51 protein-coding genes (1 of these 51 cut by a window edge) are annotated in these 56,758 nt (G+C 69.3%); 26 read left to right on the top strand and 25 right to left on the bottom strand.

Translation table 11 applies throughout. From position 1 onward, the window contains the following. Positions 1 to 580 precede the first annotated feature (580 nt). Positions 581 to 1,930 carry an HNH endonuclease signature motif containing protein gene (locus AC07FN_RS35285; RefSeq protein WP_478399534.1) on the top strand — a complete coding sequence of 450 codons (1,350 nt, stop codon included), beginning with the start codon at positions 581 to 583 and terminating at the stop codon, positions 1,928 to 1,930. A gap of 386 nt (positions 1,931 to 2,316) precedes the next feature. Here the strand turns inward: AC07FN_RS35285 and AC07FN_RS35290 are convergent, their stop codons facing one another. Beyond that, positions 2,317 to 2,745 carry a hypothetical protein gene (locus tag AC07FN_RS35290; protein ID WP_478399535.1) on the bottom strand — a complete coding sequence of 143 codons (429 nt, stop codon included), beginning with the start codon at positions 2,743 to 2,745 and terminating at the stop codon, positions 2,317 to 2,319. A 111-nt stretch (positions 2,746 to 2,856) separates the two neighbouring features. Between AC07FN_RS35290 and AC07FN_RS35295 the strand changes: the two genes are divergently transcribed. Then, on the top strand, positions 2,857 to 3,438 hold the full coding sequence (locus AC07FN_RS35295) for a peroxidase-related enzyme (protein ID WP_478399536.1): 582 nt from the start codon (positions 2,857 to 2,859) through the stop codon (positions 3,436 to 3,438). A 7-nt stretch (positions 3,439 to 3,445) separates the two neighbouring features. On the opposite strand, the gene AC07FN_RS35300 is transcribed toward AC07FN_RS35295, so the two are convergent. Next, a complete protein-coding gene (locus AC07FN_RS35300) occupies positions 3,446 to 3,940 on the bottom strand; it encodes a MarR family winged helix-turn-helix transcriptional regulator (protein WP_478399537.1) in 495 nt (164 codons plus the stop codon). 85 nt (positions 3,941 to 4,025) lie between these two features. Here AC07FN_RS35300 and AC07FN_RS35305 point away from each other — a divergent pair, with 85 nt between their 5' ends. From AC07FN_RS35305 to AC07FN_RS35315, 3 genes are all read left to right on the top strand, one after another. Then, positions 4,026 to 4,760 (top strand): SDR family NAD(P)-dependent oxidoreductase, encoded by a 735-nt coding sequence (locus AC07FN_RS35305; RefSeq protein WP_478399538.1) that lies wholly within the window; start codon positions 4,026 to 4,028, stop codon positions 4,758 to 4,760. Positions 4,761 to 5,269: 509 nt separating this feature from the next. After that, positions 5,270 to 6,280, top strand: a complete 1,011-nt coding sequence (locus AC07FN_RS35310; RefSeq protein ID WP_478399539.1) for a tryptophan dimethylallyltransferase family protein — start codon at positions 5,270 to 5,272, stop codon at positions 6,278 to 6,280. A gap of 33 nt (positions 6,281 to 6,313) precedes the next feature. Continuing rightward, positions 6,314 to 7,690, top strand: coding sequence for a tryptophanase (locus tag AC07FN_RS35315; RefSeq protein ID WP_478399540.1), 1,377 nt, complete (start codon positions 6,314 to 6,316; stop codon positions 7,688 to 7,690). Between the two features lie 61 nt (positions 7,691 to 7,751). Here AC07FN_RS35315 and AC07FN_RS35320 read toward each other — a convergent pair whose 3' ends face one another. The 4 genes from AC07FN_RS35320 to AC07FN_RS35335 all read right to left on the bottom strand — a co-directional run bounded on the left by AC07FN_RS35320 (position 7,752) and on the right by AC07FN_RS35335 (position 11,697). Then, positions 7,752 to 8,300 carry a GTP-binding protein gene (locus AC07FN_RS35320; protein WP_397527200.1) on the bottom strand — a complete coding sequence of 183 codons (549 nt, stop codon included), beginning with the start codon at positions 8,298 to 8,300 and terminating at the stop codon, positions 7,752 to 7,754. A gap of 79 nt (positions 8,301 to 8,379) precedes the next feature. Further along, positions 8,380 to 8,739 carry a DUF742 domain-containing protein gene (locus AC07FN_RS35325; protein WP_093259859.1) on the bottom strand — a complete coding sequence of 120 codons (360 nt, stop codon included), beginning with the start codon at positions 8,737 to 8,739 and terminating at the stop codon, positions 8,380 to 8,382. 2 nt (positions 8,740 to 8,741) lie between these two features. After that, a complete protein-coding gene (locus AC07FN_RS35330; RefSeq protein ID WP_132481011.1) occupies positions 8,742 to 9,158 on the bottom strand; it encodes a roadblock/LC7 domain-containing protein in 417 nt (138 codons plus the stop codon). A 37-nt stretch (positions 9,159 to 9,195) separates the two neighbouring features. Further along, entirely contained in the window at positions 9,196 to 11,697 is a 2,502-nt protein-coding gene (locus tag AC07FN_RS35335; RefSeq protein WP_478399541.1) for a sensor histidine kinase, read from the bottom strand. 717 nt (positions 11,698 to 12,414) lie between these two features. Between AC07FN_RS35335 and AC07FN_RS35340 the strand changes: the two genes are divergently transcribed. Next, positions 12,415 to 13,242: a polysaccharide lyase gene (locus AC07FN_RS35340; protein ID WP_478399542.1), complete on the top strand. Its 828-nt coding sequence runs from the start codon at positions 12,415 to 12,417 to the stop codon at positions 13,240 to 13,242. Positions 13,243 to 13,332: 90 nt separating this feature from the next. On the opposite strand, the gene AC07FN_RS35345 is transcribed toward AC07FN_RS35340, so the two are convergent. Beyond that, positions 13,333 to 14,472: a hypothetical protein gene (locus AC07FN_RS35345; protein WP_478399543.1), complete on the bottom strand. Its 1,140-nt coding sequence runs from the start codon at positions 14,470 to 14,472 to the stop codon at positions 13,333 to 13,335. Between the two features lies 1 nt (position 14,473). Then, positions 14,474 to 15,967 carry a sodium:solute symporter family protein gene (locus AC07FN_RS35350; RefSeq protein WP_478399544.1) on the bottom strand — a complete coding sequence of 498 codons (1,494 nt, stop codon included), beginning with the start codon at positions 15,965 to 15,967 and terminating at the stop codon, positions 14,474 to 14,476. 219 nt (positions 15,968 to 16,186) lie between these two features. Between AC07FN_RS35350 and AC07FN_RS35355 the strand changes: the two genes are divergently transcribed. Together AC07FN_RS35355 and AC07FN_RS35360 are read left to right on the top strand one after the other, a co-directional pair. Further along, a complete protein-coding gene (locus AC07FN_RS35355; protein WP_478399580.1) occupies positions 16,187 to 16,936 on the top strand; it encodes an NAD-dependent epimerase/dehydratase family protein in 750 nt (249 codons plus the stop codon). Between the two features lie 308 nt (positions 16,937 to 17,244). Further along, positions 17,245 to 18,048 (top strand): IclR family transcriptional regulator, encoded by an 804-nt coding sequence (locus AC07FN_RS35360; RefSeq protein WP_478399545.1) that lies wholly within the window; start codon positions 17,245 to 17,247, stop codon positions 18,046 to 18,048. Between the two features lie 18 nt (positions 18,049 to 18,066). Here AC07FN_RS35360 and AC07FN_RS35365 read toward each other — a convergent pair whose 3' ends face one another. Continuing rightward, entirely contained in the window at positions 18,067 to 21,012 is a 2,946-nt protein-coding gene (locus AC07FN_RS35365) for an AfsR/SARP family transcriptional regulator (protein ID WP_478399546.1), read from the bottom strand. A gap of 176 nt (positions 21,013 to 21,188) precedes the next feature. On the opposite strand from AC07FN_RS35365, the gene AC07FN_RS35370 reads away from it, so the two are divergent. After that, positions 21,189 to 22,082 carry an endonuclease/exonuclease/phosphatase family protein gene (locus AC07FN_RS35370; RefSeq protein WP_478399547.1) on the top strand — a complete coding sequence of 298 codons (894 nt, stop codon included), beginning with the start codon at positions 21,189 to 21,191 and terminating at the stop codon, positions 22,080 to 22,082. Positions 22,083 to 22,142: 60 nt separating this feature from the next. Here AC07FN_RS35370 and AC07FN_RS35375 read toward each other — a convergent pair whose 3' ends face one another. The 3 genes from AC07FN_RS35375 to AC07FN_RS35385 are packed head-to-tail and all read right to left on the bottom strand — an operon-like array spanning position 22,143 to position 26,642. Continuing rightward, positions 22,143 to 23,696: a zinc-binding metallopeptidase family protein gene (locus AC07FN_RS35375; protein WP_478399548.1), complete on the bottom strand. Its 1,554-nt coding sequence runs from the start codon at positions 23,694 to 23,696 to the stop codon at positions 22,143 to 22,145. After that, positions 23,693 to 25,306: an amidohydrolase gene (locus AC07FN_RS35380; protein WP_478399549.1), complete on the bottom strand. Its 1,614-nt coding sequence runs from the start codon at positions 25,304 to 25,306 to the stop codon at positions 23,693 to 23,695. Before AC07FN_RS35380 ends, AC07FN_RS35375 begins: the two co-directional genes overlap by 4 nt. A gap of 28 nt (positions 25,307 to 25,334) precedes the next feature. Then, positions 25,335 to 26,642, bottom strand: a complete 1,308-nt coding sequence (locus tag AC07FN_RS35385; protein WP_478399550.1) for an MFS transporter — start codon at positions 26,640 to 26,642, stop codon at positions 25,335 to 25,337. 133 nt (positions 26,643 to 26,775) lie between these two features. Between AC07FN_RS35385 and AC07FN_RS35390 the strand changes: the two genes are divergently transcribed. After that, the gene (locus AC07FN_RS35390) at positions 26,776 to 28,314 is read left to right on the top strand and encodes a PucR family transcriptional regulator (RefSeq protein ID WP_478399551.1); all 1,539 of its coding nucleotides are present in this window, start codon (positions 26,776 to 26,778) and stop codon (positions 28,312 to 28,314) included. A 61-nt stretch (positions 28,315 to 28,375) separates the two neighbouring features. Further along, a complete protein-coding gene (locus tag AC07FN_RS35395; protein WP_478399552.1) occupies positions 28,376 to 29,140 on the top strand; it encodes an SDR family NAD(P)-dependent oxidoreductase in 765 nt (254 codons plus the stop codon). A 52-nt stretch (positions 29,141 to 29,192) separates the two neighbouring features. On the opposite strand, the gene AC07FN_RS35400 is transcribed toward AC07FN_RS35395, so the two are convergent. Continuing rightward, positions 29,193 to 29,519 (bottom strand): LapA family protein, encoded by a 327-nt coding sequence (locus AC07FN_RS35400; protein ID WP_478399553.1) that lies wholly within the window; start codon positions 29,517 to 29,519, stop codon positions 29,193 to 29,195. Between the two features lie 400 nt (positions 29,520 to 29,919). Next, a complete protein-coding gene (locus tag AC07FN_RS35405; protein ID WP_478399554.1) occupies positions 29,920 to 30,207 on the bottom strand; it encodes a hypothetical protein in 288 nt (95 codons plus the stop codon). A gap of 116 nt (positions 30,208 to 30,323) precedes the next feature. Between AC07FN_RS35405 and AC07FN_RS35410 the strand changes: the two genes are divergently transcribed. Both AC07FN_RS35410 and AC07FN_RS35415 read left to right on the top strand, forming a co-directional pair. Further along, positions 30,324 to 31,175: a helix-turn-helix domain-containing protein gene (locus tag AC07FN_RS35410; protein ID WP_478399555.1), complete on the top strand. Its 852-nt coding sequence runs from the start codon at positions 30,324 to 30,326 to the stop codon at positions 31,173 to 31,175. Next, on the top strand, positions 31,172 to 31,441 hold the full coding sequence (locus AC07FN_RS35415) for a DUF397 domain-containing protein (protein WP_478399556.1): 270 nt from the start codon (positions 31,172 to 31,174) through the stop codon (positions 31,439 to 31,441). Before AC07FN_RS35410 ends, AC07FN_RS35415 begins: the two co-directional genes overlap by 4 nt. A gap of 59 nt (positions 31,442 to 31,500) precedes the next feature. Here the strand turns inward: AC07FN_RS35415 and AC07FN_RS35420 are convergent, their stop codons facing one another. The 3 genes from AC07FN_RS35420 to AC07FN_RS35430 form a co-directional block, all read right to left on the bottom strand. Continuing rightward, complete coding sequence (locus AC07FN_RS35420) at positions 31,501 to 32,013, bottom strand: hypothetical protein (protein ID WP_478399557.1); 513 nt, start codon at positions 32,011 to 32,013, stop codon at positions 31,501 to 31,503. 303 nt (positions 32,014 to 32,316) lie between these two features. Continuing rightward, positions 32,317 to 34,464 (bottom strand): ATP-binding protein, encoded by a 2,148-nt coding sequence (locus tag AC07FN_RS35425; RefSeq protein ID WP_478399558.1) that lies wholly within the window; start codon positions 34,462 to 34,464, stop codon positions 32,317 to 32,319. A gap of 106 nt (positions 34,465 to 34,570) precedes the next feature. Continuing rightward, positions 34,571 to 35,593 (bottom strand): Lrp/AsnC family transcriptional regulator, encoded by a 1,023-nt coding sequence (locus AC07FN_RS35430; RefSeq protein WP_478399559.1) that lies wholly within the window; start codon positions 35,591 to 35,593, stop codon positions 34,571 to 34,573. A gap of 160 nt (positions 35,594 to 35,753) precedes the next feature. On the opposite strand from AC07FN_RS35430, the gene AC07FN_RS35435 reads away from it, so the two are divergent. Further along, a complete protein-coding gene (locus AC07FN_RS35435) occupies positions 35,754 to 37,256 on the top strand; it encodes an AbgT family transporter (RefSeq protein WP_478399581.1) in 1,503 nt (500 codons plus the stop codon). A gap of 29 nt (positions 37,257 to 37,285) precedes the next feature. Beyond that, entirely contained in the window at positions 37,286 to 38,443 is a 1,158-nt protein-coding gene (locus AC07FN_RS35440) for a M20 family metallopeptidase (protein WP_478399560.1), read from the top strand. Between the two features lie 97 nt (positions 38,444 to 38,540). Here AC07FN_RS35440 and AC07FN_RS35445 read toward each other — a convergent pair whose 3' ends face one another. Next, positions 38,541 to 39,062 (bottom strand): cupin domain-containing protein, encoded by a 522-nt coding sequence (locus tag AC07FN_RS35445; protein WP_478399561.1) that lies wholly within the window; start codon positions 39,060 to 39,062, stop codon positions 38,541 to 38,543. A gap of 58 nt (positions 39,063 to 39,120) precedes the next feature. Between AC07FN_RS35445 and AC07FN_RS35450 the strand changes: the two genes are divergently transcribed. From AC07FN_RS35450 to AC07FN_RS35460, 3 genes are read left to right on the top strand one after another with little or no spacing between them, the layout of a single operon-like run. Continuing rightward, entirely contained in the window at positions 39,121 to 39,300 is a 180-nt protein-coding gene (locus AC07FN_RS35450; protein WP_452613737.1) for a ribbon-helix-helix domain-containing protein, read from the top strand. Position 39,301: 1 nt separating this feature from the next. Further along, on the top strand, positions 39,302 to 39,646 hold the full coding sequence (locus tag AC07FN_RS35455) for a VOC family protein (protein ID WP_478399562.1): 345 nt from the start codon (positions 39,302 to 39,304) through the stop codon (positions 39,644 to 39,646). Between the two features lie 55 nt (positions 39,647 to 39,701). Beyond that, the gene (locus AC07FN_RS35460) at positions 39,702 to 41,318 is read left to right on the top strand and encodes an MFS transporter (RefSeq protein ID WP_478399563.1); all 1,617 of its coding nucleotides are present in this window, start codon (positions 39,702 to 39,704) and stop codon (positions 41,316 to 41,318) included. A gap of 30 nt (positions 41,319 to 41,348) precedes the next feature. Here AC07FN_RS35460 and AC07FN_RS35465 read toward each other — a convergent pair whose 3' ends face one another. Genes AC07FN_RS35465 through AC07FN_RS35475 form a run of 3 tightly spaced genes read right to left on the bottom strand, consistent with a single transcriptional unit; the run spans position 41,349 to position 44,198 of the window. Then, the gene (locus AC07FN_RS35465) at positions 41,349 to 42,137 is read right to left on the bottom strand and encodes a sugar phosphate isomerase/epimerase family protein (protein WP_478399564.1); all 789 of its coding nucleotides are present in this window, start codon (positions 42,135 to 42,137) and stop codon (positions 41,349 to 41,351) included. Between the two features lie 7 nt (positions 42,138 to 42,144). Then, a complete protein-coding gene (locus tag AC07FN_RS35470) occupies positions 42,145 to 43,065 on the bottom strand; it encodes a sugar phosphate isomerase/epimerase family protein (protein ID WP_478399565.1) in 921 nt (306 codons plus the stop codon). A 2-nt stretch (positions 43,066 to 43,067) separates the two neighbouring features. After that, positions 43,068 to 44,198 carry a Gfo/Idh/MocA family protein gene (locus AC07FN_RS35475; protein ID WP_478399566.1) on the bottom strand — a complete coding sequence of 377 codons (1,131 nt, stop codon included), beginning with the start codon at positions 44,196 to 44,198 and terminating at the stop codon, positions 43,068 to 43,070. Between the two features lie 160 nt (positions 44,199 to 44,358). Here AC07FN_RS35475 and AC07FN_RS35480 point away from each other — a divergent pair, with 160 nt between their 5' ends. From AC07FN_RS35480 to AC07FN_RS35505, 6 genes are all read left to right on the top strand, one after another. After that, positions 44,359 to 45,594: an ROK family transcriptional regulator gene (locus tag AC07FN_RS35480; protein WP_478399567.1), complete on the top strand. Its 1,236-nt coding sequence runs from the start codon at positions 44,359 to 44,361 to the stop codon at positions 45,592 to 45,594. Between the two features lie 95 nt (positions 45,595 to 45,689). Further along, positions 45,690 to 46,973 carry an ABC transporter substrate-binding protein gene (locus tag AC07FN_RS35485; RefSeq protein ID WP_478399568.1) on the top strand — a complete coding sequence of 428 codons (1,284 nt, stop codon included), beginning with the start codon at positions 45,690 to 45,692 and terminating at the stop codon, positions 46,971 to 46,973. 101 nt (positions 46,974 to 47,074) lie between these two features. Continuing rightward, on the top strand, positions 47,075 to 47,995 hold the full coding sequence (locus tag AC07FN_RS35490; RefSeq protein WP_478399569.1) for a carbohydrate ABC transporter permease: 921 nt from the start codon (positions 47,075 to 47,077) through the stop codon (positions 47,993 to 47,995). Positions 47,996 to 48,090: 95 nt separating this feature from the next. Beyond that, entirely contained in the window at positions 48,091 to 48,888 is a 798-nt protein-coding gene (locus AC07FN_RS35495; RefSeq protein WP_478399582.1) for a carbohydrate ABC transporter permease, read from the top strand. A 29-nt stretch (positions 48,889 to 48,917) separates the two neighbouring features. Then, positions 48,918 to 50,003 carry a Gfo/Idh/MocA family protein gene (locus AC07FN_RS35500; RefSeq protein WP_478399570.1) on the top strand — a complete coding sequence of 362 codons (1,086 nt, stop codon included), beginning with the start codon at positions 48,918 to 48,920 and terminating at the stop codon, positions 50,001 to 50,003. Beyond that, complete coding sequence (locus tag AC07FN_RS35505; protein ID WP_478399571.1) at positions 50,000 to 50,746, top strand: ThuA domain-containing protein; 747 nt, start codon at positions 50,000 to 50,002, stop codon at positions 50,744 to 50,746. Before AC07FN_RS35500 ends, AC07FN_RS35505 begins: the two co-directional genes overlap by 4 nt. An 81-nt stretch (positions 50,747 to 50,827) precedes the next feature. Here AC07FN_RS35505 and AC07FN_RS35510 read toward each other — a convergent pair whose 3' ends face one another. The 3 genes from AC07FN_RS35510 to AC07FN_RS35520 all read right to left on the bottom strand — a co-directional run bounded on the left by AC07FN_RS35510 (position 50,828) and on the right by AC07FN_RS35520 (position 54,131). Next, positions 50,828 to 51,778: a hypothetical protein gene (locus tag AC07FN_RS35510; protein WP_478399572.1), complete on the bottom strand. Its 951-nt coding sequence runs from the start codon at positions 51,776 to 51,778 to the stop codon at positions 50,828 to 50,830. Between the two features lie 314 nt (positions 51,779 to 52,092). After that, entirely contained in the window at positions 52,093 to 53,115 is a 1,023-nt protein-coding gene (locus tag AC07FN_RS35515) for a PQQ-dependent sugar dehydrogenase (RefSeq protein ID WP_478399573.1), read from the bottom strand. A 92-nt stretch (positions 53,116 to 53,207) separates the two neighbouring features. Further along, on the bottom strand, positions 53,208 to 54,131 hold the full coding sequence (locus AC07FN_RS35520; RefSeq protein WP_478399574.1) for an oxygenase MpaB family protein: 924 nt from the start codon (positions 54,129 to 54,131) through the stop codon (positions 53,208 to 53,210). A gap of 134 nt (positions 54,132 to 54,265) precedes the next feature. Here AC07FN_RS35520 and AC07FN_RS35525 point away from each other — a divergent pair, with 134 nt between their 5' ends. Together AC07FN_RS35525 and AC07FN_RS35530 are read left to right on the top strand one after the other, a co-directional pair. Further along, complete coding sequence (locus AC07FN_RS35525; RefSeq protein WP_478399575.1) at positions 54,266 to 54,841, top strand: TetR/AcrR family transcriptional regulator; 576 nt, start codon at positions 54,266 to 54,268, stop codon at positions 54,839 to 54,841. A 67-nt stretch (positions 54,842 to 54,908) separates the two neighbouring features. After that, the gene (locus tag AC07FN_RS35530) at positions 54,909 to 55,667 is read left to right on the top strand and encodes an SDR family NAD(P)-dependent oxidoreductase (RefSeq protein ID WP_478399576.1); all 759 of its coding nucleotides are present in this window, start codon (positions 54,909 to 54,911) and stop codon (positions 55,665 to 55,667) included. A 65-nt stretch (positions 55,668 to 55,732) separates the two neighbouring features. Here the strand turns inward: AC07FN_RS35530 and AC07FN_RS35535 are convergent, their stop codons facing one another. Beyond that, positions 55,733 to 56,758, bottom strand: the 3' portion of a protein-coding gene (locus AC07FN_RS35535; RefSeq protein WP_478399577.1) for a TIGR02679 family protein. The gene runs 198 nt beyond the window's last position; only the last 1,026 of its 1,224 coding nucleotides appear in the window; its start codon lies off the right edge, out of view; it ends in the stop codon at positions 55,733 to 55,735.

Below are 56,758 nucleotides of genomic sequence, written 5' to 3' on the forward strand. Positions count from 1 at the left end.
AACGCCGCGACGACATCCACGAAGCGTTCCTCGGCCTGGCCACATGCATCATCTGCTACCGACACACCAAAACCCTCTGTTAGGAACTCTTAGGGGTTCGGCATCTTTTGGGGCCATCCCCGCGATGGGCGGATTGTGGGGGCTGCGGGACGGAGGTCAAGCCCGGCCTCGCGGCCGCCCCTACGGGGGTAAACGGCTTGACATCCGACCCGCAGCCCCAGAGCGGCTTTGTATCGCGGGGATGGCCCAGAGCGGGCTAGCTCGTTCGCGGCTTGCGTTGCGGGGTGGGCGTTTTCGGGTTGGTCGGGGCTGGTGGGGTTTTGGCTTCGGGTTGATCCGTCACCGGGGTCGGGCCGTTGCCGGGATGGAGCGACTTCGCGGGAAATCAGCCCTGGTCGCCGGGTGCGGCGCGCATGACTGATGGCGGCGCGGGTTTGGCGGTGGATAGGGTCGCCTTCGGCGTGTCGTGACCGTTTCCCTTGACACGACTCGGTTTTCACGACCCGCGGTCGGGTGTTTCACCTGATCAAGCGACCATAAAAACAGTGCGAACACTCGTTCGAATCAGGAGAATGGAGGTATGACACCGCTGCTGAACACCCAGGACTCGACTGTGCAGGCCATGCCTCAACAGTCGGCGATGTCATGCACCGATTCTGAACTCGCGGCCCGCATCCAAGAACTGGAAAAGGAGATGCGGGTGCTGATGTGGGAACAACTGCAATACATCGCCGAAGCCGACCATCGGGCAATTCACACCGAGACCACCGCCCGATCACTGCAAGTCTGGCTGCAAGGACTGCTCAACATCGACCCGCGCGACGCGAAAACCCGCGTCACAGTCGCCCGCAACGTCGAAGACCGGCAAACCTTCCACGGCGAGCTCATGTCTTCCGACCTCCCCGACACCGCCGCCGCCTTGTCGGAAGGTGCGATCGGGCTGGAGCACGCGCGGGTCATCGTCAACAGCGTCCGCCGTTTGCCCGACTACGCCCGCTGCCACCAGGTCGCCGAGGTCGAATCAACCCTCGCCGGGTATGCGCGGGCGATGTCGCCGAGGGAACTGGAGAAACTCGCCGAACGCATCCGCTACCTCCTCGACCAAGACGGCGCGCACCGCGACGAGGAAACCCAGCACGAAGCACGCGAGTTGTACTACGGCACCACCCGGGACGGCATGACCGTCATCAAAGCCCGACTGGACCGGGAGACCGGGGCGAAATTCGCCGCGTTGATCGAGCCCCTCGCCGCACCCCGGCCCGAGGTTGACGGGGAGAAGGATCCTCGCACGGCCGGGCAGCGGAATGCCGATGGGTTCGCGGCGTTGCTGGATTTGGCGTTGGACCATGACGGGATGCCGCGCACCGGTGGGCAGCGGCCGCAGATGACCATCGCGATCGACTTCGACGATTTGAAGCGGGGTTTGGAGGTCATCGGCGAGGACGGCATGCCCGGCACGCTGAACACCGAACGCGCCATCACCGCCCACAACGCACGACGCATCGCCTGCGACGCCGAAATCCTGCCCATCGTCCTCGACGGCGACAGCCTGCCCTTGGATGTCGGCAGGGCGAAACGAACCGCACCCACCCACATCCGCGTCGCGCTACTCCGCCGCGATGGCGTGTGCGCGTTCCCGGAGTGTGACCGGCCGCCAGGGACACCGGAAGCGCACCACGTCCAACACTGGGTCGACGGCGGAGCCACCGACCTGAACAACATGGTCATGCTCTGCGCACATCACCACCGCACACTCCACAACCAACGCTGGGACATCACCATGCGCGACGGGAGGCCCCAGTTCGTTCCACCACCCACAGTGGACCCCAGACGAACACCCAGACCAGGCGGCACAGCACTACCCACCCAACACCGCGAACACCTCCGGGAACTCATCCCCGCACCACGGGACCCGGCGGGCGAACCATGACGCCTGAATGCAGTTCAGATCGTTTCAGTTGACGCTTGAGGCTTACTAGAGCGCCACTTGAGCCAATGACGCCGAGAACAGCAATGGGCCGCTCAACAGCAGTTAACGCTCCGTGATTCGAACGTAGTGACGAGAAGATCCGCGTCGTGATCAATCCGAACCGTCGCGCCCTTGCAAGATCGGCCGACACTGTTGTCGTGGCGATCTCGTCGCCCGCGCTCTTCTCCTTGATCAACGGCCGGTTCATTCGCCACCGCAATAGAAAAACGATCTCTGCGACCGTCCGGGCCCTGTTTTGCGGGCCTCAAGCGGCACCGTCGCACTGCCGATGTTCGGGAGCTTGGGGATTGCTCGCCCCCGCCCCGAAGCGACTGGGCGGGTGACGGTCAGCGGCGGGGTCCGGGACGGCCACCTGCGGGGCGCTGCTGCTGCCTGGACCCCTGACCTGCCGGGTTGCGTCGCGGTTGGTTGGCGACGCGCGTTGCGTTGTTTCGGGCCGCGCCTCCGCGCGGGGCTGCCGCGCGCTGGGGCGGGGCCTGGCGCGCCGGCCTGCGGGCAGGCTCTCGGGCGGGCTCGCGGCGGCGGGGCGGTTCCGGCTCGCGGCGCGGGCGGTAGGACTTGCGGCGACTGTTCACCCACAGGTCGAAGCCCACCAGCACCAGTGCGCCGATCAGCAGCATCAAGCCCAGCAGTGGCACTCCGATGAGCGTCGTCACCAACGCCAGGACCAGCATCGGCACCACGGGGATCCAGACGAACCGATCGATCCGGCTCAGGACCCCCGAAGAACCGCCACGGTCCCCATCACGTGCCATCAAGACTCTCGCTTCCACTCTTCGCCCCTGGCCGGGGAAGTCTACCGGAGCCCGTCCGACCTCAGCCCCGACGCCATCGACTGTTCGCCGCCGCAGTAATACCGTGCCCGCATGGGCAACGAGATCAGCAGGTTCGGGTCGGTTCCGCTGACAGACCTCCCCGAGGACCTCCGGGACCGGATCGGCGCCATCGCGGAGAAGTCCGGGTTCGTGCCCAACGTGTTCCTCGCGCTCGGCCACCGGCCGGCCGAGCTTCGCGCGTTCTGCGACTACCACGACGCGCTGATGGAGCGCGACTCCAGCCTGTCGAAGGCCGAGCGGGAACTCGTCGTGGTGGCCACCTCGGCGGCCAACCACTGCACGTACTGCGTCGTTGCGCACGGCGCGATCCTCCGGGTGCGGGCGAAGGACGACCAGCTCGCGGACCTGGTGGCCGCAAACCCGTGGGGAGCGTCGCTGAGCGACCGGCAGCGAGCCATCGTCGACCTCGCCCTGTCCGTCGCGCAGGACTCGGCGCGCTTCGGCGAGCGCGAGCTCGCTGCGGCCCACGCTGCGGGATTGTCCGACGACGAGATCTGGGACATCGGCGCGATCACCGCGTTCTTCGCCATGTCCAACCGGCTGGCGCACCTGATGGCGCTTCGCCCGAACGACGAGTTCTTCCTGATGGGTCGCGTGCCCCGGGAGAAGTGAGCTCGCCTCAGTCCCGGCTCATCTGGGCCAGCAGGTCGCGCAGCAGCCCCTCCAGCTGTCGCTGATCGTCGGCCGGCATCCCGGCGAGCAGCTGCCGCTCCCGGCCGATCAGCACCTCTATGTTCCGTTCGATGACCTGGTGCCCTCGCGACGTCAGCTCGACCGTCACCGTCCGCTTGCCGGACGCCGACCGCTGCGACCGCACCAGGCCCGACTCCTCCGCCCTGGTCACGCGCTGCGTGATCGCCCCTCCGCTGACCAGGCAGTTCTCCGCGATCTCGGCCGGGCTCAGCCGGTACGGCGATCCGGCGCGGCGCAGCGTGGCGAGCAGGTCGAGGATCGCGTTGTCGATGCCCAGCTCGGCCAGCACCCGGCGCCGCTCGTCGGTCAGCAGCTTGGCTATTCGCAGGATCCTGGCGACCACCCCGATGGAGTCCACCGGCATGCCCGGGCGTTCTCGCGCCCACTGGTCGACGATCTCGTCCACGGCGTCGCTGCTCATGCGCCCAGTCTAGATCGGTTGTCTTTAGGTCTAAAGAAGAGCTAGCATCGGGTCCTTCTTTAGACCTAAAGAACTAGGAGGAAGCATGCCTCGCAATGCAGTGATCACCGGCGGCGGGACCGGGATCGGCCGCGCCGCCGCCTCCCGCCTGGTGGCCGCCGGCGATCAGGTCGTGCTGCTCGGCCGGCGCCCCGAGAGGCTCGCCGAGGCGGTCGCCGAACTCGGCCCGGCCGCGCAAGCGGTGCCGGTCGACGCCACCGATCCGGCCGCCTTGCAGGCCGCGCTGGGCGAGCTCCCCGAGCGGGTCGACGTGCTGGTCAACGCCGCCGGCGGGAACACCGATCTCGTTGACGGCGCTCCGGCCTCGGACGACCTCAAGGCCGTTCGCGACTCGTGGTCCGCCAACTTCGAGGCGAACGTGCTCAGCGCCGTGCTCGTCACGCACGCCCTGCTGCCCCGGCTCGCCGACGACGCCCGCATCGTCAACCTGGGCTCGGTCACCGCGCGATCCGGGCAGGGCAGCTACGGCGCCGTCAAGGCCACGTTGGAGCCCTGGACGTCCGAACTGGCCTTCCAGCTCGGCACCCGCGGCATCACCGCCAACGTCGTCTCCCCCGGCCCGACCGAGGGCACCGACTTCTTCCGCGGCGGCGACTTCCCCGCCGCGCGCCGGGAGTTCGTCGCCTCTCGGTCCGCCGACGGCCGCCTCGGCCGCGTCGACGAGGTCGCCGCGCTCATCGCGTTCCTGGCCTCGGCCGATGCCTCGCACATCACCGGTCAGGTCCTGCACGTCAGCGGCGGCATGCACCTCGGCCGGTGACACCGGACGCCCCGGCGGGCGGGCCCACCACTCGCCGGGGCCGACCCGGATTCCGGTTCGCAATTGTCGAGATTGTCGACATTACGACCAATCCATTGTTGATTTAGCCAACCAATCGGACGTGAACACGGTCTCCCCGAACAGTCAAGTCAGGATGAACTTCGAAATAGTTACCGGCCGTGATTAGCGAGAGTTCCAATTGGAGTCCCTAGCAGTTTCAATCCGCTTCGTGAACCTTCGTTTCATTACAAGTTGATCTCGGAGATGTGTCCACAAGCTGCCGTAACGCTACGTATTCGCGTCGAGTTCCTTCAGGTGGATTAGGGGATGCGAAAGATCACCCCGCGAGGGGTGGCGAGCCTGCAATCGGCGTATTATCGTGACCGGCCGTCACTTGAATCCGAAACTTGTCGCATGACGAAATCGCACGGATCGGGGTTCCAATGCGCGCTGTCGATGCCACGCTGGGTGAAGTAGCCGGAAACCAGTTGCAGAACCTCTGTCGCATAGTGGGCATCGATGAGACCGATCCCGTCCGCTTACTCGGGGACGTCCTCTCCGCCACCCGGTCCAGACCGCTGTCCCAGCCTCCCCTGTGGCCGTCCGATGTGGCCGACGACAACACCCCCGTCGAGTTCTCCGTCCAGTTCGAGGACAACGGCTCGCGGCACCTCCGGATCCTCGCCGAGACCATCCCCGCAGTCCCCGGCCCCGCCGCGAACCTGCAGGCCGCCCGCGACCTGATCGACGCCCTGGCCGGCCGCTACGACCTGTCCCTGGACCGGCTGCGCTCCGTGCAGGACCTCTTCTCCAGCGCCTCCCCGCAGGGCAAGTTCTCCTGGTGGTTCTCGCTGATCTTCACCCCCGACGGCGCGCCGAAGTTCAAGGTGTACTTCAACCCCGAGGTGTGCGGCGCGGAGTCGGCCCCGCACCTGGTGGAAGAGGCGTTCGCCCGCCTCGGGCTGCCCGAGGCCTACTCGACGATCAGCAAGTACGCGCTGCGGCGCGGCGAGCTCGACCGCCTGACGTTCTTCGCCGTCGACCTGGATCACAGCCCGCAGTCACGGGTGAAGCTCTACGTCAGCCAGCACGCCGCGCGGCCCGCCGATGCCGAGTTCGCCGCCTCCGCCGTGCCCTGCATCGACCCGGCGCTGGCGCGCCACCTGTGCTCGGTGCTCGCCCCCGGCACCGAGGTCTTCACCGGCCGGCCGCTGATCTCCAGCTACTCCTTCGTCGAAGGGGACCACGAGAAGCCCAGCAACTACAGCCTCTACCTGCCGATCCGCGACTACGTGCCCAACGACGCCGTCGCGCGGGAACGGGTGCAGCAACACCTCCGCATGCACCGCATCGACCCGGCCGTGGTCGACGAGGTGATCGATGCGGTCACGGATCGGCGGCTGGAGGACAACGCGGGCCTGCTCGCGCACGTGTCGCTCCGGCTGAGCCCGAACCGGACCGGGACCACCGTGTACGTCTCCTCCGAGGCGTACGGCGGGACGCCCCGGCGGGACCGGTAACCCACTCAAAATCCATTGAGGAGCAACGCCAACATGCCGCACCTCCGCCCATTCGTCGCCGCCGTCGTGCGGCCGATCCCGATCACCACTCGGGAACAGCGGATCCAAGAACTGGACCGCGCCGGGCACAACCCGTTCAACATCCAGGCCGACCGGGTCAGCATCGACCTGCTGTCCGACTCCGGCACCGGCGCGGTGTCGATCGACCAGCAGGCCTGGGCGCAGCGGGCGGACGAGCGGTACGCGGGCGCGGAGTCGTACTACCGGTTCCGCGAATCGGTGCGCGACATCGTGCCGTACCGGCACGTGATGCCGGTGCACCAGGGCCGGGCCGCCGAGCGAGTGCTGTTCACCGCGCTGCTCGGCCCCGGCAAGATCAGCCTCAGCAACACCCACTTCGACACCACCCGGGCCAACGTGGAGCGGCTGGGCGCCGCGGCGTGGGACCTGCCCTGCCCGGAGGCGCAGGACCTCGACGCCGATCTGCCGTTCAAGGGCAACATCGACGTCGAGGCGGTGCGCAACGTCCTCGCCGGGCCGGACGGCCACCGCGTCGGGCAGATCCTGGTCACCATCACCAACAACGGCGGCGGCGGGCAGCCGGTGTCGATGGCCAACCTGGAGGCGATCAGCGCGGTCGCCCGCGCGCACGGCGTGCCGCTGATCCTGGACGCCGCCCGCTTCGCCGAGAACGCCTGGCTGGTCACCCAGCGGGAGCCCGGGTACGAGCAGTGGAGCCCGCGGGCCGTGGCGCGGCGCGCGTTCGAGCTCGCCGACGGCGCGGTGGCGAGCCTCAAGAAGGACGGCCTGTCGCCGGAAGGCGCGTTCATCGGCCTGCACGACACCGACCTGGCCGACCGCTGCGAGGTCGACATCATCGCCACCGAGGGCTTCCACACCTACGGCGGCCTCACCGGCCACACCCTGGAGCAGCTCGCCCAGGGCCTGCGCGAGGTGCTGGACCCGCACTACCTCGCCGACCGCGAGCGGGAGGCCGCGTTCCTGGCCGACCGCGCGCGCGAAGCCGGGGTGGACACGGTGCGCCCGTCGGGCCTGCACGGCATCTACCTCAACGCGGGCCGCCTGCTGCCGCACCTGCAGCCGCGCCACTTCCCCGGCCACTCGCTGGCCTGCGCGCTGTACCGGGAGGGCGGGATCCGCGCCGCCGAGCTGGGTTCGCTGTACCTCGGCGAGCTGGACGCGAACAACGAGCTGGTCACCCCGGCGCCGTTCGAACTCGTCCGGCTGGCGCTGCCGCGCCGCGTCTACGACCACAGCCACCTGGAGTACGTGGCCGACATCCTCGCCGGGATCGCCAAGAACCCCGAGCGGGTGCCGGGCTACCGGATCAGCCACGCGCCGCAGGTGCTGCGGCACTTCCGCTGCCGCACCGAACCGATCGCGGTCTGAACACCGAAAAAAGGGGCGTGGCCGGGAAGATCCCGGCCACGCCCCTTTTTCACCGCACACCTCAGCCGACGTCCGCCGGCGCCCGGTCGATCGCGTGGCGCACCAGCGTGATCAGCGTGTTCTTCGCGAGCTCGCGGTCGCGGGCGTCGCAGATCACGATCGGCACCTCCGGCGGGATGACCAGCGCCTCGCGCACCTCCTCCGGCTCGTAGTGGTACGCGTCGTCGAAGATGTTGACCGCCACCACGAACGGGATGCCGCGCCGCTCGAAGAAGTCCACCGAGGCGAACGCCTCTTCCAGCTTCCGGGTATCGACCAGCACGACGGCGCCGACCGCACCGAGCGCCAGGTCGTTCCACAGTGGCCAGAACCGGTTCTGGCCCGGCGCGCCGAACAGGTACAGCACGATCTCTTCCGAGATGGTGATGCGCCCGAAGTCCAGCGCGACCGTGGTGGTCTCCTTGCGCTCGACGCCGGTGAGGTCGTCGACGCCTTCGCTGGCGACGGTCATCTCCTCTTCGGTGGTCAGCGGCGGAATCTCGCTCACCGCACCGACGAGGGTCGTCTTCCCCACCCCGAAACCGCCCGCGACGACCAGCTTCACGGGAATCGGCGCCGCGTTGGACTCGCCGCCGCGGTCGGACGACGAGCCGCCGTCTCCGTTCTGGGGTGACCGGCCTCCGGCCAATCTAGAGTCTGCAAAGCCCACGGTAAACCTGCTCCAAGATGTCTCGGCTGACTTCTGTACGAGGCGAGCGCACGAAGACGGCGCCATGGTCGAGCAGGTCGCCGCACAGGACCCGGACCACGCCCAACGGTTGGGTCAGCATGACGCTCAGCTCCGCCAGCGACACCGGACGCATGCACGCGTCCAGGATCAGCCGGTGCTCGGGGGCCAGCTCCAGCCTCGGTGCCTCCGGACGCGGCTCGGCGGTGATCACCTGCGTCGCCGTGTCGAGACGCGTGTGCTTGCCGGGGGTGCGACCGCGCGTGATCGTGTACGGGCGGACTATCGGGCCCGCTTCATCGTCATACCACGCCTCGTCCACGGTCAGAACCTTTCCGCCGCCACACCGCGAAGTTCCCGCGGAGCGGCCGACAAGAAGGTGCCGACCCGGGTGATCAGCCGGCCCATCTCGTAGGCCACCAGCTCGATGTCCGCCTCGGACGCGCTGAGCACGGCCAGGCAGGCGCCGTTGCCGGCGGCGGAGATGAACAGGAAGCCGCGCTCCATCTCGACGTGCGTCTGCGCCACCACGCCGCGGCCGAAGTCCTTGCTGACGCCCTTGCCGATGCTGCGCATGCTCGACGACGCGGCCGCCAGCTTGTCGGCGGAGTCGCGGTCCAGCCCGGCCGACTTGGCGATCACCAAACCGTCGTTGGACAACACCACGGCGTGGTCCGCACCGTGCACGCCCTGCACGAAGTCGTCCAGCAACCAACTCAGTTTCGAAGCTGTTTCCGTCATGCCCACCTCACACACACTTGCTTTTTGTCTGGTCTGCTCACGAGCGGTCGTCGGGCGTGTCGCCGAAGCCGCCTCGGAACGCCCGCCGGAAGCCCGCCAGCTTGCTCGGAGAGGCGACGATGGCCTGCTCCTCCTGGTCCGGGTCGTCCCGCAGCCCATCCGCGAGGTGGGTCTGCGGCACGCGCTTGGGCAGCGGCGGACGGCCACCCGCGGCCCGCCGCCGTTCCGATGAAGGCATCGGGGCCGGGGCCGGAGTCGGCTCCGGCGGCAGGGGCTCGAACTGCGTCGTGGCTGGGTTCGCTTGCGGGATCGGCTCCGACGCGGGCCACTCGTAAGTGGTTTCAGCCGGTTTCGGCTCCGGTGCCGAGGGCGCTTGGGTGGGCTGGTCGGTCATGACACCATTCCAGCTCAACTCCCGCGGCCGCGGCACCACCGCCGGTTCGGCGAGTTGGTGTTTGCCGCCACTGTTGATGTGACCGCTGCCACTCCCGTTGCCGTTCAGCGCGCCGTTCCCACCATTGCTGGGCGGCGGGAACGCGCCGCCACCGTTGCTGGTGGTGACCGCCGTGTCGGCCTCCAGGATGCGGTCCGGGAACAGCACCGTGGCGCGGGTTCCGCCGTAGGCCGAGATGCCGAACTCCACGGCGATATCGCGGCGGTGCGCCAGTCGCGCGGCGGTGAACAGGCCCAGCTGCTCGGCCTTGTTGTTCTCCAGCACCAGCCGGTCGAACTCCGGCGGCTCGGACATCATCGAGTTGGCCCGGTCGCGGGTCCCCGGGTCCATGCCGAGGCCCTGGTCGGCGATGTCGACTGCGACACCGCGCGCCACCGCGGTGGCGTCCACGTGCACCTGGGTGTTCGGCGGCGAGAACGCGGTCGCGTTGTCGATCAGCTCGGAGATCAGGTGGATCGCGTCGCCGACGGCGGCGCCGTTGACCATCACCTCCGGGACGTGCCCGATGACCACGCGCGAGTACTGGTCGATCTCGGAGACCGAGGAGCGCAGCACGTCCATCAGCGCGACCGGCCGGCTCCACCGGCGGCCCGGCTGCTGGTCACCGAGGACCAGCAGGTTCTCGACCGTGCGCCGGGCGCGGGTGGTCGAGTTGTCCAGGTCGAACAGCTTCGCCAGCTGCGCGGAGTTCTCCTCGTTGCGCTCCAGCTGGTCGATGGTGCCGTGCATGTGCCGCAGTAGCCGCTGGATTCGGTGCGCCATGCCGACGAACACCACTCGCGCGCCCTGCCGGGCCCGGGTTTCACCGACGGCCGCGTGGACCGCTTCCTCCTGGAACAGCTGGATGGCTTGCGCCACCTGGCCGACCTCGTCGGTGCCGTAGTGCGCCAGCGGGGCCATCTCGGTTTCCACGTTGACGGACTCGCCGTCGCGCAGCCGGCGCACGACGTCGGGCAGCTTCTCGGCCATCGCCAGCGACTCGGTGCGCAGGTCCTGCAGCCGGGTCAGCAGCGCCTCGTCGACGACCGTGCGGTAGACGCGGCGGGCGAAGAGGAACGACACGACCGCGACGGCGAGGGCGGCGAGGCTGCCCCACAGCACGTTCCACAGCGTGTCCGTACCGCTGGCGACACCGCCCTGCGAAACCTCGTCGGCCTGCTTGAACACCAGGTCGGACATGCCGGCGCCGACCTCGTTGGTGATGCGCTGCCATTCGTCCGGCCGCACCGGCGGGTTGCCGCCCTTGAACGAGCCCCCGGCGATGATCCGGTTTTCGGCGTCGACCAGCTGCTTCCAGGCCGGGCTTTCGACCAGGCGCTGGTAGTCGGCCCGCACGCTGGGCAGAACGCTGTTGGCGTTCACCGCCATCGTCGTGTGGTGGGCGTCGATGTAGTTCACCAGCAGGCGGTACTGGTCAGGCGTCAGCTCATTGGCGGTCAGCGCGGTACCGACCAGCGCCGCCTCCCGGGAGAACATGTCGGAGGCCCGGAACAGCGAGGTCGCGGCGAGACCGCCCTGCAGCGTTTCGGGGTCCGGCACGATCCGGGACTGGACGTCGAACAGGCCGGTGGCGGTGTCGAACAGCCCGTTGTAGAACTCGTTGATCTCGTTGGCCGAGGCCTGGCCGTTGGAGATCCGGGCTCGGAGGTCGGGCAGCCGCTCGAAGTAGCCGGTCAGCTCGCGCATCGGCTGCTGGACTTCCACCGGGGCCGAGTCGATGAGCGAACCGGCCTCCGCCTGCATCGCGGCCAGCGCCTCGTCGGTTTCCTTCTGCTGCGCAGCGAGTTCGGCGCTGCCGGTGCCCGGCCGCGTGATCATTTCGAGGCTGCGCAGGCGTTCCCGCTGCACGTGGTCCAGGGCCGTCACCGCGGGCAGCGACATCTGCCGGACGCTGGCGGCGACCTGCTGGGTGTAGATGGCCTCGAAGGCGAACAGCGAGCAGCCGAAGACCCAGAGGACGCCGACGACGACCCACGGGATGGCGACCGCCCACGTGAGCCGGGATCTGATCGAGGTGTCGGAGCGTTTCGCCCGGCGTCTCCTCGCTTCTCCAGGGGGTGCGAAAGACTCGTTTTGGGTTGTCACTTCCAAGCACTTTCCATCGTCTTGTCTCGCCCGCGCCCGGGCGAGGCGATTGAACGTCGTGCGGACGCGTGTCATGGCGCAGTGGTGTCGGCGGGGCGCTCCTCTCCACTTCCACGTCCGTGTCCCCCTGGTGCGAACGCACTGTATCGGATCAAGATCACTCGATCGAGATCGGAGTCACGCGTTCTAGCCGTAACTCCGAGCACATCGCGTACGGAACGTAAAAGTTCACCGAACCGGCCCTGTTTTGTAACCGGATCGGTGGCCTATAGACGCCCCGGCGTTGAGCACCGTGTTGTCCCGGTAGACCTCGTTGCGCCGGTCGCCGCACCGCTCGTCGTGCGGCAGCTGGAAGCCGCAATCGGCCGTCTGCGGTCGGGCTGCCCGGGCGTGTCGGAGCCGGTGGCCCGGCCACATCGTCGATCACGTTGTTGCTGGATCGGTCGAGCACGATGCCCTTCGCCGCCGGAACCGGTCGTGCGGCGGTCGGCCACTGCCCGGGAAAACCGGTCGACGCCGAACAGGGTGGCGCAGCGCGGAAAAATCGTCAATGCCGCGATCACATTCTTGAACGGCACCGGAAATTCGGGGCGGAAACCGTTGCCGGGCTTGACCGACCGCCCTTTTCTGGTGTCTGCTTTGCGATTGCGGGGATTCTCCCGGCAGACCGTACCGCCGCCCGGTCGACGTCGAATCGGATGCGAGGTGTACGACGTGATGAAACGACGTGCTTTCCGGCGGATGAGCGGTCTGGCCGGGTTGTCGCTGGCGGCCGTGCTGGCGCTGGCCGCCCTGCCCGCGGCCGCGGCTCCCGGCGCGCCGGCGGCCGAGCCGTGGACCGGCGGATTCGCCGACTTCCCCGGTGATTCCTGGAAGCAGCGGTGGGGTTTCGTCGCCGAGGGCGACTGGGGCTTCGACCGGATGCGGCCGCAGGGCGAGGAGCTAGACGTGTTCTACGGCAAGGGCTCGTCGGCGCCGTCGTGCGGTGACTGCCCGAGCGAAGGCGGCGGGCAGTTCTACACCGACTTCCGCTCGATCGGCCGCGACGACCTGGCCGACGCCGCGGTCCTGAACCTCAGCTACCAGGTGCGATTCCCGAGCGACTGGGACTTCGGCGAACGCGGCGGCAAGCTGCCCGGCCTCTACGGCGGGCCGCCCGGCCAGGCCAGCGGCGGCCAGCACGGCGACGCGTGGTCGACCCGGTACATGTGGCGGCTCCGCAGCGACGAGCCGAAGGCCACGGTGTACGTCTACGACCCGTCGCAGGGCGACGGCTACGGCAAGGACGTCGGGCTGGGCTCGTGGGCGTGGCAGGCCGACGGCCAGTGGCACACCGTGGAGCAGTCGGTGGACCGCAACAGCGGCACCATCGCGATCCGGTACGACGGCCAGGAGGTGCTGCACGAGCAGGGCATCCAGGACGTCGCCGGAATCCCGTTCTCGGGAATCTTCTTCTCCACGTTCTTCGGCGGTCACGACACTTCTTGGGGCCCGAGCCGGGATGTGCACGCGCAGTTCCGCGACTTCCGGGTGGCCGCGGGCTGATTCGCAATTCGCGCGGCAATTCCCGAATTCGCGACCGGTGTCGTTCCCGCCGCGCCCCCGCGGTTCCACGACATCGCTGCTCCTCCCGGTTCATTCCGACCGGCCGTGGGCCTGCTCGACGGCTCTGCGCAGGTCCGGCCAGCGGGCGGGCCCGGCCAGCCCGAGGTGGTAGAGGTGCAGCTCGGTGGCGCCGGCCCGCCCCAGTTCCCGGACGTACCCGGCGATATCGGGCACTTCGGGCCCGGCCGCCGTCACGTAGGCGCCGATGTCCACTGTGCCCGGTATCGATCCGGCCGCGGCGGCGACGTTCCCGACCGCCGCCGCGCCGGGCACCCAGCAGGGCAGCACGACGGCGTCGACGTCGTGGGCGGCCTGCGGGGTGAGCCCCGGCAGCGCTCCCGTCACCCACGGGTCGATCGCGCCGTGCAGCACCACGCGCCGGTCGCCGCCGATCTCCTTGAGCACGTCCTTCCGCAGCCGGTCGGTCGCTCGCTGCCGGGTCGACAGGAACGCCGCGCGGAGTTCGCCGGGCAGCCGGTCCTCGGTGGCGGTGAGGTCGCCTTCGGCGATGAGCCGCCGGATCTCCTCGCGCAGCAGCGCGCGGGCGGCCTCCGGCAGCACGTCGTGCTCGGCCCAGCCGGCGGCGCACGCGGCGCAGCAGCACACCGAGAGCAGCCGGGCCGCGGCGGGCGACCACACCGCGTCGGTCTTCTCGTGCTGGTGCTGGTGGATCGCGCCGAGCTGCCCGCACGCCTCCAGCACGACGGACCGGACATCCAGCTCCGCCAGGGATTCCGCGGTCAGCCGGGCCGCGAACGCCCGCACCTCCTCCTGAGCCGGGCACAACGCCCATGGATAGGTCTCCCCGAAACAGTTCTGCACCGCAAATTCGGGAAACTCGGTTCCCAGCAAGGAGTTGTGCGTCAGCACCAGCCACACGGCGGCCGGGATCCCGGCCGCCGCCAGAGCGCGGATCGCGTCTCCGGCGCTGTCGGCGGAGTCGACCCAGTCGGCGGGCGCGGGCCGCAGCCTGCCCCACCCGTCGCGGATCGGCCGGTAGAGCGCCGCGTGCCGGGCGGTGACGCTGGCGCCCTGCTCCGACCACGGCGTCGCCGCCCGCGCGCTGTGGTAGGACACCGCGACCGCGACCTCGTCGATGCCGAGATCCCGCACCCGGTCGGCGAACCCCGGCCCCACGTCCCACGGATAGGCGTAACCCGTCACGTGCACGTCAGCCCACCTCCGCCGGTGCGGCCGCGGCCGACTCCTGGTCCAGGGCTTCGAGCATCTCGTCGATCTGCTCGGTGCGCTCCGAGGCGATCAGGCCCAGGCCGACGTACAGCGCCAGCGACACCAGGATCGGGGTGGCGACGGTGGCGGTGGGACCGGCGTCGAGGCCGTAGTAGAGGACACCGTAGGTGAGCAGCCCGCCGGCCCAGGACACGATGGCCGCCCGCGAGCCGCACCGCCGGAACCACGGCAGCATGCCCAGCAGCAGCGGCACCGAGATCGGGCCCATCAGCGCGGCGACCCAGGAGACCACGATGGACAGCACGCCGCCGAGGTGCTCGGCCTGGGTGGCCACGACCATGCTCAGCGCGATGAAGCCGAAGGTGGCGATGCGTCCGGTGCGCAACCGCTGGAACTCGTCGAACCCGCGTGCCTTCCGCCACAGCACCGGCAGCATGTCGCGGGTGATCACCGAGGAGATCGCGTTGGCGTCCGAGGCGACCATGGCCATGGTGTGCGAGAACATCCCGGCCAGCACCAGCCCGATCATGCCCGGCGGCAGCAGCGCCTGCGTCATCGCCGCGTACGAGGTGGTCGGGTCGGCGAGGTCCGGCACGAACAACGGCGCGGCGAACATCGGGAACATCAGCACCAGCGGCCAGACCAGGTACAGGGCGGCGGAGAGCACCGCACCGCGCCGGGCCGCGCGGGAGTCGGGCGCGGCCATGTAGCGCTGCGCCAGGTTCCACATGCCGCCGTTGTACTCCAGCGTCTTCACCAGCACGTACACCAGCAGGAACACCGTGGTGTACTGCCCGGTGACCGGCGAGGTGTGCCCCGCGGGCAGCCGGTCCCAGAGCGTCCACAACCCGGAGACGCCGCCGAGTTCGGCCAGCACCGCCCAGATCATCACGATCCCGGCCGCCGCCTGGATGACGAACTGGCCGAAGTCGGTCAGCGCGTCGGCCCACAGCCCGCCGGCCGTGCAGTACAGCAGGGTGACGGTGCCGGTGATGACGATGCCCCAGATCAGCGGCAGCCCGGCGAAGGAGTGCAGCAGCACCGCCACCGCGAACCACTTGGCCGCGACGTCGAAGACCTTCAGCGACGAGCCGCTCCAGGCCAGCACCTGCTGGGTGGGGATGTTGTAGCGGCGGGCCAGGAATTCCAGCGGCGACGCCACGCCGAAGCGGGCGCGCAGGCGGTTCCAGCGGGCGGCGAACAGCCACGATCCGATGGCCACGCCGATGCCGATGCTGGCGAATCCCCAGAAGTAGACCGTGATGCCGTCGGTGTAGGCCACGCCCGCGTAGGCGACGAACAGCACGGCGCTGTAGCCGGACATGTGGTGCGAGATCCCGGCCAGCCACCAGGGCATCCGGCCGCCGGCGATGAAGAAGTCCTTGTCGGTCTTGACCCTGCGGTGCGACCACCAGCCGATGACCAGCATCAGGCCGAAGTAACCGCACACCGTTGTCCAGTCGAGAGCATGCACTGGGCCGATCCCTCCGGCGTTCACATACTTGAATGGAGAATGGATTTGTGAATTAATTCGACTATCGGAAATCTGCCGGAGGACGCTAGTATGACCGCGATCACATGTCAACCGGCGTCTGGGCGCTGCGGGCCGGCATGCCGACCAGCAGACGCAGAAGGGAAAGCCACGTTGCAGCAACGCATTCTGATCACCGGCGCGGCCGGGATCGTCGGCACCATGATGCGGTCCCGGCTGCGCCGCGAGGGCCGCGTCCTGCGGCTGCTCGACCGCGCGCCGCTGGCGCCCGCGGAGCCCGGCGAAGCCATCGAGGCGGTCACCGGAACGCTGACCGACCCGGACGTGATGGCCGCCGCCTGCGAGGGCGTCGACGCGATCGTGCACCTCGGCGGCCACAGCCGGGAGAACTCGTGGGCGGAGACCCTCGCGGTGAACATCGACGGCACGTGCACCGTGCTGGAAGCGGCCCGGAAAGCCGGTGTCGGCCGGGTGATCCTGGCCTCCAGCAACCACGCCGCCGGGTTCCGCCTGGTCGCCGACGCGGGGCCGGACGGCCTGCCCGCGGATTCGCCCGCGCGGCCGGACACCTACTACGGCGTGAGCAAGGCCGCGATCGAGGCGCTGGGCAGCCTGTACCACTCGCGGTTCGGCATCGACGTGATCTGCATCCGCATCGGCGCCTGCTTCGAGCGCCCGGCGGACGTGCGCGCCCTGTCGCTGTGGCTCTCCCCCGACGACGCGGGCCGCCTCTTCGAGGCGTGCCTGGACCATCCGTCGCCGGGCTACCGCGTGATCTGGGGTGTCTCGGCCAACACCCGCGGGGTCTGCTCCCTGGCCGAGGCGGAGGAGCTGGGCTACCGCCCGCAGGACGACTCGGAGCGGTTCGCCGCGGAGGCCGCCCCGTCCGACGCCCCGGCCCGCTACCTGGGCGGCCCGTTCACCACCGCCGCCCTCGGCGAGCCGAACTGAACTAACTGTTTCCAGGCTCGTTCTGCTTGGCGGTGCGGGTGGCGGAACCTCAGGCGCCTTCTCGCTGTGGGATCCCCGACATCATGAATGCCAATTCACCACGTCGGGGCTGTCCTCGCGAGAAAACACCTGAGAACCCGCGGCGGTGCCGGTTGCTCAGGTGGGCTAAGCGGCTGCGCCGCTTCAAAGACAAGAACGAAGAGGAACCACCTCAGCTCAGGCAACTGCCTGAACAGTTTCATGTATGCGAACGGATCGTTCGGCTGGCTAGGATCGTGGCACTGCCGTCTGCGAAGGAGGATGCCGGGATGCCTCAGCCGGCCGATGTTTCCAGCGCGGCGGGCGGTACCGACGCCGCCGGCGTGAAGTCCGCCCGCCGCGCGATCGACCTGGTCGAGACCTTCGCCGCGCAACCGTCCTGGCTGTCGCTGTCCGATCTGCACGTCCAGACCGGATTCCCGCGCTCCAGCCTGCACGGGCTGCTGCGCACGCTGCTCGACGCGGGCTGGCTGGAGGCGGATTCCAGCAACACCCGGTACCGGCTCGGCGTCCGCGCGCTGATCTGCGGCACGGCCTACCTCGACCGCGACCCGGCGATCCGCTACGCCACCGAAGCGCTTGAAGAGCTGCGCGAACGGACGGGCTTCACCACGCATTACGCCCGCCTGATCGGAAACCAGGTGATCTACCTGGAAACCCGCGAGTCGGCGAACTCGACGTACCTGACGTCCAAGATCGGCCGCACGCTGCCCGCGCACGCCACCGCCCTGGGCAAGGCACTGCTGGCGGAGCTGACCGGCGAAGAAGTGGCCGAACTCCTCCCCGACCCGCTCCCCGCGCTCACGCCGAACACCCTGGTGTCGCTGGACGACGTCCTGGAGGCGTGCGCGACGGCGCAGGAACGCGGCTACGCGGCGGAAATCGAGGAGGGCACGCCCGGCATCCGCTGCGTGGCGGCGGTGGTGCCCTACCGGATCCCGGGCACGGACGCGATCAGCTGCTCGATGCCGATCGAGCAGACGACGGACGCGAAAGCGCGGAAGGTGGGCGAGCTCCTGGTGAAGGTCACCGCACAGCTCGCCCAACGCCTCCGCCGCGAAGGCATCCGCTGACGCACGACGACCTCGCGCTCAGATCCCTTGCCAAGCCGGCTCGGCCACGCCCAGCTGGACGAACAGCTCCGTCGCCCGCCGGTGGTGCTCGCGGTCGTTCCGGCCGAGGGCTTCGAGGCTCTGAGCGAGACCCCAATGCGCGCGCGCCAGCTGGTAGGGATCGCTGGCCGCGGCAAGCGCCGACTCGTGCCGCGCCAGGGCGGCGCGATGCTCTCCCAGCTGCCGGAGGGCTGCGCCGAGATCGTTGAGCAGCCCGCTGTCCGAGGCGGGGCTGCCGAATTGCGCGATGAGATCGAGAGCTTGGGCCACCAGTGCCCGGGCTTCGTCGTCGTTCCCCGTTTCGGCGTGGACCAGGGCGAGGTTGCCCAGGGTGTCAGTCTCCTGCGATCGGTTGCCGATCGCCCGGCAGGCGGCGATCGCGTTCCGGCAACGCTCGATCGCGTCGTCGTACCGGCCTGTTCGCCTGCAGACCTGGCCGAGCGTGTCGTTGGCCGCGGCCGCCCCGTACTGGTCGCGAGATTGCCCGTACAGCCGCAACGCTTGCCGGAGGTGCTCCTCGGATCGTTCGTAGTCGCCGAGCCTGGCCTGGACGATTCCCAACGTGTTCAACGCGTTGGCCTGCCCGATGATGTCGCCGAGCTCCCCGGAAAGGCTCGCAGCACGCAGCGAATGCTCGACGGCTTCGGGATAACGCCCGCGTAGCACGCAGGCGCTGCCGAGGTTGCCGAGCGCATTGGCTTCGCCGCGGCGGTTACCCGAGTGGCGCCAGAGCGGCAGTGCCCGCTGGAACTGGACGATCGCCTCGTCGAGCCGCCCCGCCACGGTGAACGCGGTGGCGAGGTTGGTTCGCGTCTCGGCCTGGAGATCGGCGGGCGCCGAGTCGCCGGCCGCGTCCAACACCGATTGGTGCGTTCTGATCCAGTCCGCGAGTTGGCTCCTCATCAGGAAGAACCGTCCGAGCGGCTGGGCCAGCTCGGCGGCGTGCGTCGGCCATCCACCGACGCACGCGAATTCGATCGAAGCCACCAGGTTGCGGTGCTCCGCTTCCAGCCACTCCATCGCCGCGCCTCGATCCGCCATCCTCGGCAGCGGGACAGCCGGGGCCGTGGCAAGACCGCCGATTCTGCGTCGATTGGGGTGCACCAGGTCCATCGCAGCGCGGGTGGCATGCGTGTACCAGTCCAGCATGCGGGGCAACGCCGTTCGGATTTGTTCCCGTCCCGCGCGCTCGGTGGCGAAGGCGCGAAGAAGGTCGTGCATCCGGAACCGGCCGGGCGACCGCTGCTGCACCAGGTGCGCGGTCTCCAACTCCCGCAACAGCAGTCGCGTCCGGGAAATGGGTGCGGCGGCGAGAGCCGCTGCGGCCGGCAAACCGATATCGGCGCCGGGCGCTGCACCGATCAGCTGGAACAGCGACGCCGCCTCGGCGCGCACTGCCTGGAACGACCAGGAGAACACCGCGCGTAAGTCGGTGGCGAGCTCACCGGCGTCCAACGCGTCCAGGCGCTCCGAGGTGTCCTGCAGCTCCGCGGCGAGGACCGACAGCGGGAAGTCCGGATTGGCTTCCGAACGAGCGGCGACGATGCAGACGGCCAACGGGAGTCCACCGCAGGCCCGCAGCAGTCCGGCGACCGCGTCGGGTTCGGCGGCGACCCGCTCCCTGCCGATGTGGACGGCCAGCAGGTCCATCGCTTCCGCGTCGGTGAGGACGTCGAGGTCGAGCACATGCGCGCCGCGAGTGCGCAGACCGGTCATCTTGTGCCTGCTGGTGACCACTGCCGTGCAGGCCGGGCCGCTCGGCAGCAACGGCTCGACCTGAGCGGTATCGCGCGCGTTGTCCAGCACGACCAGGATTCGCTTGGTGGCCACCAGGCTGCGGTACAACCCCACCTGGGCCTCGAAATCCACCGGCACGGCACCGGAATCGACGCCGAGGGCGTCGAGGAACCCGCGCAACACCGTCGACGGCGACATCGGCTCGCCGCTCGGGTCGAAACCGCGCAGGTTCACGTAGAGCTGCCCGTCGGGATACCGGTCGGTGTTCTGGTGCGCCCAGTGCAGCGCGAGGCAGGTCTTGCCCGCGCCGCCGATCGCCGAGATCACCGCGATGGCACCGTGATCGGGCCGGGATTCCACCGTCTTGGTGAGCCACCTGAGCTCGTCGGCGCGGCCGGTGAAGAGGCGCAGCGGCGGGGGCAGCTGGCGAGGTGCCGGTGTGCGCGCGTGTTCGGCCGTCGGCGCTGCGAGGTCCGGGTCGCCGGTCAGCATCTGCTGGTGCAGGTGCCGCAGCGCCGGACCGGGATCGGCGCCGAGCTCCTCGGCGAGCAGCAGCCGGGTCTGCTCGAAGCACTCCAGCGCCGTCGCTTGGCGACCGCACCGGTACAAGGCGCGCATGAACTGGCCGATCACCCGCTCGTCCAGCGGATATCTGGCCGCCCTCGCCGACAGCTCGGCGAGGATCTCTTCGTGCTGCCCCAAGCGGAGCGCGACATCGACGCGATCCAGTTCCGCCGCCAGCCGCTGCTGGTGCAGCGCCTCTCGCTGGGTGTTGTACCAAGGGGTGTCCAACTCGCCGAAGGCTTGGCCCCGCCACAAGCCGAGCGCGCGGTCCAGCAAGCCGACTGCCTGCCGATCATCGCGCTCCTCGCGGGCCTGCGCGACGAGTCGGCGGAACAGGTGCAGATCCACCGATCCGGGGTCGATGGCCAGGACGTACCCTCCGGAACGTGCGCTGAGGGGCATGCCTCCGGCAACGGCCAAAGCACGTCTGAGCCGCGACAAGTAGCTGTACAAGGTCTCGCGGCCGCGGCGCGGTGGATCGTCCCCCCAGACCCGGTCCACCAGCTGATCGGCCGGAACCGGCTTGTTCGCATCGACGGCCAGGGCTGCCAGCACCGATTTCTGCCGGGCATGACCGATATCGACGGGCTCTCCCGCAACGACCACCGCTATCTCGCCGAGCACGCGGAACTCCACCGCGAAGACCCCCAATGGCAGACCGGCCGAACACCTTGTATATAGGCACCGACCAGCACGTTCAAGGTCGTTCGCAAGGTTCTCCCAGGACCGGCCGAGCACGGTTACCTGTACGGCGTAATCGCCGAACCGGCGATCCGGGAAACTGCGGGGAAGGAATTGCGATGCGAAACGGGAAACGAAGCAAGGCGAGGCTGGCGACGGTGGCCGTGGCGGCGAGCGCCCTGTCGATGGTCGCCCTGACCGGGGTCGCGCCCGCGGCGGAGTCCGCGAGCAGCAAGATCCACAAGAACCGCGTCATGACCTGGAACTCCCACGGGCAGGAGTGGTCCACGCCCGAGATGATCGCCGACGAGGTCGAGCGGATCGGGCCGCAGGTCGTCGCGTTCCAGGAGACCTGCGGTTCCGAGGTCACGGAAGCCAGGAAGCTCCTGCGCGCGAAGGGGATGTACTACCGGATCGCCTCCGGGCCGATGACCAAGGACCCCCGGTGCGGGATCTTCGACCCCGGCATCGGCCTGGTGGTCATGTCCGCCGCCCGGATCACCGATGAGCGCGACGTCGAATACTCCGAGGACGAAGGGGAGACGCGCGGTTACCAGACGTTCACGACCGAGGTCGCGGGCAAGAAGGTCCGGACGTTCAACACCCACCTGACTGCCGGCGCGTCCGGGCCTGAGGACGACCGCCTGCGGGCCTCGCAGGTCAACCAGTTGCTGCGAGACGCCGGCCGCCACGATCGGGCGCTGGTGTTCGGGGACTTCAACGCACAGCCGTGGCAGAAGGAGATGCACCCCATGTGGAATGCGGGGTTCAAGGACGCCGACCTCGACTGCCGGCCGGCGAACGACCGGCCGATGATCCAGGCACCTGACCACCACACCAACGTGAAGGAGCCGGACGGCGTGTGCCGGCCGACGCTGGCCAACAACGAGGCGCGCCCGCCGGTGATCAGGAAGTTCGACTACATCTTCCTCCGCGGCCTCACCTCGAAGAAGATCCAGATGCACACCTCGCACCCGACGGACCACAGGATCTTCGTCAGCGACGTGAAGTGACCGACCCGACGGCGTGGTGACCGGATCGACTCGCGACCCGGGCACCACGCCGTCCTGGATTCAGGCGCCCTGCCAGCCCGAGCCTCGGGCGGTGGTCACGTACTCCGGCCACGGGTAGTCGTGCGGGGCCTCGAAGTCCTTGGGCAGCAACGGATCCGGGGCCTCCGCGCGGCGCTCCTCGAACTCAGCCTTGGCCGCCGCCAGGATCTCCGGGCTGCGGGCCAGGTCCAGGAGGGTTCCGGCGATCGTTTTGGCCGCGCAGATGATCGTCGGGTCGATCGTCGCCGGGATGCCGCCGAGAGCGTTCATCGCCCAGCTCGGCGTGGGGCGGCCGTCGGTCGGGGCCAGCGCTGGGCGGGCGATGTAGAGGCGGGCCGTCGGGGCGTAGTGGGTCATCTCGACGTAGTCGTCGGACGTCCAGTTCCGTTGTGACGGCGGGATGTTCTCGCGCAGCAGGCGTTCCGCCTCGGCCGGTTCGATCAGCCGGGAGCACTCGGCGAGCAGCGGGTTCTCGGTCGGCTCGACGCCGAGCGAGCGCTGCACCTCCCGCGCCACCTCGACCGCCTCCGGGCCGTACTTCGGCGGCCCGACCTGCGCCAGGTTCCGGTAGGTCAACTCCGCCATCGCGTGGTTGGCCAGGCCCGGCCGGTTCCGCGACACCCAGCGGGTTTCGAGGCGGCAGTGCGCCGTGCGGGCTGCCGCCTCCGCGTTCGCGTCGAGCACCCGCAGCACCTGCTCGGCCGTGGCGATGTCCGGGCAGCGCCAGGAGTACTGGATCTGCGCGATCCCCGCCGGGAGGTTGTCCGCGGTGGCGTTGCCCGCGCTCAGGATCGCCTCGGACAGCGACCAGCCGCCGAACGCCGGGGCCATCGAGTCCTGCGTGAACTTCGTCAGCGAGTACATCGTCATCAGCGCGGCGTTCGCGCCGGGCGCGCGGGCCGCCGAGTGGGACGCCGGGATCGGGCTGCCCGGGTCCGCGACGCCCCAGGTCTCCGGTTCGTCGCAGCGGAAGCTGTAGATTCGGCTGTAGTACGCGCCGCAGTGCGTGTCCCACCGGACCGTGTTGCACAGCGGCAGCATGTAGAACGGGTGGAAGCTGATGATCGCGTCCACGTCGTCGTAGTAGCCGCGCAGCCCGTGCACGACCTTGGAGCCCTGCACCTTCTCGGCCGGCTCCCCGGTGTAGCGGATCGTGCCGCCGATCCCGTTGCGCTGCATCGCTTCCTTCGCCGCCAGGACGGCGCCCAGGGTGCTGATGCCCAACGCCGAGTGCGGGTCGGTGTGCCCGGGCGCGTGCGGGCTGACGCCGGAGCGCGGTTCGGGGCGCGGCGTGCCTGCCTGGCAGTTGCCCGGCACCGCGTCGTACTCGGCGTAGGTCAGCAGCGTCGGGCCCGGGCCGTTGCGCCAGGTCGCGGAGAACGCCGTGGGCATTCCGCCGCTGCCTTCCTCGACCTCGAAGCCCTCGCTCCGCAGCAGGTCCACGTACCAGGCCGCCGAGCGGTACTCCCGCCACGCGGGCTCGGCCAGCTCCCAGATCCGGCCGTGCCACTCGGAGAGCCGGGACCGGTTGCGGTCCACCCAATCCCACGCGGCGGATTTCGCGGTGTCGCTCATGCCCGGTACGCCACCTCTCCGTCGAGGATCGTGCAGTGCGCGTCGACCTTCCGCAGGTCCTCGTCCGCCGTGGTGCGCAGGTCGTGGTCGAGCACGACGAGGTCGGCGAGCTTGCCCGGCGCGAGCGAACCGAGGCGGTCTTCCAGCCGCAGGGCGTAGGCGGCGTCCAGGGTGTGCGCGCGCAGCGCCTCGTCCAGGCTCATCGCCTGCGCGGCACCGATCTCGCCGCCCTCCCGGGTGCGCCGGCAGACCGCGTTGGCGATGGTCTCCATCGGGCGCAGGCTGGAGACGAACGAGTCGCTGGAGAGCACCGGCACCACGCCGGCGTCCAGCTCCTCCCGGATCGGCTGCAGCCGGTGCGCGCGCTCGGGACCGAGGCGGCGCACGAAGTCGGTGCCGCTGTCGTAGAGGAAGTTCGGCTGGTTCACCGCCACCGCGCCGAGATCGGCGAGCATCCGCACCTGCTCCCGGGTCGGGTAGCCGCAGTGCTCGATGCGCGGCCGCGGGTCGTCGCCGGCCACCCGCACGGCCTCGACGAGCCCGTCGATGGTGTTCTGCATCGCGAGGTCGCCCTGCGTGTGCACCGCGACCTGCCAGCCCGCCTCCGACGCCCGGCGCAGCAGGTCGGTGAGCTGATCGGGCCGCCAGTACGAGCTGCCGGTGAACTCGCCGCGCTCCCCGTACGGCTCGCGGAAGAGCGCGGTGCCGCCGAGCAGGCTGCCGTCGGAGTAGAACTTCATCGCCCCGAGCCGCAGCCAGTCGTCGCCGAACGGGCCCGCGAGGCCGAGCGCGGTGAGGCCGTCGAGCTGGTGCGACAGCGGCATGCAGACGGTGCGCAGCGGCAGCACGCCCGCGGCCTTCGCCGCCCGGTAGACCAGCATCTCGCGCCGGGACACCTGCGGGTCGCACACCGTGGTGACGCCGGCGGACAGGTAGTTGTCGCGGGCATCGGCGAGCCAGCCGAGCAGCTGCTCGTGCGGCAGGTCGGTGTGGAAGTTGGGACCGTGGCAGCCGATGTCGGCGGCCAGCGGCAGCAGCAGCTCCATAGCGCTGTCCAGCACCATGCCGGTCAGCCGGCCGCCCTCGTCGCGGACGAACGCGCCGCCCGCCGGGTCGGCCACGTCGGTGGCGATGCCGCGCCACTTCAGCGCGGCGCTGTTGACGACCGCCTGGTGGCCGGAGACGTGGTAGATGATCACCGGGTGCTCGGTGGTCGCCTCGTCCAGCTGGGCCCGGGTGACCCGGCCCTCCGGGTACTTCGCGTCGTCCATGCCGAACGCCCGGATCCACTGGCCCGCCGGGGCGCTCGCGGCCGCCTTCGCGATCGCCGCCACCAGGTCGGCCGCGCTGGACACCCCGGGACTGCGCACGTTCACCGCCGCCAGCGACTCCGCGGTGGACAGCAGGTGGTTGTGCGGGTCGATGAACCCGGGCACCACGGTCCGGCCGCCGGCGTCGAGCTCCACCGCGCCGGGGCCCGCCGCGGCGCGGACCTCGGATTCCGCGCCGCAGAGCAGGATCTTGCCGTCGCGGATGGCAACGGCCTCCGCGCGCGGCCGGCGCTCGTCCACGGTGCGGACGTCGGCGTGCGTGATGACCAAAGTGGACACGGTTGACCTTTCGAATCGTTCGGGAACTTCAGGCGCGTTGGGCGATGGCGGCCGGTTCGTCGTCGACCTGCCGGGCCTTGGCCGTGCAGGCGATCGCGACCAGGCACATCACCACCAGCAGCACCACCACCGGCATCGGGGTGCCGAACGCCGCCAGCAGCGCGGTGCAGGCGATCGGCGCCAAGCCGCCGAAGACCGCCCCGGCGATCTGGTAGGACAGCGAGATGCCGGTGTAGCGGACGCGCGGTTCGAACATCTCCGCCATGATCTTCGGCAGCGGGCCGTAGGTGCCGGACATGCCGACGCGCATCACCAGCAGCAGTGCGACGATCAGCGCGACGTTCCCGCTGGGCACCACCAGGAACTGCGGCGCGGCCAGCACGGCCACCGCGATCAGCCCGCCGATCACGATCCGCCGGGCGCCGACGCGGTCGCCGAACCAGGAGGTGATCAGCGTCGCGACGATCTCCAGGAACGCGGCCGCGCTCAGCGCGTTGAGCATCACCGTCTCGGACACGCCGATCTCCGGCGTGGTGGCGTAGGCGAGCAGGAACGTCGTGACGATGTAGTAGCCGCCGACGGCGACCGGCAGCGCGCCGATGCCCATCAGCACCGACCGCCACGAGGTCCGCAGCACCTCCTTGACCGGGGTCTCGTTCGAGGTGTCCTGCTCCCGCAGGGCCTCGGCGAACACCGGGGACTCCTCCACCCGCAGCCGGATCACCAGCCCCACCAGCACCAGCACCGCCGACGCCAGGAACGGGATCCGCCACGCCCAGCTCAGCAGCGCCTCCTCGCCGAAGGCCGACACGATGCTGAACGCGCCGGTGGCCAGCAGCGCCCCGGCGGAGTTGCCGATCTGCGGGAAGGATCCGAAGAAGGTCTTGCGGTGCTCCGGCGCGTGCTCGACGGCGATCAGCGCCGCGCCACCCCACTCGCCGCCGACCGCGAGGCCCTGGATGAACCGCAGCACCACGAGCGCGATCGGCGCGAACGGCCCGATGGTGTCGTAGGTCGGCATCAGGCCCACCAGGAACGTCACCGAACCCATGATCAACAGGGTCGTGACCAGCGCGGACTTGCGGCCGACCCGGTCGCCGAAGTGCCCGAACACGATGCCGCCGAGCGGCCGGGCGAAGAACCCGACGGCCAGCACCGCGAACGAGGCCATCATGCCCACGAACGGGTCGGCGGTGGTCGGGAAGAACAGCTTGCCGAGCACCAGCGAGGCGGCGGTGGCGTAGACGTAGAAGTCGTACCACTCGATGGTCGTGCCCACGAACGATGCGAACGCGGCCCTGACGGCCATTCGCGGTGACGCGGTCGAATCGCTCATGAAGTCCTCCGTCGGCGCTGGGAGCGAGTGCAGCGACTGTAGGACCGCAGGCGGAAAAACACCCTGGGCGAACCGTACACTTTCGCGGTCTGAGTTGGGCGATTCGCACAAGGGTTGATCTATGGCGCTGCGGATGGCGGATGTCCTGGGCCTGCCGGGACTGGACCTGCGCCTGCTGGCCGGGGCGGGCGGGCTGCACCGGGAGGTGCGCTGGGCGCACGTCATCGAGCTGACCGATCCGGTGCCGTGGCTGCGCGGCGGCGAGCTCGTGCTGACGGTCGGCCTCGGCCTGCCGGACGACCCGCGGGGCCAGCGCGACTACGTGCGGCGGCTGGCCGACGCGGGGTGCGCGGGCCTCGGCTTCCCGCCCGGCGAGATCCGCACAGAGCTCCCACCCGCAGTTCTGGAGGCCGCCGACGAATGCGACTTCCCGGTGGTCGCGGCCATCGAGAGCACGCCGTTCATCGCGATCACCGAAGCCGTCGCCCAGTGGTACGCCGACCATCGCTCCCGCCAGGAGCGGCAGGCGCTCAAGGCGCAGGACGCGATGGCGCGGGCCGCACTGCGCTCCGGGCCCGCCGGGATCGTGCGCGAGCTCGCCGCCGGCACCGGTGGCGAGGTGCTGCTGCTCGACTCCGCCGGTCACGTGCGGGCGACGGAGCCGCCGGAGCGACGCGACTGGCACGAGGCGGTGCGCGCGGCCGTGCGGCGCGGCACGCGCGGAGCGCTCGGAACGACCTTCGGCGACTGGGAGATCCACGTGGCGAGCACCGGCATCTCGGGCAGCCCGAGCGGCTGGCTCGCGGTGGCGTCCGCGCCGCCGGTCGCCGCGCACGTGCGGATCCTCGCCAACCACGCGGCCAACCTCGTCGGCGTCGGCGTCGAAGGCGTGCGCTCGGCGCACGCGAAGACCCACCAGCAGCGCGCAGCGTTCTTCGCCGCCGCGCTGGAGGAGAACTCGGCGACGCTGTGGGACCGGCTGGAGGACGCGTGCCCGCTGCCTCCCCCGCCTTACGAGGTGGTGGCGCTGCGCGCCGGCGGCGCCGAGCCGCCGAAGCTGGCGCGGATCGTGCTGGACACCCTCGCCGAGGTCATCGACGACACGGCGCTGGAGGAACGGCTGGTGGTCTGCCCGCTACCGGAGGCGCTGGTCGTCGTCCTCCCCGACGCGAACCCCAGGACGGGCCGCGCACTCGCCGAGCGGCTGAGCACACGAGCCGGGCAGGTTCACGCGGGAGCGGCGACCGCCCGCGATCGGGCCGAGCTGCCCGCGACGATCTACCGTGCCACGAGCGCGCTTTCCCGCTCCGGAGACGTCTACCGGCACGCCGACGAGCTCGCCGCGAGCGCCCTGTTCCAAGGTGTCTTCGACGGCCCGGCGGTCGACCGCTTCGTCGACTCCGTGCTGGAACCACTGCGCCGCCAGGACGAACGCCGCCGCGCGGGCACCCCGAGTCTCGTGAAGTGCGTGCGAACGTTCCTGGACGAAGGCCAGAACCTTGAGGCAGCGGCGCGAAAACTCGACATCCACCGCAACACGCTGCGAACCCGCCTGCGCACCGCCGAACGCGTCACGAACCGGTCTCTCGACGAACCCCAGGACCGCCTGGAACTCTGGCTCGCGACCACCCTGGAACGTCCGGACGCGACGGCCGATTACCGCCAGACTTGATCCGCGTTCGCCCGGAAGTATTGGGCTCGTCCGAGAAAACGGCGAAGCGATCGAGGAAGAAATGAACACGGCACGTTTCGAGTCCAAAGTGGTCGTGGTGACCGGGGCGACCTCCGGGATCGGCGAGGCGACGAGCCGGCGGCTGGCCGCCGAAGGCGCGGCGGTGGTCCTGGGCGCGCGGGGCAAGGAGGCCGGCGACCAGCTGGCGGCCGACATCCGCGCCGCCGGGGGCCGGGCGCTGTTCGTGCCCACCGACGTGACGGTGGAGAGCGAGGTCGCGGCGCTGGTGCGCGCGGCGATGGACGAGTTCGGCCGGCTGGACGGCGCGTTCAACAACGCGGGCGCCGTCAGCGCGTTCGGCGCGGTGCAGGACATCGACGACAACAGCTGGCGCGCGGAGATCGACCTCAACCTGAGCGGCGTGTTCTACGGGATGAAGCATCAGGTTCCGGCGATCCTCTCCTCGGGCGGCGGCGCGATCCTCAACAACGCCTCGAACCTCGGCGTGGTCGGCATGGGCAGCGTTTCGCCTTACGTCGCGGCGAAGCACGGCGTCGTCGGTCTGACCAAGGCGGTGGCACTGGAGAACGCGGCGCAGGGCATTCGCGTCAACGCGATCGCCTCCGGCGCGGTGGACACCCCGGCGTTCCGCAACAGCATGGGCGCGACTCCGGAAGGAGAGGCGCAGATCGCCGGTCTCCACCCGGTGGGCCGGGTCTCCAAGCCCGAGGAGATCGCCGCGTTCGCGGCGTTCCTGCTCAGCGACGAGGCCAGCTTCATCACCGGCGCCAACCTGTCGATCGACGGCGGCTTCACCGCGCAGTGAGAAGACGGCCGTGGTCGGCGGCGACCCCCCGCGCCGCCGGCCACGGCACCCGTCATTCCGGCTTGCGCAACCGGTGCTTGGCGGAGCGCCGGAGCTGCAGGATCCGCGCCGTGCCGACGAGTGCGATCAGCAACGCCCCGGCGAGCACGGCGAAGATCATCGCCACGCCCAGCGGCAAACTGCCCGCGGTCCACAGGAAACGCACGGTCACGCTCTCGAAGTTCTGCACGATGAAGACGAGCACGAACACGAGCACGACCACCGCGATGACGGCGGAAACCCAGATCCCGCCGGTCCGGGTCCGCTCCAGCCGCTCTTCCTCCGACCCGTGCCGGGCACCACCGGCTCTCCCGTCCTTGCCAACTCCGTTCTCAACCATGCGGATCATCATCAACGCCGGTCGGCCCGAAATACCCTGCGCGCGCCGACCCATCCCCCGATCGAGTAAGCACGAAAGCCGACCGTCGCAGCGCGTGACGCCCGTAGGCTTCGGCTTCCATCTCCCGCTGCCGCTCCGCAGCAACCTGCGCACACAGCTGCCAAACGCCTGTCGCGCCGTCACCTGATCCACCGTGCTGGCCGGATTTCCCTCTGCGCCAGCAGAGGATTCCCGTTGCGAACAGGAAAGCGGTGATGGCGGATCCGAGGAGAGCGGCCATGCCGAGAGTCCCTTCTGGAGTGTCCGGCGGGGGCGAGGACGGGGGGAGGGAGCCCGCCCCCGCCGGACGGGCCTCGCCGCGCCGGGGAAAACACTGCGGCGAGGCCGGACTGGGGGTTGATCAGAAGTCCCAGACGGTGGAGGGCGAGCCGCGCAGCCGGTATTCCGCGACGCAGCCGTCGCACTGGATCGTGACGCTGGCGGTTCTCGGTGTCGCGGGATACGGAGTGGCGAACGGGATCTTCACGCCTTCTCCGCACAGCGCAACGACTTCCGCACCGGCGGGCCAGCGACCGGGCTTGTCGGTGATGCCGTGCCGAACCTTCGCACCGGACGGCACGATCCAGTACACGACGTCATCCCGCCGAGCCAACAGAGAAGCCGCATCGAACTCCGCCCACCACGCCACGCCTGCCTCCTGAGCCGTCGATCTGTTACCGATAACGGTCCCAGCTGCGGTAACGAAGAAACAATTACCTGCTTGCGTGATCGATTTCGGGGGACACGCTCGGTACGGTTTGCTGCATGGCCGGAAACGCCGGGAAGACCCCGAAGGCTCGTGCGCTCGGTGCCGAACTGCGAGAAATACGAGAACAGAGAGGAGTCAGCCAGCGATCGCTGGCGAAGCTGGTAACAATCTCCAACGCATCACTGTCACGCTACGAAACCGGCGACCGCGTCCCTAGCCCGGAAGACGTAGCCAGCATCGTTACCGCACTCGGACTTGGTGGCGCGTTACGGCAACGACTCGTCGACATGGCCAAGGACGCCGCCGAACCCAACTGGCTCGCCACCGGCGCCGCCGGACTCCGCAAAGAACTGACCACCCTGATCGAGTTCGAGCGGACTGCGACCCACGTCATCGAAGTCGCTCCCATGATCATGCCCGGACTGCTGCAGACAGCGGACTACGCGCGAGCGATCATGAGCGGGCTCCCACCGGCTGAGCGCGAAGCACATGTGACGATGCGCGTCGGCAGGCGCGATGTGCTGACTCGTCGGCGACCGGTCAGGTTCGAAGCGTTCATCGCAGAACACGTGCTGCACATGCGGATCGGCGGCAACGAAGTCATGGCCGATCAGTTGCACCAACTCGTGAAGCTCACCGAGCTGGACAACGTCGTGATCCGGATCATCCCGACGAACGCGCAGCACTGGCACTTGGCCCTGGAGGGTGCGTTCATCCTCTTCGAGTTCGAGAAGGCTGCTCCGATCATCAACCTGGAGCACTTTCGATCCAGCGCCTTCCTGTACGACTCCCGAGATGTGAATGACTATGTAGGTGCGGTGGCTATCCTCCGGGAGACCGCGATGAGTCCCACCGAATCGGTGGAACTCGTAACGGCCCGTGTCGACGAGTTGGAGGACATCGCATGACCGGACACCCGAGGGATTGGCGGAAGTCGTCGCGTTCCAAGAGCGGTGGCCAGTGCGTCGAAGTCGGGCGGGTTGAGTACCTGCCGGAAGGCTGGCGGAAGTCCAGCCGGTCAGGACAGCAGTCTGCATGCGTCGAGGTCGGCCGCGTGGCGTTCGGTGCCGCGGTACGGGACAGCAAGGACCGCGCCGCCGGGTACTTCACCGCAACTCGCGCGCAGTGGTCGGTGTTCATCGCCGCAGTGAAGGACGACCGCTTCCCCGGCTGAACCCGATCGTATTTGGGTGAGGGGCACCCGTGACCAACTAAGCGGGTCACGGGTGTCCCTCACCTGTTGAACAGCACCGAGCGGATCAGGTTCCAGAGCTCGAAGAGGACCATCAGGTCGACGATCGCCAGCGTCAGGTGGGCGCGGACCCAGTTCCGGCGGTCGTTCTCCTTGAGGAGCTTGAAGGTGCGGATGCTCTGGATCACGCTGCGCGGTGCGCAGGATGCGAGGCCGACCAGTGCGCCGACCGTGGCCAGGTCGCTGATCAGGCTCGTCACCTTGACTCCCGCCGCTTCCGCTCGGCCGGCGACCATCAGTGCGAGAAAGGTCCCGGCGAGGGTGCAGATCGCGGTTCGCGACAGCATCAGTTCGACCAGCTGGCGGGTGGAACACACCTCCGCCGTTGGTTGAACGCGGGATGCGCCGAGCCACTGCGTGGCGCACAGGCCGCGCAGGATCAGCCAGATCGCGACGAGACCGACCGCGAGCGCGCCGGTTTGGGCCCACACCGGTGCCTGGTCCCGCGACCACGTCAGCCAGATCTCGGGCTTGATGACGGCGAAACAACCCAACGCCAGGACGAGGACAAGCCACGGTGGTTTCGGGCTGGACGAACGCTCTTCAGCAACCTCGTCATGTTCCGGAACCGACCGGGCCGGAGCAGTGGTCGTCCGGCCCGCAGAGCCGCGCTTCTGTTTCTTCCGCTTGTTATTCGCCACGTGCCCCGCTATTCACCGGCCCCGATCATTCCGACGACCGAACTTACCAGTCACGAGTGCTTGCTCTGGCGAGAATCAGGCACGCGCTCACGAGCGATTTTCCCAGCGCTGCAACCGTACTTCGCCAGGTCGGGCCAGAAGAGGTTTCATAGCACGCTAGCCGGTTGCGCCTGGTCCCGATGTGGTGCCGTCGTCCAGTGTGTTGAGGTGGGCGCGAACGGCTTCGGCGTCAGGATGCCCAATCTCTTCAAAAACGGCAAGTGCCAACTGCCAGGCTTTCCGAGCTTCCTCCACATCACCGCTGGCATATAGGGCCGCGCCGAGGTCATCGAGGCTGGTCCCCTCACCCAGCCGGTGTCCCACACCGCGACAGTGCTCCACGGCCCGACGGGAAGTACGTACAGCGTTGTCTATGTCTCCTGCGCGGAGGTAGGCGGATCCGAGGTAAGTCAACGCGTAGCCCCGCGAGAACTCATCGGTAATGATCTCGAGGGAGCGGTGCAGATGGGCGAACGCTGCGGTGAAGTCGCCGAGGTGGACCAACGCGCGCCCCAGCACGTAATCAGCTGTACCTGATTTCTTGATCTTCCCATCGGAGTTGTCCTCCATACGTAGCGCATGGCGCGCGGAAGCCGCCGCGTCCGCGTAACGCCCCAACTCGTTGAAATTCGCCCCAAGTGCTGTATAGGTAGTGGCTTCCCAGGGGCGCTCGTCCAACTCGGCGAACAATTTCGCGGCAGCTTGTTGGTTGTGAATAGCTGCATCGAATTCCCGATGGAAATAGTTTGCCGTAGCGAGGTCGGCGAGTAGGCGCGCCTGTGCCGGGCGGTCTCCGCTTACCTTGGCGCCCTTGAGCCCAACAGTGCAGCTGATCTTCAACTCGTCGATCAGCCCACGCAGTTTGAACGGGTAGGTGGCTACGTGCGCTAACCAGGGGCCACGCGCCATTCCGAGTGCCACCGCGTGCCGGATGGTGGCCAGCACGCTGGTGTGCTCGGCATCCCACCAAGCTAGGGCTTCTTCGTAGGTGGTGAAGTTGCGGCGCAGATACTCGTCGGTGTGCTCCAGGTCAGGCAGCCAGCGGATCGGTTCCAGTCGTTGGCTGGCGGCGTGGGTGGTGTAGAGGTAGTGGTCGAGCAGGCGTTGTAACGCCGTCGTGCGTTCCTGCTCGCTGTCGTCGGTGTGTGCGCGCTCGCGCGCATAAGCACGCAGCAAGTCATGGAAAACGTAGCGGTCTCCCGCGCGCCGGGTGAGCAGGTGTGCCCGGGAGAGCTCGGCCAGCATCCGCCGAACTCGGGGCTGGTCCACCCCGGCCAGAGCGGCAGCCGCCCCGGAACTGATGTCCGGCGAGTTGGGTAGTCCGAGCAAACGGAACATCCGAGCGGCTTGCGGGGAAAGCGAGCGGTAGGACCACGAGAACACCGCCCGGATACCGGTTCTTCCGCCCACATCGAGAGCATCGAGCCGGTCGCGCTCGTCGCGCAGGTCGGCGGCGAGCTCGTCCAGTGGCACGTCGGGCTCGGCGGCGGCCTGTACAGCGACCAGCGTCAGCGCCAGCGGCAACCCCGCACAATGCTCCAGCAGTGCCGCGACCGCCTCCGGCTCATTGGCCAAGCGCTCTGCGCCGAGATGACGCGCCAACAACTGGCGACCTTCGTCGCGGGTGAACGTGGTCAGCGAGAGCCGCTGCGCCCCGTGATGGGCGACGAGCCCGTCCAGTCGCTGGCGGCTGGTGACGACTACAAGGCACCCGGACGAGCCTGGCAGCAGCGGCAGCACCTGCTCGGCATCGCGGGCGTTGTCCAGCACGAGCAGCATCCGCCGCCCATGCAACAACGTGCGAAACTGCGCCGCGCGGGCGTCTTCTGCGACGGGCACCGCCTCCGGAGCCATTCCCAGAGCGGTAAGAAACCCCGCCAAGGCCTCAGCTGGAGCCATCGGCTCGGCGGCCGGGTCGAAGCCCCGCAGGTTGACGTAAAGCTCCCCGTCGGCGAACTGCTCCCGCACCTGGTGAGCCCACTGCACCACCAATGTCGACTTACCCACCCCAGCGAGCCCATCAATGGTCGACACCAGGACGGTGTGGTCACTGCCAGCGCCCTTGAGCAGCGTCGTCAACGCGTCTTGTTCAACGGCGCGGTTGATGAAATACCGCACCGTCGCGGGCAACTGACGCGGCACCACACGTGAACCCGACGAACCAGCCGAGCCGTGAATGTGCACATCTCCATGCACGTTCTGGGCCTGGACAACGTTCTCAGCGGCCGACGCGTTGTTGCGTGTGCCCTCGTGCGGAGATCCCACGCTTGCCCCCGTTCGTTCCGGCGACCGAATTTACCAGTCGCGAGTGCTTGCTCTGGTGAAATTCGGGCACGCACTCACGACCGGTTTCCCCAGTGCTGCAACCGGATCAGGGGCGCGGCGGCAGCACTGCGTGCACTCGATCGCCGAGGAGCACGTCGTTGTCGCGGTCGATCCACTGGCGGCGCAGGACCGCGAGCGCGGTCGACATGTTGAGGCCGTTGATTCCGGGGAGCGCGCCGATGTCTTCGGTGACGAACCGGGACAGGTGGTCTTCGTCGCGGAACACGGCGTGGTGGGTGATCGATGACGGCCCGGCCGTCATCACGGTGAACCGTCCGGACGGATGCGCGCCCAGTTCGGCCAGCACCGCCGGGATGTGCTGCGGTTGGACGTCGAGGATGATCAGCGCCGTGAGCGGGAAGCCGAGGACCGCCGGTTCGATCTCCACCCGGGGACGGGCGGCACCTGCCTCCAGCACCGATTGGATCAGCCGGTACGCGGTCGACCGGCTGACGTCGAGCTCGCGCGCGGCCTGCGCCGCGGAGATCCGGCCGTCGTCGAAGAGCAGCCGCAGCGCGTTGAACTCGGCTTCGTTGAGCGGCCCGACGCGCTCCGGCGGCGAGCTGGGGTCGGCGTCGGCGTGCCCGCGCAGTGTCGCGGCCTGCTCGTCGGTGAGCCGGTCGAGGTGCCACGCCACGGCCTGCCTCGCCGTGCGCAGCACGAGGTGCGACTCGATCGACGCGATGCCCGGTATGGCGGGCAGCGTTCGGGTCAGCAGGCGGCGCAGGTCGGTTCCCGCCAGCGGGTAGATGGTGCAGTGGATGTCCGCGTCGCCGCTGGTGATCAGGATGGACTGGGCCTCCGGCACCTGCTGGATCGCCGCCGCGACGCCGGAGGTCATGCCGGGCTCGCACTTGATCCACACCACGTAGGGGTTGGCGGTGAGGATCAGCGACCAGTGCACGGTGGAGATGAAGCGCAGCAGCCGGCCGTCCTGCAGCCGCTGGATCCGCCGGCCCACCGTGCTGGCCGAGGTGCCCAGGACCTCCGCGACGGCGTTCAGCGGTGCCCGGGGCGTGAGTTGCAGCGCGGCGACCAGATCGAGGTCCGCGTCATCCAGAGTTTGCAAAACCTCACCTCGCGTTGAACGTTTTGCCCGTTGACTTCGCCTACGTTGACACAAGCCTGCACATGAATATTAGATGCGGGATCAAATCACCGTATTACGAAGGCGGAGGGATCCTGTGAGCGAGGTGACGACTCGACGACGTTCGGTGACGTCGTTGGTGATGCGCGTGCTCGACGTGGTGGACCGGGTCGGGAACAAGCTGCCGCATCCCTTCTGGCTCTTCGTGATCCTCAGCGCGGTGGTGGTGCTGGCGAGCTGGCTGCTGGCCGCGCTCGGCGTCTCCGCGATCTCCCCGGTGGACGGCAAGGAGGTCGGGGTCAAGAGCCTCATCTCCGGCGCCGGGGTCCAGATGATGCTCGGCGACCTGATCAAGAACTTCGTGAACTTCCCGCCGCTCGGGATGATCGTGGTGGTCATGCTCGGCGTGGCCATCGCGGACAAGACCGGGCTGCTGGCGGCGATGATGCGGGCCGCGCTGGCCAAGGTGCCCGCCGGGCTGGTCACCTTCTCCGTCGCGCTGACCTCGATGTTCGCCCACCTGGCCTCGGATGCCGCGTTCGTGGTGATGATCCCGCTCGGCATGATCGTGTTCCGGGCCGTGGGCCGCAGCCCGATCATCGGCGCGGTCGTGGCCTACGTCGCCGTCGGCGGCGCCAGCAGCATCAGCCCGGTGATCGAGGCGTCGGACGCGGTCTTCGCCGGCCTCACCACGTCGGCCGCGCACACCATCGACCCGGACTACCTGGTCACCCCGGTGTCCAACTACTACTTCTCGGCGGCGTCCTCGCTGCTGCTGGCGGTCTCGATCACCGTGGTGACCGAGCTCGTCGTCGCCCGCCGGGTCGCCGCGATGAACGCCGTCGAGCCGGAGCTGACCGGTGTCGACGAGCTGCCCGACATGTCCCTGTCCGCCGCCGAGCGCACCGGGGTGCGGCGGGCGCTGATCGCCGCGGCGCTCTTCCTCGCCGCGGTGGTGCTCGCCGTGCTGCCGAGCGGCTCGCCGCTGCGCGGCGAGGGCGGCTCCATCGTGGACTCCCCGCTGATGGAGAACGTCGCGGTGATCATGATGCTGTTCTTCATGGTCATCGGCACCGTCTACGGCCTGGCGGTGAAGACCATCAGCTCGGCCAAGGACTTCCCGGAGCTGATGGGCCAGGGGCTGCGCGAACTGGTCCCGGTGCTGGTGCTGTTCTTCGCGGTCTCGCAGTTCCTCGCGTACTTCAAGTGGACCAACATCGGCCAGGTCATCGCGATCTCCGGCGCCGGCGTGCTCGACTCGATCGACGCGCCGCCCGTGGTGATCTTCGTGAGCACGGTGCTGCTGATCAGCGCGCTGAACCTGCTGCTCACCAGCGGCTCGGCGATGTGGGCGCTGGTCGCCCCGGTGCTGGTGCCGATGCTGATGCTGCTGGACATCCACCCGGAGACCACCCAGGCCCTGTTCCGCGTCGCCGACGCGCCGACCAACAGCCTCACGCCGATGAGCCCGTACTTCGTCATCGCGCTCGGATTCATCCGCCGCTACCGCCCGTCCGCCGGGATCGGCACCCTGATGTCGCTCGTGCTGCCGCTGGCGCTCGTCAACCTGTGCGTCTGGGTCCTGATGTTCCTGGCCTGGTACGCGCTCGGCATCCCGCTCGGCCCCGGCGTTCCCGTCCGATGAACCACCCCCAACGCAGGAAGGCGCACGATTTGTCCGCGAAGCCGTTGTCCACGTGGTGCCGAGACCGGCTGGACGAGCTGCTCGGCGATGTGTCGATGCTGGTGCACCACGAGTCGCCGAGCAGCGAGAAAGCGTTGCTGGACGAGACAGCCGATTCGATCACGACGTGGCTGCGGGACCGGCTCGGCGCACCGTCCCGGCTAACTCGGCACGAACACGCCGAGCACGGTGACCTGCTGGAGGTGACCTACGCCGGCTCCACCGAAGCGACCGTGCTCATGATCGGCCACTACGACACCGTCTGGCCCGCGGGAACCGTGGACGGGTGGCCGTTCGCCGTGCGGGAGGACGGGACGGCGACCGGGCCGGGCGTCTACGACATGAAAACCGGCCTCGTCACCGGGGTCTGGGCGCTGCTGGCGCTGCGCGCGTTCGACCTGCCGTGCCCGACCGTGCGGTTCATGTTCAACGGCGACGAAGAACTCGGCAGCCCGATGTCCCGCCCCCACATCGAACGCGCGGCGCCGGACTGCTCGGCGACGCTGGTGCTGGAACCGGGGGTCGGCTGGGACGTCAAGGCGGAGCGCAAGGGTGTCGGGATCTTCACCGTCACCGCGCACGGCGTGGAGGCCCATTCCGGGAACAACGCCACCGACGGCGCGAGCGCGGTCCACGCGCTCGCCGAGATCATCCACCGGCTCGCCGGCGAAGCCGACCACGAGCGCGGCACCACGATCAACGTCGGCACGATGAGCGGCGGCACCGCCCGCAACGTCATCGCGGGCAGGGCGAGCTGCCTCGTCGACATCCGGATCAGCGACCAGGCCGAGGCCGACCGGATCGACGCGGTCTTCGCCGGACTCCGCGCCGGCGACCCGCGGGTGCGGGTGGAAGTCGACGGGAAGTGGAGCCGCCCGCCCATGCGGCTCACCCCGGAGAGCAGGCGGCTGTTCGGCCTCGCCGACGAGGTCGCCGCGTCCGTGCGCGCGCCGCTCGAACCGATCAGCGTCGGAGGCGGCAGCGACGCGAACTTCGTTTCCGCACTTGGCCTTCCGGTGCTCGACGGGCTCGGCGCCAGCGGCGACGGCGCGCACGCCCTGCACGAGCACGTGATCGTCGACGACATCCCGGACCGGGTCGCACTCGTCGCCGGACTGCTGCGGCGAATCGCCGACGACGCGTCTTGAGTTGTTGCGGGCTTGGCGCTGGCAGCCGGCGCCAAGCCCGCACGTGTCGCTGCAGCATGGGAACAACGTTTGACCACGGTGCTCTGCCGGGATGGCACTACCAAGCCCCGCGGGGACCACTACGCCGCTCTGATGGCGTGCAAGACCACCAGGCAGTGCTGGTGACGAAATGGGTGTCGTAGCGGTTTTGCTCGGTGAGCAGGCTGTCGCGGCCGGCTTCGCCCCGGCGGATCCGGGCGACCTGCCGAAGGTAGTCGAACCGTTCGACGCCAGGGGTGATCGCGATCAGGGCGTCGGCGGTGCTGTTCGGGTCGGCGCGGAAGGCGTGATCACAGCACGGTGGGACGACCAGGAAGTCACCCGAGCCAGCGGTGATGATCTCCGAGCCCACGAGCACCTCGAGCCTTCCGTCGACGACGAAGAACAGTTCGGACGAGTGGTTGTGCCGATGCGGGACCGCGCCGTCGGCACCGCGGGCGAGCTGGATGCGATGGGCGCTGAGCGCACCGTTGGTGGCACTGGCGTCAGCCAGTAGATGGTGACCGATTTCGGGCAAATGCTCGGCATCGCCGGCCCGGACGACAACCGGGGCGTGAGAGCCGGGCGCAAAAACAGACATGTGCAACCCTCTTCCAGGAAGCTAGCTCAATAGCTTGCTAGCATGCTAGCATCACTTCATGGGCGATGCGGAGGTCAAGCAGTTCAACGTGTACCTGCCGGTGGAGCTGATCAGGCAGGTCAAGCATCACGCGATCGAGGAAGGCATGTCCTTGTCGGCGCTGGTCGCCGACGCGCTGCGCGCCTACCTCGACGACGCCCACGAGCAGCGACAGCACACTTCCGAAAAGGAGTCATGACATGGCGACCGAAGGGATCGAGGCGGTGTTCCTGGAGACCCGCAACTGGGGAAAGGCCGCAAAGTTCTTCCAGGCACTGGGTTTCGAACTGGAGATCTCCACCGGCGATGGATCCGGCGTGTTCCGCAACGGAGAGGGGCCTTATCTCGTCGTTGCGGAGATCCCCGAGGACCGGGAGCCCGGGGTGCAGGTCGCGTTGAGGGTGCGCGATGCGGACCGGTTCAGTCCCGATCCTGCCGTCGATGTGGTCACCCCGTTCGAGGACACCCACTACGGGACCCGGGAGATGACCGTCCGTGATCCGGACGGGCGGCTGTGGAGCCTGCAGGCCCCCGCCAAGAACTGACACCTGCGTTGGGGATGCGAGGAACAAGACTCGAGGAGCAAATGGTGGGATTCGAATGAGTCGATGGCGCGGCAATCCCTGGGCGGTACTGCTGACGCTCAGCCTGGGATTCTTCCTGACGTTGCTGGATCTGACGGCCGTCAACGTCGCCATCCCCAGCATGATCGATGACCTGCACGCGTCGCTGGACGAGGTGTTGTGGGTCATCAACATCTACATCCTCGCCCTCGCCGCATTGCTGATCACATTCGGTCGGCTGGGGGATGTGCATGGGCCACGCACCATGTTCGTCGTGGGCGTCGCGCTGTTCACGGTGGCGTCCGTGCTGTGCGGCCTGTCGCAGGATCCGGTCCAGCTCATCGTCGCCCGGGCCGTGCAGGGCCTGGGCGCGGCGGCGCTGATACCGCAGACGATGACGATCATCATCGCCACTTTCCAGGCCGAGCGCCGGGGCACGGCGCTCGGCGTCTGGGGCGCGGTCGCGGGCGTGGCCACGATCGCCGGGCCCACACTCGGCGGACTCTTGGTCAGTACGGTCGGCTGGCGCTGGATCTTCTTCGTCAACGTCCCGATCGGCGCGGTCGTGCTCGCGATGGCCGTCACGCTCGTGCCCGATGTCCGGCACGGCGCCCGCCGCAGGCTGGACGTCCTGGGCGTCGTGCTCGCCGCAACAACGCTGGTGTGCCTGACCTTCGCGCTCACCGAAGGTGAGCGGTACGACTGGAACGCCGGGATCTGGGCGCTGCTCGGCGGGGCCGTGCTGCTGCTGGTGGTGTTCCTGATCCACCAGCGCATTCGGCAGCACGGCGAACCGCTGCTGCCCTTCGCGCTCTTCCACGACCGAAACTTCGCGGTCATGAGCTTCGTGTCCGCGACAGTCCAGGTCGGGATGCTCGGCCTGTTCCTGCCGGTGATGATCTACCTGCAGTCGGTGCTGAACTTCAGCGCGCTCAAGGCCGGTCTGGTGATGGCGCCGGCGATGGTGGTGTCGGCGGCCCTGTCGCCGGTCGCGGGCCGGATGGCGGATCGGATCGGCGGCAAGTACATCCTGATGAGCGGCCTGACCCTGTTCGCGGCCGGAATGGCCTGGCTCACCTGGGTCACCGATGTCGGCCGCGCGTGGTGGGAGTTCCAACCGGCCCTGATCACGGCCGGAGTAGGCATTGGGTGCGTGTTCGGTCCGATGGTCACAGTCGCGATGTACAACGTGGAGCCCAAGATGGCCGGGGCCGCCTCTGGCGTGCTGAACACGATCCGGCAGATCGGCACGGTCATCGGCAGCGCCGCGGTCGGCGCTGTGCTGCAGAACCGCTTGGCCGCCTCGCTTCAGGACGAAGCGGCCAAGCAGGCCGCCGGCCTTCCGGCGAGCGTCCGCGACCAGTTCGTGGCTGGTTTCGATAACGCCGCCAAGGGCGGTCTGGAGGTCGGCGCCGGGCAGGGCGGCGCGGCGTTCCAACCGCCGCCGGGAATGCCGACGAGCCTCGCCCACCACATCCAGCAGGCGGCGGCATCTGTGTTCGAGCACGGGGTCGTCCAAGCGATGCGGCCGACGCTGGTACTGCCCATCGCCGTGATCGCGGTCGGCGCCGTCTCGTGCCTGTCGGTGCGGCGCCGACAGGTCGACAGCCAGCGAAACGTTCAAGAATCAGTCGACGCCGGCACCTCGGCCTAGCAACTGCGGCGGATGCTCCGGGACGAACCACTAGGCCCAGCGGGAATGGCCCTCGTTCACGAGGATGTTGGCGTTGGTGGCGAGGAGCTCGAACGGATCCTGTTCGGTGGAGTCGATTTCGGCCACGTGCCACCGGATTCCCGATGCATCCCGGAGCGCTTCGGCAATGTCGACCGCACCCGTGCCGATCGGCGTCTGGGGCGCTCCGGGCAGGGCCGGGCCGTCCTTGAGGTGGACCGCGACGGCCCGGGAGCCCAGGGACGCCAGGACCGACGCCGGATCGGCACCCGCCGCGACCGCCCAGTAGACGTCGAGTTCCGCGAGGACGCCGTCGCCCGCGCGGGACCAGAAGCGGTCGAATCCCGTGGTGCCGTCCGGGAGTTCGGCCCATTCGAACCAGTGGTTGTGGTAGCCCAGGCGCAGATCGGCCGAGACCGATTCGGCGGCCGCGGTCAGGACCCCGGCGAGGGCGTCGACCCGGGCCGGGTCGGCGAAGGTCTCCTCGCCGAAGCCCGGGACCAGGCGCGGATGCGGGACGAACGCCGTGTCGGCGCCCAGGATCGCGCACTCCTCCACCAGTTCCGCCACGTCGCCGGGCAGCCCGGCGTGCACCGCCGACACCGCCAGGCCCGCCGCGTCGAGGCCCGCGCGCAGGGCGCGGGCCTCGGCCAGGCGATCGGCCGGCGGCTTCTCCGGGGAGCCGAGGCCGAACGGCTCGACGTAGCGGAAGCCGATCTCGGCCAGCCGCGCCAGGGTCGCGTGCCGGTCGGCCGCCAGTTGTTCGCGGACGCTGTAGAGCTGCACGGAAAGCAAGGCCACCTCCGGCTCAGCCGACGATCAGCGGGCGCAGGGTCCGGTGCGCGATGTTCAGGCCCTGGGTGATGCGCTCGTCGTCGCCGCCCCACACCGGGTCCTCGTGCTCCACCGACAGCGTGCCCGTGAAGCCGTGCTCGTAGAGGCGGTCCACGACGCGCGTCCAGTCGACCTGGCCCAGGCCCGGCACGCGGTAGCGCCACCAGCCCATGTCCCAGGGGTTGCCGCCCTTGTCGACCTTGCCGAAGAAGCCGTAGCGCTGCCGCGCCGCCGGGTCCAGCTCCACGTCCTTCGCCTGGGCGTGCACGATGCGGTCGATGTAGGGCGCGATGGTCTCGACCGGGTCGATGCCGATCCACGTCAGGTGCGACGGATCCCAGTTCAGGTACAGGCCGAGGCCGAACATCCACTCCCACAGCTCCGGCGAGTACGCCAGGTTCCCGGGATAGCCGTCCGGGTGCCAGCCCTCCATCACGCAGTTCTCGACGATGATCTTCACGTCCCGCTCGCCCGCGTACTCGACGAGTTCCGGCAGCACCCGTTCCGCTTCGGCGAGGTTGTCGGCCACCGGCTTCGTCCAGTCGCGGCCCACGAACGTGCCGACGTAGGGCACGCCGAGCGCCTGCGCCGCGTCGATCGCGTGCTTGAGGTGCGTGCGGATCTCCTCGCGCCGCGCCGGATCCGGGTGGAGGTTGTTCTCGTAGTAGGCGAACGCCGACAGCGTCAGGCCGTGCTTGTCGAACAGCGCGAGGGTCTCGTCGGCCTCGCGCGGGCCGAAGTCGGCCACCGGCAGGTGCGCGGCCTCGAAGTCGCGGCCGCCGGTGCCCGGCCAGACGGCGACTTCCAGCGCCTCGTACCCGGCCTGCGCGGCCCAGCCGGCGATCCGGTCCAGCGTCCACTGTGGAAGACACGCGGTGAGCATTCCGAGCTGCATGATCACACCTTCGTCCAGGAACCGTTGTGGGCGGAGCGGAGGACGGCGTCGACCAGCCGGGCCGATCGCAGGCCGTCCTCGAACGTGGGCAGCCCCTCCGGGCTGCCGCCGTCGATCGCGGCGTAGGTGTCCGCGACGAATGCTTCGAAGCACTGCGCGTACCCCTGCGCGTGCCCGGCGGGCAGTTTCGACAACCGGCGCTGCTCGGGCGAACCGTGCTCGGGGTCGCGGACCAGGATGCGGTTGCCGTCGGTGCCGCCGAGCCAGATCCGCTCGGGTTCCTCCTGGTCGAACACCGCGCTGCCCAGCGCGCCGTCCAGCTCGAACCACAGCCGGTTCTTCCGGCCCGCGGCGACCTGCGAGATCGTCGCCGAGCCGAGCACGCCGGCGGCGGTGCGCAGCAGCAGCGCGGCCGAATCCTCGGTGCGGACCTCGACCCGGTCACCCGCGACCTCGGTGGGCCCGGCGAAGGTCGGCCCGGCCGCCGCCGGACGGGCCGGGACCACAATGGACAATTCGGCGAGCACGTCCGTGAACGTCTCGCCGGAAACCCACTGAACCAGGTCGCACCAGTGCGACCCGATGTCGGCGAACGCCCGCGACGGCCCGCCGAGCCCCGGATCGACCCGCCAGCTCGACGCGTCCGGCGAGAGCATCCAGTCCTGCAGGTAGCTGCCGTGCAGCAGGTTCCAGGCGCCGAACTCGCCGGCCTGCCGCCTGGCGCGGATCTCCCGCACCACCGGGTGGTAGCGGTAGACGAACGGAACCGACGCCACCAGGCCGCTCCCCGCCGCCGCGGCGGTCATCCGCTCGGCCTCCGCCGTCGAAATGCCCAGCGGCTTCTCGCAGATCACGTGCTTCCCAGCGCGCAGGGCGGCTTCCGCGAACGGCGCGTGCGTGGCGTTCGGCGTGCAGACGTGGACCACGTCGACGCGGGCGTCGGCCAGCACCTCGGCGAGGTCCTGGTACGCGGCCACGCCCCAGCCCGCCGCCACCTGCTTCGAACGCTGCGGCGACGACGCCAGGACGCCGACCACCTCGGCGCCCGCGAGGATCGCCGCGCGGCGGTGCACGTCGCCGATCATCCCGGCGCCCAGGATCGCCACGCCTCGCCCGGAAGGTGCAGGGCTCACGAGGAGCCTCCTTCGGTTGGAACTGTTGACAACTACGGGTGTCTCACGCCCGAATTTCGTCGCGGTCAAAACTAGATCGCCCGTTTTAAGTCGGCAAGATCTGTGATTTATTTTCTTTTCGGTCATTAATCGAACGCATGGCACGACGGGAGCAGTGACGATGGGGTGGGAACCGGTCCGGTTGGCGGTGCCGAGGACATCCGGGCGGGCCGACGGCAACCTGGTGCACAGCGGGCTGGCCCGGCTGATCGCGTCGGGAGCTGCGGAAACGCGGGTCGAGCTGGTGCGCGCCACCGGGCTCGCGCGGTCCACGGTCAACAGCCACCTCGACGCGCTGATCGCGGCCGGCGTGGTCGTCGAACGCGGCCCGGTGGGCAGTGGCGGGCGCGGGCGGCCCGCGCACCGGCTGGCGATCGCGGCGCGCGCCGGCGTCGTGCTGGCCGCCGACGTCGGCGTGCACAGCACCCGGCTGGCGGTCGCCGATCTGGGTCAGGACGTGCTCGCCGAGCGGCAGGTGGCGCTCGACATCGCCGACGGCCCGGAGCATTCGCTGGACGTGCTCACCAAGCACCTGCACGACCTGCTGGGCGACCGCGGGGTCGCGCGGGACGAGGTGAAGGCGCTGGTGATGGGCCTGCCGGGGCCGGTCGATCCGCGGCTGGGCATGCCGGTGCGGCCGCCGATCATGCCCGGCTGGGACGGCTTCCCGGTCGGCGACGCGATGGCCGAGCGGTTCGCCTGCACGGCGTCGGTGGACAACGACGTGAACCTGATGGCCCTCGGCGAGGCCCGCGCGCTCCCGCAGGAGGAATCTCCCCTGCTGTTCCTGAAGATCGGCACCGGCATCGGCGGCGGCATCGTGTCCGCCGGCGGGGAGCTGCACCGGGGCTCCGACGGCGCGGCGGGCGACATCGGGCACATCCGGGTGCCCGGCGCGGACGACGTGGTCTGCCAGTGCGGCAACGTCGGCTGCGTGGAGGCCGTCGCGTCGGCCGAGGCGGTGATCCGGGCGCTGCGCACCGAGGAAGGCGGCCCGCAGAGCACCGAGGACCTCGCGCGGCTGTTGAGCGACGGCGATGCGACGGCCGTGCGCCAGGTCCGCTCCGCGGCCGCGACGATCGGCGAGGTGGTGGCGATGCTGGTGCACTTCTACAACCCGAAGCGGATCGTCCTCGGTGGACTCATCACCGCCGCCGGCGACGACATGCTCGCCGGCATCCGCAGCGTCGTCTACCGGCGCGCGCTGCCGCTGGCCACCCGGAACCTGTCGCTGGTCAACAGCGCGCTGGGACGCTCCGCCGGGCTCGCGGGCGCGGTCGTGGCCGCGATCGAGGCCGTGCTGTCGCCGGACGGGATCCATCGGCTGATGCTTGACACGCCGCATCCGCGCGGCTAACTATTTGAGCCGTCTCACGCCGCAGTTCTGCCCCGGAACCGGGACGCCGACGCGCGATCCCGATGTCCCGAACCGCGAAGCGGAGATGATCATCGATGAGGCTGAGAAGCGCCGCGTCCCAAGCAATCGCCGTGACCACCGCGCTCGCGCTCGCGGGCTGCGCGGGCGGATCGCCCGGCGGCCCGACCGCCGAGCAGGCGCCCGACGCGAAGGTCGTCGAACCGGCCGCCGCGCAGGGCGCCACGGGCGAGGTGACCGCCTGCGGCATCCGGGACACCGGGGTGTTCAAGACGCTGACGGATTCCTTCAACGCCGGGGGAGCCGGCGTCACCGCCCGCTACGTCGAGCTCGGCCAGGACACCGACGCCGCGCGGGCGCAGGCCATCCAGCGCCTCGAAGGCGGCTCGTCCGAGTGCGACGTCTACCTGATGGACGTCACCTGGGTCAGCGAGTGGGCCGCGCAGGGCTGGGTGCAGGACCAGACCAAGCTGGTCGAACAGCGCAAGGACGGCTTCATCCCGTCCACATTGGAAACCTCGCGCTACGCGGACCGCTACTGGGCCACGCCGTTCTACACCAACGCGGGCCTGGTGTTCTACCGCAACGACCGGGTGCCGCCGCCGACCAGCTGGAAGCAGGTGTACGAGCAGGCGAAGCAGGACCCGCAGAACAAGGTCGAGATCCAGGCCAAGCAGTACGAGGGCCTCACGGTGAACTTCCTCGAAATGCTGTACTCCGCGGGCGGTTCCGTGCTCGACGAGAACGGCACCATCACCATCGACTCGCCGCAGACCCGCGCGGTGCTGAACCTGATGGCCGACGGCGTGAAATCCGGCGCCGTCGACCGCGCCTCGCTGACCTACGACGAGGACGCCTCGCGGCGCGCCTACGAATCCGGCACCGCCGGCCACCTCCGCCAGTGGCCCAGCGCGTACAAGCTGATCCAGCAGACCGCCTCCGGGCCGGCCACCGCCGTCGCGCCGCTGCCCGCGTTCGACGAGAACAGCAAGCCGTCGGCCGTGCTGGGCGGCTGGAACTGGGCCATCGCCGCCGCCTCCGACAACGTCGGCGGGGCCGTGGCGTTCATCGACCACGCCACCGGCCCGGAGTTCCAGAAGACGATGGCCCTCAAGCACGCCCAGGCGCCCGTCGTGGCGAGCACCTACGACGACCCCGAGGTGCAGGCCGCGCTCCCGTTCATCACGCAGCTGAAGCAGTCCGTGATCAGCGCCAAGCCGCGACCGAAGTCGCCGGTGTACGCGCAGATCTCGAAGGCCATCAACAGCAACGTCTACCCGGTGCTGGCCGGGCAGGTCGACGTGGAGACCGCCGTGCAGAAGATGGCGGCGGACATCAAGACCGCCCAGGAAACCTTCTAGAGAGCATTTCAACAGTGGTTTGCATAGCGGTGCTGGTAGCGGTGCAAGCTGAGTCCCACACCGCAAGCGGCTACCGCCGCTTTTGAAACAGACGAGGTGTCATGACCACGGTGACGAAGCCGAAGAAGCAGCGCGTCGACCACCAGCAGCGGCGCACCGCCGTGCTGATGGTCGCGCCCGCGCTGGTCGTCATGTTCCTGGTGGCGGCGGTCCCGATCGGCTACGCGATCTGGCTGTCGCTGAACGTCTACAGCGTGCGGCAGGCGGGCCTGTCGAAGTTCGTCGGCCTGGGCAACTACCTGGAGGCGCTGGCCTCCCCGGCCTGGTGGCACGCCTTCGGGCAGACGTTCCTGTTCGCGATCGTCTCGGTGGGCCTGGAGGTGGTGCTCGGGGTCGCGATGGCGCTGCTGCTCAACATGGCGTTCCGCGGCCGGGGACTGCTCCGCTCCACGCTGCTCATCCCCTACGCCGTGCTCACCGTGGTCAGCGCCATCACCTGGCAGGCCATGTTCGAGTCGAACCTCGGCCTGGTGACCGGGATCCTGCGCGGACTGGGGCTGCCCGGCGGCGACATGGTGTGGCTGGCCGAGCCGGGCTACGCCATGGCGGTGATCATCGTCGCCGACGTCTGGAAGACCGCGCCGTTCGTGGCGCTGCTCGTGCTGGCGGGCCTGCAGGTCATCCCCGCCGACGTCTACGAGGCCGCCGACCTCGACGGCGCCGGCCGGTGGCAGACGTTCTGGCACGTCACGCTGCCGCTGCTGCGTCCGGCGATCGCGCTCGCCGCGATCTTCCGGCTGCTGGACGCGCTGCGGATCTTCGACCTGCCGTTCGTGCTCACCAAGGGCGCCAACGGGACGCAGACGATGTCCATGCTCGCCTACCAGGAACTCCGCGAGGGCAGGCTGATCGGGCAGGGCTCGGCGCTGTCCATCCTGACTTTCTGCACCGTGATGGTGGTGTCACTGGTGTACATCCGCTTCGCCGGGGGCAACATCCGCGACGTCTCCAGGGAGAACTGATGGCGATGGTCCTCGAAACCCCGAAACCCGCCCCACCGCGGCCGGCGCCCCGGCAGCGCGGGCGGGCGGACCGGAACCGGTTGCGGCCGGTGACGATGGTGTTCGTCGCGCTGGTCATGCTGGGCTCGCTGGTACCGTTCTACTGGCTGATCAACACGTCCCTGAAGACCGGCTCCGACCTGTCCTCGGGCAGCCTCTACCCCACCGATCCGTCGCTGCAGAACTACCTCGACGTCCTCCACAACGGCAACTTCCTGACCGCGCTGGGGAATTCGGTGCTGGTCGGCGTCGTCACCACGGCGCTGGCGCTGCTGTTCGCATCGTTCGCCGCGTACGCGCTGGCGCGGCTGAAGCTACCGCGCAAGGGCCTGATCCTGGGCCTGGTCCTGTCCGTCACCACGTTCCCGGTCATCGCGATCGCCGCGCCGATGTTCAAGATCTGGAGCGACATCGGCCTCTACGACACGCTGGCCGGGCTGATCATCCCGAAGCTCACCTTCGCGCTGCCGATGGCGATCTTCGTGCTCACCTCGTTCTTCCGCGAGATCCCGTTCGAACTGGAGGAATCGGCGCTGATCGACGGGGCCACGCCGTTCCAGGCGTTCCGCAAGATCATCCTCCCGCTGGCGGTACCGGGCCTGGCCACCACGGCGATCCTGGTGTTCATCTCGGTGTGGAACGAGTTCCTGCTCGCCGTCACGCTCACCTCCACCCCGGCGGCGCGGACCGTCCCGGTCGCCATCGCGTTCTTCGCCGGCACCAACGAGTTCGAGCAGCCGATCGGCACCATCAGCGCGGCCTCGGTGCTGGTCACCATCCCGCTGCTGGTCGTGGTCCTGATCTTCCAGAAGCGCATCGTCGCCGGACTCACCGCCGGCGCCATCAAGGGCTGAATCCACCTCTCACTAAGGAGCCACATCCAATGAGTGACCCCACGCTTCGGGTCGGAGTCATCGGCATCGGCTGGGCCGGCCAGCAGGCGCTCGCCGCCTACCAGGCGCTCCCGGACGTCGAGATCGTGGCGATCGCCGGGCAGGAGGCGGACCTGCTCGCCTCGCTCGGCGAGCAGTACGGCGCGAAGCACCTGTTCGAGAGCTGGGAGAAGCTCATCGAGCTGCCCGGTCTGGACGCGGTCAGCATCGCCGTCCCGACCTTCCTGCACGCGCCGATCGCCATCGCCGCGCTGAAGCGCGGCCTGCACGTGCTCAGCGAGAAACCGCTGGCGCGCAACGGCGTCGAGGGCCAGCAGATGGTGGACGCCGCGCGCTCGGCCGGCCGCGTGCTGGACATCGTGTTCAACCACCGGCTACGCGGCGACATCCAGACCCTCGGCGAGATCATCCACCGCGGCGACCTGGGCCGCCCGTACTACGCGAAGGCGTCCTGGATGCGGCGGCGCGGCATCCCGAAGCTGGGCAGCTGGTTCACCAACCAGGAGATGTCCGGCGGCGGCCCGCTGGCCGACATCGGCGTGCACGTGCTCGACTACTCGCTCTTCCTGCTCGGCGAGCCGCGCGTGACCTCGGTCAGCGCCGTCACCTACGCCGAGCTCGGGCACCGCGACATCGGCGAGATGAAGTGGAGCGCCAAGAGCGAGGCCGCCTCGAAGTTCGAGGTCGAGGACTTCGCGGCGGCGTTCCTCCGCCTTGAGGGCGGCGGCACGCTCGTGCTGGAGACCTCGTGGGCGGCGTTCCGGGACCCGCTCGACCTGATCGACTTCAGCGTCCTGGGCACCGACGGCGGCGCCGAGCTGCGGGCCGTCGGCGCGACCAAGGCCAAGGTCGGCGACCTGCGCGTGTACCGGGACGTCGACGGCGAGATCGCGGACTACACCCCGCCCGCCGAGCCGGGCCGCGCGCACGCCGGGGTCGTGGCGGACTTCGTCCGCGTGCTGCGGAACCCCGACGAGTGGGCCGCCAACGACGGCTCCACCGCGCTGAGGCGCGCCCGGGTGATCGACGCCTGCTACCAGTCCGCCGCCGAGAACAAGGAGATCACAGTCGAATGAGCCCGCTTCGCATCACAGTCTGGAACGAAGGCGTCCACGAGTCCACGCAGGACCCCGCCGGGATGGCGGAGTACTACCCCGGCGGTATCCACGGCGCCCTCGCCGCCGGGATCGGCGAGCAGCTGCCGGACGCGACGGTGCGCACCGCGCTGCTCAGCGACCCGGAGCACGGGCTGCCCGAGGAAGTGCTGGCCGACACCGACGTGCTGCTGTGGTGGGGCCACAAGGCGCACGGGCAGGTCGCCGACGAGGTGGTCGACCGGGTGCAGCGGCACGTGCTCGGCGGGATGGGCCTGCTGGTGCTGCACTCCGGGCACTTCTCCAAGATCTTCACCCGGCTGCTCGGCAGCACCTGCTCGCTGAGCTGGCGCAACGCCGCCGAACGCGAGGTGGTGTGGACGGTCGACCCGACGCACCCGATCGCCGAGGGCGTGCCGAACCCGCTGGTGATCCCCGAGCAGGAGACCTACGGCGAGTTCTTCGACATCCCGGCGCCGGACGAGCTGATCTTCATCAGCTCCTTCACCGGCGGCGAGGTGTTCCGCTCCGGCGTGACGTTCAACCGGGGCCGCGGCCGGATCTTCTACTTCAGCCCGGGCGACGAGCGCTACCCGGTGTACAACCAACCGGAGATCCGGCGAGTCCTGGCCAACGGCATCCGCTGGGCGGCCCAACCTGAGATCCCGCGCACGGCGCCCAGCGTCTCCAACCCACCCCGCGACTGGTACCTCGCGGAAGGGTGAACCGCGAAAGGCACCTTTCACCAACGCACTTGGTGAAAGGTGCCTTTCACCTTGCTTCCGAACCTCTCGCCTGGCGTTGGCTCAGATCTGGATCCCGGCCCAGCGCGCAAATCCGGCGAGGGAAGTCGTGGCGCGCCGGTCGGCGGTCGCGAGCGCACGAACAGTCTCGCGCACGGACGGGTGCATGCGAGTGTGGTGGGGTGAGACCCGGCGCGCCATGTTGAGTTCTCCGAGCGCTTTTTCCCGGTCGCCGTGCAGCATCCACGCACGTGCTTGGTCGATGTGGTGATGTCCCACGCGTTCCGGGCGCGTCGCATCCGCGACTGCTACGCGACTGGCGCGGGTCACGGCCTCGGTGCCGTCGTTGCGCTCCACCGGAACCGCGCACCAGTGGATCACGACATTGAGCTCGCTGGCATCGGTGTTGTAGTACGGGGCCGTCACCGCGCCCAGGGAGACTCTTGTCCGTGCTTCCCGGATGTGGTCGTCGGCGCGTTCGCCGTCACCGTTGCGCGCCGCCATGACCGCTGCGCGGAGATGCAGTGCCGCGACGCCATGAGCTGCGGCGTCGGGCCGTTGATCCTCGACGTGTCGCAGGGCGCGATCGAGCAACCGCAGCCCAGCCGCGTAGTGGCCGTTATGCAGGAAGTGCGTCGACCGGTGCCAGTCGGACACCGCACTCCGGAGCGGGTCACCGGTCGCGGTCGCGAGCACCACATGCCGCTCGGAGGCGGTTGCGGCGATGTCGGGGTGATCAAATCGCCCTCCAACGGTCGCGGCGAGCCGATACGCGTCGTGCAGCAGAGCGCGGTTCCGCTCACCCTGCCACGTCGTCGGTGATGTCTCGGCGACGTGCACGAAGAGATGGTGAAGCACCTGTGGGAGAACCATCGCCAGTTCGGCGTACTTCTGAGCCCGGCGAAGGGACTCGGCTCGATCGAGTTTCTTCCGGATGCTCTCCGGGTTCAGGGCCGGTTCCGCTGGTTGCGGGTCGTTGAAGCACTGAAGTGCTTCCCGCAGTTCGGAAATCACCGAAGCTTCACCGCGGAACCCGGAAATGTTGCCGGCGACCTGCGCGCCGTAGAGTTCGCGGACCTCTTGCGCTGGTGTCGTGGCAGTACCACGCTACCGCCGCGTGGACGCTGCGTGCGGTGCTGACGCTGCCGAATCCGGGCGATGTTCATGCACCGATCGCGGTGCTGAAACCTGATCCGCTGTGCTTCCTGCCTCTTGATCTCCAGCGGCGGTGGGGGCACCTTGGCCGACGCCCCGCCTAGGCCCGTGCCCCCACCGACACCAACCAGCTGCTCATGAACCTTGCTGCGGTCAGGCCCCTCGCCTCGTTTTCACGGGGTGACGCTGAGGATCTGGTCGTCGTCGGGGCCGGGACTGCCGTTGTTGTCCTGGTTGGACGTCGTCACCCAGAGGGTGCCGTCCGGGGCCGCGACGGCCGTGCGCAGGCGGCCGTACTCGCCCTGGAACAGCGCCTTCGGCTCGCCCAAGGTGCCGTCGTCGGCTAGCGGGATCTGCCACAGGCGCTGGCCGCGCAGCGCCGCGACGTAGACGTTGCCCTGGTGAATGGCCAGGCCGCTGGGCGATGCCTCCGACGTCTTCCAGGTGACCAGCGGGTCCACGTACTCGTCGTTGCCGCAGGTTCCCTCGCACACCGGCCAGCCGTAGTTCTTGCCGGCCTCGATGCGGTTGACCTCGTCCCAGGTGTTCTGGCCCAGCTCCGCCGAGAACAGCCGCCCGGCCGAATCCCAGGCGAGGCCCTGCGGGTTGCGGTGGCCCATCGAGTAGACCACCGAGTCGCCGAACGGGTTGTCCGGCGCGGGCTTCCCGTCGGTCGTCATGCGCAGGATCTTGCCGTTGAGGGAGTTCACGTCCTGCGCGTTGTCCGGGTCCTGGGCGTCGCCGGTGGTGGCGTAGAGCATCCCGTCCGGGCCGAAGGCCAGCCGGCCGCCGTTGTGGAACCGGTTCTTCTTGATGCCGGTCAGGATCGGCTGCGGTGCCTCGCCGAGGCGCAGCTTGGCGATCCTGTTGTCCTCGCTGGTGCTGTAGAAGACGAAGACCGTCTGGTCCGAGGCGAAGTCCGGCGACGCGGCGATGCCCATCAGGCCGCCCTCGCCGTCGGTGGGCTGGGAATCCTCGATGCGTTGCACCTCGGCGACCTGTCCGTCCTTCAAGGACATGATCTGGCCGGTGTCGCGCTGCGTGAACAGCGCCGAGTTGTCGGACAGGAACGCCAGACCCCAGGGGATGTCGAGCCCGGTGGTGACCGGGGTGGCCTCGGCCGCCGAGGCGGTCGGTGGGAACACCAGCGCCACTGCTGCGGCGCAGGCGATTAGCGCACTGGCACGACGGATCATCGCGCGGCCTCCTTCTGTCGGGGTGAGGCGGCGGATCACCAACAGCGATCCAAGCAAACCGCGACCACGCGCAATACCGCCACGAGGAGGCATCAACCAATCGCCGGCGAGTAGTGCTTCGGGTCGTCGCGCCGGTCGGGCGGCGGGAGGTTGTGGGGCGGCGTTTCGACGAGCGGGGCATCGGCCGGGACCTCGCCGCGCTCGCGCCGCCATCCGGCGCGGGCGCGCGGGTGGTAGCGGAGGTCGAACGGGACCAGCTTCCAGGCGAGGCCCAGCGCGCGGCCGAGCACCCGCAGCAGCCGTGCGTCGCGGGAAGTCCAGCGGTAGCCGAGCTTTTCGCGGATGGCGGGGTCGTAGACGCCGACGGTGAGCCAGACGAAGCCGCGGCTGATCGGGATCCGGGCGAGCCTCCACAGCGGATCCGGCAGCCACTTCATGGTGGGCGGCTTGCCGATGCGCGCGATGTCGAGCACGTCGCGGGTGGCCTTGTTGTCCTCCAACACGTTTCGGCACATGTGGTCCCAATAGCGCCGGAAGCTCGCCCAATCCGGCGGCACCGGGCGCATGCTCATGCCGTAGAGCCAGTACCACTGGACGCCTTCGGCGTAGACCTGCTCCTTCTGCGCCTCGGTGAGGGGCTTGCCGAAGTGCTCGTTGATCAGGATCGGCATCACCAGGAACGTCGAGTGCGCCCAGAAGTAGGTGTCGGGGTTCAGCGCGTGGTAGGGCCGGCCGTGCTTGTCGACGCCCTTGATCGTGTCGTGGTAGCCGCGCACCTGCCGGGCCGTTTCGCGGGCGCGCGGGCCGTCGTAGAGCACGCCGCCGATCGGGTACAGCGACCGGTAGAGCCGTTGCCAGCGCTCGTCGAAGAACCGCGAGTGCTCCTCGACGCCGGCGCCGAGCTGCGGGTGCATGTTCTGCATCGACCCCGCCCACAGCGCCAGCAGCAGCCCGCGCCAGTCGCCGAAGTAGCGCCACATCAGGGAATCGGGTCCCAGCGGGGTCGGCTCGGACATGGTGCTCCCTTCAAAACTGAGGACACCTGTATTCAAAATATGGCTGCCCCGGCAGGCCGTCAATCGTCCCTTCCGGGCCCGGAGCGGCAGGCCATATTTGACTGATCGTTCTCGAATCGGGTAGCGTTCCGGCCGTGGCGAGGACCAAGGAATTCGACCCGGACGCGGCGCTCCAACGCGCACTGGAGCTGTTCTGGGACCACGGGTACGAGGCCACCTCCATGGCGGATCTCGTCGCACACCTGGGGATCGCACGGGCGAGCATCTACGCCACCTACGGCGGCAAGCACGAGCTCTACCTGAAGGCTCTCGACCGGTACCTCCAGCTCAGGGACCCCAAGGTCGTGGAACGGCTGTCGCAGCCGGGCCCGGCGCTGCCCGCGCTGCGCGAGCTGATCGACTCCTACATCGCCGAGACGCTGGCCGACCGACGCGGCTGCATGGTGGTCAACGCGGCGGTCGAACTGGCGCCGCACGACCGGCAGGTGGCGCGCGGCGTCCATTCGAGCTGGGACGTGCTGGAAACCTCCCTGACCTCGGCGCTGACCCGGGCCCGCGCACAGGGCGAGATCCCCGAGAGCTGCGATCCCCGCGCGGCGGCGCGGCTCATCCTGGTCGTGCTGCAGGGAATCCGGGTGCTCGGCCGGACCGACCCCGACCCCGGGCGCCTGCGCGACGCCGCCGAGCAGGCGCTGGCCTCGCTTCGCTGAACCTCCGGACGCGGAGCGGTTTCGCGCGCCCGGATTCAAGACCGATCGATCCGAAAATAAGGACACCATGACATCCCGCTTCACCGACAAGGTCGCCCTCGTCACCGGCGGCGGCTCCGGAATCGGCCGGGCCGCGGCCCTGGCCTTCGCACGCGAAGGCGCCACCGTCGTGGTCGCCGGGCGAAACCCGGAGCCGCTGGCCGAGACGGTCGGACTCATCGAGGCGTCGGGCGGCAAGGGCAGCGCCGTCACCGCCGACGTGTCGGACTCCGACGACGTCGCGCGCCTCGTCGCGACGGCGGTCGAACGCCACGGCGGCCTGCACGTGGCGTTCAACAACGCCGGCGTCCTCGCCACCGGTCCGGTCGCCGACTTCGACGAGCAGGACTGGGCCAGGCTGATGGCCATCAACGTCACCGGGGTCTGGCTGTCGATGAAGAACGAGATCGCCCACATGCGCGTGCACGGCGGCGGAGCCATCGTCAACACCTCCTCCAACATCGGCGCGCACCGGCGACGCCGGGGAACGGGCGCGTACGCGGCGACCAAGGCGGCGGTGAGCGCGCTGACCCGCACGGCGGCGCTGGACCACATCGGCGAGGGCATCCGGATCAACGCCATCAGCCCCGGGCCGATCGAAACCACCATGTCCCTGCTGCCGGGCGAAACCGATGCGGACCGCGCGGAGCGCGCGAAGACGACGCAGCCCATCGGCCGGGTGGGCACGCTGGAGGAAGCGGCCGCGGCGGTGCTCTGGCTGGCCGCCCCCGAATCCGGCTTCACGGTGGGACACGACCTCGTCCTCGACGGCGGCGCCAGCGCCTAGCCCGGCACCGGCCCGTGAGTACTTTGTGCCGCTGTAGCAACACAAAGTACTCACGGTGACGGCTGTCAGCGGGTCCGCCCGCGGAACGTGGCCAGATCGGTCAAGAGCTGTTCGGCGACATGCTCTTCCGACACCGTTGCGCGGTGCTCGCGCATCGCTTCTGCCAACTCCGGATCCCAGGGGGCGTCGGTGATGTTGCCGGGATCCGGGCGGCCAGGGCGGACTGCCGCGAGGTAGTCCGCCCTGGACATGGCCCACAGTTGCGCACCGGCGCGGGCGACGACATGCGCGGCGATGCGCACTCCTTCGCCGTCGAAGTCGCCGTGATAGCGCACCTGCGCGCCTGATTCGGCAAGTCGGCGCAGGAGGTGGATGGCGGCGCTGTTCGGCCAGCCCGACGTCGTGACCAGTGGTGGGCACTGCGACCGGAAGCGGGCGGTCGCCATCGCGACTATCGCCGGGTTCTCCACCACGTGCACCACTGTCACGCCTCTCGGCGGGCCGAAGTCGCGGAGCTGGGCCAGCGTCACGACCGCCGCGTGCCCCGCGTCGGTCCACGCTTGCAGCGTGACCGAGAGCGGATCGGTCCCACTGGGCCGGAAACCGGCGGTGAGCACCGAGGTGGAAAGCGCGTCGCATTCCACTCCCGCGCGCTCCCAGCACGCCCGTCGCTCCTCTGCGTTCTGCGGCGGCGCCTCGTCGTGGATCGCCGCCAACGCCTTGAGGACCAGGGCCGACGTCCGGGTTCCGTCGTCGAGCGCGTGCGTGTCATCGCAGACGTCACCAGCCAATGTGGACAATGGGCGACCGTCCGAGGGTAATGCCGCCAGCACGGACAAGGCGTGCGCGATCACCTTCCTGGTCCGGGCTGTCGACCCGTCGATCAGGCCACCTCGTCTGATTCCCGCCGCCCAACCGGCCAGCGCCGGCTCGGCACGGACAACAGGGTGCTCATCGAGCCACTTCCAGAGCGCGGCCCGGGCGTTGGTTGCCGCGAGGCGGGTTTCCGCACGGTTCTCCAATCGGCCGACGATGAGTTCGACGACCTCCCTGGCCGTCAGCCCGGTGGCCGGTCCGAGCGCCTCGTCCAA

Source organism: Saccharopolyspora sp. NPDC045941 (assembly GCF_056431445.1).

What these genes read in the sequence shown, in the direction of transcription:
- AC07FN_RS35445 (WP_478399561.1), bottom strand. Translation starts at nt 39,062, where the DNA reads ATGTCTGTTTTTGCGCCCGGCTCTCACGCCCCGGTTGTCGTCCGGGCC.
- AC07FN_RS35355 (WP_478399580.1), top strand. Translation starts at nt 16,187, where the DNA reads ATGATGCGGTCCCGGCTGCGCCGCGAGGGCCGCGTCCTGCGGCTGCTC.
- AC07FN_RS35500 (WP_478399570.1), top strand. Translation starts at nt 48,918, where the DNA reads ATGAGTGACCCCACGCTTCGGGTCGGAGTCATCGGCATCGGCTGGGCC.
- AC07FN_RS35295 (WP_478399536.1), top strand. Translation starts at nt 2,857, where the DNA reads ATGGGCAACGAGATCAGCAGGTTCGGGTCGGTTCCGCTGACAGACCTC.
- AC07FN_RS35515 (WP_478399573.1), bottom strand. Translation starts at nt 53,115, where the DNA reads ATGATCCGTCGTGCCAGTGCGCTAATCGCCTGCGCCGCAGCAGTGGCG.
- AC07FN_RS35450 (WP_452613737.1), top strand. Translation starts at nt 39,121, where the DNA reads ATGGGCGATGCGGAGGTCAAGCAGTTCAACGTGTACCTGCCGGTGGAG.
- AC07FN_RS35520 (WP_478399574.1), bottom strand. Translation starts at nt 54,131, where the DNA reads ATGTCCGAGCCGACCCCGCTGGGACCCGATTCCCTGATGTGGCGCTAC.
- AC07FN_RS35435 (WP_478399581.1), top strand. Translation starts at nt 35,754, where the DNA reads ATGCGCGTGCTCGACGTGGTGGACCGGGTCGGGAACAAGCTGCCGCAT.
- AC07FN_RS35300 (WP_478399537.1), bottom strand. Translation starts at nt 3,940, where the DNA reads ATGAGCAGCGACGCCGTGGACGAGATCGTCGACCAGTGGGCGCGAGAA.
- AC07FN_RS35330 (WP_132481011.1), bottom strand. Translation starts at nt 9,158, where the DNA reads ATGACGGAAACAGCTTCGAAACTGAGTTGGTTGCTGGACGACTTCGTG.
- AC07FN_RS35370 (WP_478399547.1), top strand. Translation starts at nt 21,189, where the DNA reads ATGCGAAACGGGAAACGAAGCAAGGCGAGGCTGGCGACGGTGGCCGTG.
- AC07FN_RS35455 (WP_478399562.1), top strand. Translation starts at nt 39,302, where the DNA reads ATGGCGACCGAAGGGATCGAGGCGGTGTTCCTGGAGACCCGCAACTGG.
- AC07FN_RS35285 (WP_478399534.1), top strand. Translation starts at nt 581, where the DNA reads ATGACACCGCTGCTGAACACCCAGGACTCGACTGTGCAGGCCATGCCT.
- AC07FN_RS35385 (WP_478399550.1), bottom strand. Translation starts at nt 26,642, where the DNA reads ATGAGCGATTCGACCGCGTCACCGCGAATGGCCGTCAGGGCCGCGTTC.
- AC07FN_RS35400 (WP_478399553.1), bottom strand. Translation starts at nt 29,519, where the DNA reads ATGGTTGAGAACGGAGTTGGCAAGGACGGGAGAGCCGGTGGTGCCCGG.
- AC07FN_RS35495 (WP_478399582.1), top strand. Translation starts at nt 48,091, where the DNA reads ATGGTGTTCGTCGCGCTGGTCATGCTGGGCTCGCTGGTACCGTTCTAC.
- AC07FN_RS35485 (WP_478399568.1), top strand. Translation starts at nt 45,690, where the DNA reads ATGAGGCTGAGAAGCGCCGCGTCCCAAGCAATCGCCGTGACCACCGCG.
- AC07FN_RS35340 (WP_478399542.1), top strand. Translation starts at nt 12,415, where the DNA reads ATGAAACGACGTGCTTTCCGGCGGATGAGCGGTCTGGCCGGGTTGTCG.
- AC07FN_RS35395 (WP_478399552.1), top strand. Translation starts at nt 28,376, where the DNA reads ATGAACACGGCACGTTTCGAGTCCAAAGTGGTCGTGGTGACCGGGGCG.
- AC07FN_RS35415 (WP_478399556.1), top strand. Translation starts at nt 31,172, where the DNA reads ATGACCGGACACCCGAGGGATTGGCGGAAGTCGTCGCGTTCCAAGAGC.
- AC07FN_RS35530 (WP_478399576.1), top strand. Translation starts at nt 54,909, where the DNA reads ATGACATCCCGCTTCACCGACAAGGTCGCCCTCGTCACCGGCGGCGGC.
- AC07FN_RS35390 (WP_478399551.1), top strand. Translation starts at nt 26,776, where the DNA reads ATGGCGGATGTCCTGGGCCTGCCGGGACTGGACCTGCGCCTGCTGGCC.
- AC07FN_RS35315 (WP_478399540.1), top strand. Translation starts at nt 6,314, where the DNA reads ATGCCGCACCTCCGCCCATTCGTCGCCGCCGTCGTGCGGCCGATCCCG.
- AC07FN_RS35490 (WP_478399569.1), top strand. Translation starts at nt 47,075, where the DNA reads ATGACCACGGTGACGAAGCCGAAGAAGCAGCGCGTCGACCACCAGCAG.
- AC07FN_RS35375 (WP_478399548.1), bottom strand. Translation starts at nt 23,696, where the DNA reads ATGAGCGACACCGCGAAATCCGCCGCGTGGGATTGGGTGGACCGCAAC.
- AC07FN_RS35290 (WP_478399535.1), bottom strand. Translation starts at nt 2,745, where the DNA reads ATGGCACGTGATGGGGACCGTGGCGGTTCTTCGGGGGTCCTGAGCCGG.
- AC07FN_RS35360 (WP_478399545.1), top strand. Translation starts at nt 17,245, where the DNA reads ATGCCTCAGCCGGCCGATGTTTCCAGCGCGGCGGGCGGTACCGACGCC.
- AC07FN_RS35305 (WP_478399538.1), top strand. Translation starts at nt 4,026, where the DNA reads ATGCCTCGCAATGCAGTGATCACCGGCGGCGGGACCGGGATCGGCCGC.
- AC07FN_RS35480 (WP_478399567.1), top strand. Translation starts at nt 44,359, where the DNA reads ATGGGGTGGGAACCGGTCCGGTTGGCGGTGCCGAGGACATCCGGGCGG.
- AC07FN_RS35470 (WP_478399565.1), bottom strand. Translation starts at nt 43,065, where the DNA reads ATGCAGCTCGGAATGCTCACCGCGTGTCTTCCACAGTGGACGCTGGAC.
- AC07FN_RS35505 (WP_478399571.1), top strand. Translation starts at nt 50,000, where the DNA reads ATGAGCCCGCTTCGCATCACAGTCTGGAACGAAGGCGTCCACGAGTCC.
- AC07FN_RS35410 (WP_478399555.1), top strand. Translation starts at nt 30,324, where the DNA reads ATGGCCGGAAACGCCGGGAAGACCCCGAAGGCTCGTGCGCTCGGTGCC.
- AC07FN_RS35460 (WP_478399563.1), top strand. Translation starts at nt 39,702, where the DNA reads ATGAGTCGATGGCGCGGCAATCCCTGGGCGGTACTGCTGACGCTCAGC.